General features: G+C 63.1%; 54 protein-coding genes and 3 tRNA genes (1 of these 57 only partly in view). 42 read left to right on the top strand and 15 right to left on the bottom strand.

The window, feature by feature from the left end:
* Positions 1-188 carry the beginning of a DMT family transporter gene (locus GEV37_RS00285; RefSeq protein WP_227388171.1) on the bottom strand. The gene continues 727 nt to the left of window position 1, outside the view, so 188 of the gene's 915 nt are visible here — the first part of the coding sequence; it begins with the start codon at positions 186-188; the stop codon falls past the left edge of the window.
* 158 nt (positions 189-346) lie between these two features.
* On the opposite strand from GEV37_RS00285, the gene GEV37_RS00280 reads away from it, so the two are divergent.
* Positions 347-2,368 carry an NADPH-dependent 2,4-dienoyl-CoA reductase gene (locus GEV37_RS00280; protein ID WP_227388170.1) on the top strand — a complete coding sequence of 674 codons (2,022 nt, stop codon included), beginning with the start codon at positions 347-349 and terminating at the stop codon, positions 2,366-2,368.
* Positions 2,369-2,533: 165 nt separating this feature from the next.
* Positions 2,534-3,577 (top strand): threonine aldolase family protein, encoded by a 1,044-nt coding sequence (locus GEV37_RS00275; protein WP_227388169.1) that lies wholly within the window; start codon positions 2,534-2,536, stop codon positions 3,575-3,577.
* Between the two features lie 36 nt (positions 3,578-3,613).
* Here GEV37_RS00275 and GEV37_RS00270 read toward each other — a convergent pair whose 3' ends face one another.
* A complete protein-coding gene (locus GEV37_RS00270) occupies positions 3,614-4,126 on the bottom strand; it encodes an invasion associated locus B family protein (protein ID WP_227388168.1) in 513 nt (170 codons plus the stop codon).
* Positions 4,127-4,385: 259 nt separating this feature from the next.
* Between GEV37_RS00270 and GEV37_RS00265 the strand changes: the two genes are divergently transcribed.
* From GEV37_RS00265 to GEV37_RS00255, 3 genes are read left to right on the top strand one after another with little or no spacing between them, the layout of a single operon-like run.
* Complete coding sequence (locus tag GEV37_RS00265; protein ID WP_227388167.1) at positions 4,386-6,308, top strand: PrkA family serine protein kinase; 1,923 nt, start codon at positions 4,386-4,388, stop codon at positions 6,306-6,308.
* A gap of 35 nt (positions 6,309-6,343) precedes the next feature.
* Entirely contained in the window at positions 6,344-7,633 is a 1,290-nt protein-coding gene (locus GEV37_RS00260) for a YeaH/YhbH family protein (protein WP_227388166.1), read from the top strand.
* Between the two features lie 29 nt (positions 7,634-7,662).
* A complete protein-coding gene (locus GEV37_RS00255) occupies positions 7,663-9,234 on the top strand; it encodes a SpoVR family protein (RefSeq protein ID WP_227388165.1) in 1,572 nt (523 codons plus the stop codon).
* Positions 9,235-9,274: 40 nt separating this feature from the next.
* On the opposite strand, the gene GEV37_RS00250 is transcribed toward GEV37_RS00255, so the two are convergent.
* On the bottom strand, positions 9,275-9,589 hold the full coding sequence (locus GEV37_RS00250; protein WP_227388164.1) for a high-potential iron-sulfur protein: 315 nt from the start codon (positions 9,587-9,589) through the stop codon (positions 9,275-9,277).
* A 219-nt stretch (positions 9,590-9,808) separates the two neighbouring features.
* On the opposite strand from GEV37_RS00250, the gene GEV37_RS00245 reads away from it, so the two are divergent.
* Together GEV37_RS00245 and GEV37_RS00240 are read left to right on the top strand one after the other, a co-directional pair.
* A complete protein-coding gene (locus GEV37_RS00245) occupies positions 9,809-10,084 on the top strand; it encodes an Lrp/AsnC family transcriptional regulator (protein WP_227388163.1) in 276 nt (91 codons plus the stop codon).
* A gap of 107 nt (positions 10,085-10,191) precedes the next feature.
* Complete coding sequence (locus GEV37_RS00240; protein ID WP_227388162.1) at positions 10,192-11,040, top strand: DNA/RNA non-specific endonuclease; 849 nt, start codon at positions 10,192-10,194, stop codon at positions 11,038-11,040.
* On the opposite strand, the gene GEV37_RS00235 is transcribed toward GEV37_RS00240, so the two are convergent.
* The 6 genes from GEV37_RS00235 to GEV37_RS00210 all read right to left on the bottom strand — a co-directional run bounded on the left by GEV37_RS00235 (position 11,034) and on the right by GEV37_RS00210 (position 16,167).
* A complete protein-coding gene (locus GEV37_RS00235; protein WP_227388161.1) occupies positions 11,034-11,957 on the bottom strand; it encodes a LysR substrate-binding domain-containing protein in 924 nt (307 codons plus the stop codon). The genes GEV37_RS00240 and GEV37_RS00235 overlap by 7 nt on opposite strands.
* A 71-nt stretch (positions 11,958-12,028) precedes the next feature.
* The gene (locus GEV37_RS00230; protein ID WP_227388160.1) at positions 12,029-14,053 is read right to left on the bottom strand and encodes a CocE/NonD family hydrolase; all 2,025 of its coding nucleotides are present in this window, start codon (positions 14,051-14,053) and stop codon (positions 12,029-12,031) included.
* Positions 14,050-15,600: a BCCT family transporter gene (locus tag GEV37_RS00225; protein ID WP_227388159.1), complete on the bottom strand. Its 1,551-nt coding sequence runs from the start codon at positions 15,598-15,600 to the stop codon at positions 14,050-14,052. The genes GEV37_RS00230 and GEV37_RS00225 overlap by 4 nt, the downstream gene beginning before the upstream one ends.
* 225 nt (positions 15,601-15,825) lie before the next feature.
* Positions 15,826-15,912 (bottom strand) — tRNA-Leu (locus GEV37_RS00220).
* 25 nt (positions 15,913-15,937) lie between these two features.
* Positions 15,938-16,024 (bottom strand) — tRNA-Leu (locus GEV37_RS00215).
* 56 nt (positions 16,025-16,080) lie between these two features.
* Positions 16,081-16,167, bottom strand: a tRNA-Leu gene (locus GEV37_RS00210).
* Positions 16,168-16,442: 275 nt separating this feature from the next.
* On the opposite strand from GEV37_RS00210, the gene rnr reads away from it, so the two are divergent.
* From rnr to GEV37_RS00165, 9 genes are all read left to right on the top strand, one after another.
* A complete protein-coding gene (rnr, locus tag GEV37_RS00205; RefSeq protein WP_227388158.1) occupies positions 16,443-18,917 on the top strand; it encodes a ribonuclease R in 2,475 nt (824 codons plus the stop codon).
* 2 nt (positions 18,918-18,919) lie between these two features.
* The gene (gene rlmB, locus GEV37_RS00200) at positions 18,920-19,717 is read left to right on the top strand and encodes a 23S rRNA (guanosine(2251)-2'-O)-methyltransferase RlmB (protein WP_227388157.1); all 798 of its coding nucleotides are present in this window, start codon (positions 18,920-18,922) and stop codon (positions 19,715-19,717) included.
* A gap of 222 nt (positions 19,718-19,939) precedes the next feature.
* Positions 19,940-20,320 carry a 30S ribosomal protein S6 gene (rpsF, locus tag GEV37_RS00195; RefSeq protein WP_227388156.1) on the top strand — a complete coding sequence of 127 codons (381 nt, stop codon included), beginning with the start codon at positions 19,940-19,942 and terminating at the stop codon, positions 20,318-20,320.
* Positions 20,321-20,354: 34 nt separating this feature from the next.
* On the top strand, positions 20,355-20,582 hold the full coding sequence (gene rpsR, locus GEV37_RS00190; RefSeq protein ID WP_009097135.1) for a 30S ribosomal protein S18: 228 nt from the start codon (positions 20,355-20,357) through the stop codon (positions 20,580-20,582).
* A 12-nt stretch (positions 20,583-20,594) separates the two neighbouring features.
* Complete coding sequence (locus GEV37_RS00185; RefSeq protein WP_227389184.1) at positions 20,595-21,446, top strand: hypothetical protein; 852 nt, start codon at positions 20,595-20,597, stop codon at positions 21,444-21,446.
* Positions 21,447-21,461: 15 nt separating this feature from the next.
* Entirely contained in the window at positions 21,462-21,908 is a 447-nt protein-coding gene (rplI, locus tag GEV37_RS00180) for a 50S ribosomal protein L9 (RefSeq protein WP_227388155.1), read from the top strand.
* A gap of 219 nt (positions 21,909-22,127) precedes the next feature.
* Entirely contained in the window at positions 22,128-23,513 is a 1,386-nt protein-coding gene (gene dnaB, locus GEV37_RS00175) for a replicative DNA helicase (RefSeq protein WP_227388154.1), read from the top strand.
* A gap of 50 nt (positions 23,514-23,563) precedes the next feature.
* Positions 23,564-23,860, top strand: coding sequence for a hypothetical protein (locus GEV37_RS00170; protein WP_227388153.1), 297 nt, complete (start codon positions 23,564-23,566; stop codon positions 23,858-23,860).
* Positions 23,861-24,078: 218 nt separating this feature from the next.
* On the top strand, positions 24,079-24,381 hold the full coding sequence (locus GEV37_RS00165) for a DUF6482 family protein (protein WP_227388152.1): 303 nt from the start codon (positions 24,079-24,081) through the stop codon (positions 24,379-24,381).
* A gap of 262 nt (positions 24,382-24,643) precedes the next feature.
* Here the strand turns inward: GEV37_RS00165 and GEV37_RS00160 are convergent, their stop codons facing one another.
* Complete coding sequence (locus GEV37_RS00160; RefSeq protein ID WP_227388151.1) at positions 24,644-26,215, bottom strand: cryptochrome/photolyase family protein; 1,572 nt, start codon at positions 26,213-26,215, stop codon at positions 24,644-24,646.
* A 124-nt stretch (positions 26,216-26,339) separates the two neighbouring features.
* Here GEV37_RS00160 and hemH point away from each other — a divergent pair, with 124 nt between their 5' ends.
* The 11 genes from hemH to rloA3 all read left to right on the top strand — a co-directional run bounded on the left by hemH (position 26,340) and on the right by rloA3 (position 37,359).
* Positions 26,340-27,422 carry a ferrochelatase gene (gene hemH / locus GEV37_RS00155; RefSeq protein ID WP_227388150.1) on the top strand — a complete coding sequence of 361 codons (1,083 nt, stop codon included), beginning with the start codon at positions 26,340-26,342 and terminating at the stop codon, positions 27,420-27,422.
* Positions 27,423-27,613: 191 nt separating this feature from the next.
* Positions 27,614-29,968: a putative monovalent cation/H+ antiporter subunit A gene (locus tag GEV37_RS00150; protein WP_227388149.1), complete on the top strand. Its 2,355-nt coding sequence runs from the start codon at positions 27,614-27,616 to the stop codon at positions 29,966-29,968.
* Positions 29,961-30,392: a Na+/H+ antiporter subunit B gene (locus GEV37_RS00145; RefSeq protein ID WP_227388148.1), complete on the top strand. Its 432-nt coding sequence runs from the start codon at positions 29,961-29,963 to the stop codon at positions 30,390-30,392. The genes GEV37_RS00150 and GEV37_RS00145 overlap by 8 nt, the downstream gene beginning before the upstream one ends.
* Positions 30,393-30,410: 18 nt before the next feature.
* Positions 30,411-30,758 carry a Na+/H+ antiporter subunit C gene (locus tag GEV37_RS00140; protein WP_227388147.1) on the top strand — a complete coding sequence of 116 codons (348 nt, stop codon included), beginning with the start codon at positions 30,411-30,413 and terminating at the stop codon, positions 30,756-30,758.
* Entirely contained in the window at positions 30,755-32,356 is a 1,602-nt protein-coding gene (locus GEV37_RS00135; protein WP_227388146.1) for a Na+/H+ antiporter subunit D, read from the top strand. The genes GEV37_RS00140 and GEV37_RS00135 overlap by 4 nt, the downstream gene beginning before the upstream one ends.
* Positions 32,353-32,826 carry a Na+/H+ antiporter subunit E gene (locus GEV37_RS00130; protein WP_227388145.1) on the top strand — a complete coding sequence of 158 codons (474 nt, stop codon included), beginning with the start codon at positions 32,353-32,355 and terminating at the stop codon, positions 32,824-32,826. The genes GEV37_RS00135 and GEV37_RS00130 overlap by 4 nt, the downstream gene beginning before the upstream one ends.
* Positions 32,826-33,095: an MrpF/PhaF family protein gene (locus GEV37_RS00125; RefSeq protein WP_227388144.1), complete on the top strand. Its 270-nt coding sequence runs from the start codon at positions 32,826-32,828 to the stop codon at positions 33,093-33,095. Before GEV37_RS00130 ends, GEV37_RS00125 begins: the two co-directional genes overlap by 1 nt.
* Positions 33,088-33,492: a monovalent cation/H(+) antiporter subunit G gene (gene mnhG, locus GEV37_RS00120; RefSeq protein WP_227388143.1), complete on the top strand. Its 405-nt coding sequence runs from the start codon at positions 33,088-33,090 to the stop codon at positions 33,490-33,492. Before GEV37_RS00125 ends, mnhG begins: the two co-directional genes overlap by 8 nt.
* Positions 33,493-33,855: 363 nt before the next feature.
* Positions 33,856-35,391, top strand: a complete 1,536-nt coding sequence (locus GEV37_RS00115; RefSeq protein ID WP_227388142.1) for a DASH family cryptochrome — start codon at positions 33,856-33,858, stop codon at positions 35,389-35,391.
* 90 nt (positions 35,392-35,481) lie between these two features.
* The gene (locus GEV37_RS00110; protein WP_227388141.1) at positions 35,482-36,732 is read left to right on the top strand and encodes a lytic murein transglycosylase; all 1,251 of its coding nucleotides are present in this window, start codon (positions 35,482-35,484) and stop codon (positions 36,730-36,732) included.
* A 54-nt stretch (positions 36,733-36,786) separates the two neighbouring features.
* On the top strand, positions 36,787-37,359 hold the full coding sequence (gene rloA3 / locus GEV37_RS00105) for a retropepsin-like aspartic peptidase RloA3 (protein WP_227388140.1): 573 nt from the start codon (positions 36,787-36,789) through the stop codon (positions 37,357-37,359).
* Between the two features lie 33 nt (positions 37,360-37,392).
* On the opposite strand, the gene GEV37_RS00100 is transcribed toward rloA3, so the two are convergent.
* Positions 37,393-38,103: a 16S rRNA (uracil(1498)-N(3))-methyltransferase gene (locus tag GEV37_RS00100; protein WP_227388139.1), complete on the bottom strand. Its 711-nt coding sequence runs from the start codon at positions 38,101-38,103 to the stop codon at positions 37,393-37,395.
* Between the two features lie 130 nt (positions 38,104-38,233).
* Between GEV37_RS00100 and phaR the strand changes: the two genes are divergently transcribed.
* The 7 genes from phaR (at position 38,234) to GEV37_RS00065 (ending at position 42,827) form a co-directional block, all read left to right on the top strand.
* Positions 38,234-38,689, top strand: a complete 456-nt coding sequence (gene phaR, locus GEV37_RS00095; RefSeq protein WP_227388138.1) for a polyhydroxyalkanoate synthesis repressor PhaR — start codon at positions 38,234-38,236, stop codon at positions 38,687-38,689.
* A 63-nt stretch (positions 38,690-38,752) separates the two neighbouring features.
* Complete coding sequence (purD, locus tag GEV37_RS00090; protein WP_227388137.1) at positions 38,753-40,045, top strand: phosphoribosylamine--glycine ligase; 1,293 nt, start codon at positions 38,753-38,755, stop codon at positions 40,043-40,045.
* A gap of 22 nt (positions 40,046-40,067) precedes the next feature.
* Positions 40,068-40,505: an acyl-CoA thioesterase gene (locus GEV37_RS00085; RefSeq protein WP_227388136.1), complete on the top strand. Its 438-nt coding sequence runs from the start codon at positions 40,068-40,070 to the stop codon at positions 40,503-40,505.
* Positions 40,505-41,377, top strand: coding sequence for a phosphoribulokinase (locus tag GEV37_RS00080; RefSeq protein WP_227388135.1), 873 nt, complete (start codon positions 40,505-40,507; stop codon positions 41,375-41,377). The genes GEV37_RS00085 and GEV37_RS00080 overlap by 1 nt, the downstream gene beginning before the upstream one ends.
* Positions 41,378-41,461: 84 nt before the next feature.
* Positions 41,462-41,803: a histidine triad nucleotide-binding protein gene (locus tag GEV37_RS00075; RefSeq protein ID WP_227388134.1), complete on the top strand. Its 342-nt coding sequence runs from the start codon at positions 41,462-41,464 to the stop codon at positions 41,801-41,803.
* A gap of 30 nt (positions 41,804-41,833) precedes the next feature.
* On the top strand, positions 41,834-42,478 hold the full coding sequence (locus GEV37_RS00070; RefSeq protein WP_227388133.1) for a 3-demethoxyubiquinol 3-hydroxylase: 645 nt from the start codon (positions 41,834-41,836) through the stop codon (positions 42,476-42,478).
* Positions 42,479-42,668: 190 nt separating this feature from the next.
* Positions 42,669-42,827, top strand: a complete 159-nt coding sequence (locus GEV37_RS00065; protein ID WP_227388132.1) for a DUF1328 domain-containing protein — start codon at positions 42,669-42,671, stop codon at positions 42,825-42,827.
* A gap of 84 nt (positions 42,828-42,911) precedes the next feature.
* Here GEV37_RS00065 and ettA read toward each other — a convergent pair whose 3' ends face one another.
* From ettA to GEV37_RS00045, 4 genes are all read right to left on the bottom strand, one after another.
* Positions 42,912-44,573, bottom strand: coding sequence for an energy-dependent translational throttle protein EttA (gene ettA, locus GEV37_RS00060; protein ID WP_227388131.1), 1,662 nt, complete (start codon positions 44,571-44,573; stop codon positions 42,912-42,914).
* A 164-nt stretch (positions 44,574-44,737) separates the two neighbouring features.
* Entirely contained in the window at positions 44,738-44,950 is a 213-nt protein-coding gene (locus GEV37_RS00055) for a PA3496 family putative envelope integrity protein (protein WP_227388130.1), read from the bottom strand.
* Positions 44,951-45,111: 161 nt separating this feature from the next.
* Positions 45,112-45,546: a PAS domain-containing protein gene (locus GEV37_RS00050; RefSeq protein ID WP_227388129.1), complete on the bottom strand. Its 435-nt coding sequence runs from the start codon at positions 45,544-45,546 to the stop codon at positions 45,112-45,114.
* 161 nt (positions 45,547-45,707) lie between these two features.
* Positions 45,708-47,021, bottom strand: coding sequence for an MFS transporter (locus GEV37_RS00045; protein ID WP_227388128.1), 1,314 nt, complete (start codon positions 47,019-47,021; stop codon positions 45,708-45,710).
* Between the two features lie 95 nt (positions 47,022-47,116).
* On the opposite strand from GEV37_RS00045, the gene GEV37_RS00040 reads away from it, so the two are divergent.
* From GEV37_RS00040 to GEV37_RS00005, 8 genes are all read left to right on the top strand, one after another.
* A complete protein-coding gene (locus GEV37_RS00040) occupies positions 47,117-47,386 on the top strand; it encodes an Rdx family protein (RefSeq protein WP_227388127.1) in 270 nt (89 codons plus the stop codon).
* Positions 47,383-48,261 carry a DMT family transporter gene (locus tag GEV37_RS00035; RefSeq protein ID WP_227388126.1) on the top strand — a complete coding sequence of 293 codons (879 nt, stop codon included), beginning with the start codon at positions 47,383-47,385 and terminating at the stop codon, positions 48,259-48,261. The genes GEV37_RS00040 and GEV37_RS00035 overlap by 4 nt, the downstream gene beginning before the upstream one ends.
* Positions 48,262-48,545: 284 nt before the next feature.
* Entirely contained in the window at positions 48,546-50,012 is a 1,467-nt protein-coding gene (locus GEV37_RS00030) for a TolC family outer membrane protein (RefSeq protein WP_227388125.1), read from the top strand.
* Between the two features lie 310 nt (positions 50,013-50,322).
* Complete coding sequence (locus tag GEV37_RS00025; protein ID WP_227388124.1) at positions 50,323-52,497, top strand: type I secretion system permease/ATPase; 2,175 nt, start codon at positions 50,323-50,325, stop codon at positions 52,495-52,497.
* Positions 52,494-53,924, top strand: a complete 1,431-nt coding sequence (locus GEV37_RS00020) for an HlyD family type I secretion periplasmic adaptor subunit (RefSeq protein WP_227389183.1) — start codon at positions 52,494-52,496, stop codon at positions 53,922-53,924. Before GEV37_RS00025 ends, GEV37_RS00020 begins: the two co-directional genes overlap by 4 nt.
* Complete coding sequence (locus tag GEV37_RS00015; protein ID WP_227388123.1) at positions 53,924-54,550, top strand: response regulator transcription factor; 627 nt, start codon at positions 53,924-53,926, stop codon at positions 54,548-54,550. The genes GEV37_RS00020 and GEV37_RS00015 overlap by 1 nt, the downstream gene beginning before the upstream one ends.
* 175 nt (positions 54,551-54,725) lie before the next feature.
* Positions 54,726-56,108, top strand: coding sequence for a retention module-containing protein (locus GEV37_RS00010; protein WP_227388122.1), 1,383 nt, complete (start codon positions 54,726-54,728; stop codon positions 56,106-56,108).
* A partial coding sequence (locus tag GEV37_RS00005; RefSeq protein WP_264477639.1) for a hypothetical protein occupies positions 56,105-56,973 on the top strand: 869 nt, incomplete at its 3' end. The genes GEV37_RS00010 and GEV37_RS00005, both read left to right, overlap by 4 nt.

Genomic DNA, 56,973 nt, shown 5'->3' with positions numbered 1-56,973 from the left:
TTGATCTCCGGCAGGTGCTTGAGCGTGGCCGGAAGCACGAAGGGCGTCATGACCAGAAGCGCCAGCAGCCAGCGCAGAAAGGCGATGCTGCTGGGGGCGATGGTGCCCACGGTGAGCTGGTTGATGGTCATGTTGCCGGACCAGATGATCACCGTGGCCAGCGGCGGCAGGAAGTAAATCAAAGGCATGGCGTGTTCCCCGATAGCAAGCCGGTTAATGTGACGCGCTTTGCGGCGTTCGGCAAGGGGCGCTCGACGAAAGGGCGAGGGCAAAGCGCTGTACGCCGCGCGGTCGATGTCATACGCTTGTTTGAATACTCTGATCGAACAAGACGCGAGACACCGTGATGACCCAGCCGCCCGCCTATCCGCACCTTTTTCGTCCAATCACGCTTGGCCATGTCACCCTGCCCAATCGGGTGCTCATGGGGTCGATGCACACCAACCTTGAAGAGGCGCCGAACGGCTTCGAGCGCCTGGCCGCCTTCTACGCCGAGCGGGCGCGTGCCGGCGTGAGCCTGATCGTCACTGGCGGCATCGCGCCCAACCCCGAGGGCGCGGTGTTCGAGGGCGCCAATGCCCTGACCGACGAGTCGCAACTTCCCGAGCACCGCCAGGTGGTGGAGGCCGTGCACGCCGAGGGCGGGCATCTTTGCCTGCAGATTCTCCACGCCGGTCGCTACGCCTACTCGCCGAATCTCGTCGCCCCTTCGGCGCTGCAGGCGCCGATCAACCCGTTCACCCCACAGGCGCTTGCGACCCACGAGGTGGCGGGCCAGATCGACGACTACGTGCGCTGCGCAAGGCTTGCCCAGAAGGCAGGCTACGACGGCGTCGAGGTGATGGGCTCGGAAGGCTACCTGATCAACCAGTTCCTCTGCCGGCGGACCAACCAGCGTGACGACGAGTGGGGCGGCGACTTCACTGCGCGCGCTCGCTTTGCGGTGGAGGTCGTACGTCGCATCCGCCAGGCGGCGGGCAGCCGTTTTCTGATCATCTTCCGGCTTTCCATGATCGACCTGGTCGAGGAGGGCAGCAGTTGGGAGGAGGTGGTCGCACTGGCCGGCATGATCGAGGCGGCCGGGGCCGACGTCATCAATACCGGCATCGGCTGGCACGAGGCGCGCGTACCCACCATCGTCACCAGCGTGCCGCGAGCGGCCTTCACCGAGGTGACCCGGCGCCTGCGCGAGCATGTCTCGATTCCCCTGATCACCACCAACCGCATCAACATGCCGGCGGTGGCCGAGCGGGTGCTCGCCGAGGGCCACGCGGACATGGTGTCGATGGCGCGGCCGTTTCTCGCCGACCCGGCCTGGGTGCAAAAGGCGCAAGCGGGGCAAAGCGACGAGATCAATACCTGCATCGCCTGCAACCAGGCGTGCCTGGATCACACCTTCGCCGGCAAGCTGACGTCGTGTCTGGTCAACCCGCGCGCCTGTCACGAGACCGAGTTCGAGCTGGCCCCGACCGCCGCGCCCCGGCGGGTGGCGGTGGTCGGCGGCGGTCCCGCGGGGCTTGCCACGGCGGTGGCCGCGGCGAGCCGTGGTCATGCGGTGACGCTTTTTGAGCGCCACAATGAGCTGGGCGGGCAGTTCAACTACGCGCGCAAGATTCCCGGCAAGGAGGAGTTCGACGAGACCCTGCGCTACTTCCACGTGATGCTCGCAAGGCACGGCGTGGACGTGCGCTTGAACGTGGAGGCCACCACCGAGGCGCTGGCCGGGTTCGACGTGGTGGTGATCGCCACCGGGGTGACGCCGCGCGCGCTCGACCTGCCCGGCGCCGATCATCCGAGCGTGCTGAGCTACGCCGAGGCGATCGAGCATCCCGACCGGGTCGGGCGCGAGGTGGCGGTGATCGGCGCCGGCGGCATCGGCTTCGACGTCTCGGAGCTTCTCTCCCACGTCGAACACCCGGCGCTCGACCTGGACGCCTGGTGCCGGGAGTGGGGCGTGGATCTCTCGGTCACCGAGCGCGGCGGGCTCGTCGCCCCCAACCCGCCTGCGCCTGCAAGGCGCATCACCCTGCTGCAGCGCAAGCGCTCCAAGCCCGGCAAGGGGCTCGGCAAGACCACCGGCTGGGTACATCGCGCCGCCCTCAAGGCGCGCAACGTTACGATGCTCGGCGGTTGCGAGTATCTGCTCATCGATGACGATGGTCTGCATCTTACCCTGGACGGCGAGGAGCGGGTGCTGGCGGCGGACAGCATCGTGGTGTGCGTGGGCCAGGAGTCGGTACGCGATCTCGTCGAGCCTCTTGAGCATGCCGGGCGCGAGGTGCACGTGATCGGCGGGGCGTTCGAGGCCGCCGAGCTCGACGCCAAGCGGGCGATCGACCAGGGCATGCGGCTGGCGGCCGCGCTCTAGGCGTTGGGTGCCGCGGATGACGGCCGGGTTCGATTGGCGCTAGACTATCGTCTTGCTTTGCGACCCCATGACCGGACGCGGGCACTTCTCAATGCGAATGCCTGGTTGCCAGGCGCGTGGCACCCTGCGCGCCGGGCGACCGTCAGCCATAAGGACAAGACCGCCATGCCATCGGAGTGCACCCCCCGATTTCTCGCCAGTGACAATACCTCCGGTATCTGCCCGGAGGCGATGCAGTACCTGATGAAAGCCAACCAGAGCGATGATCTGGCCTACGGCAACGATACCTGGACCGCCCGCGCGGCGGACCGCTTTCGCGAGATGTTCGATTACGATTGCGACGTGTTCTTCGTCTTCAACGGTACCGCCGCCAACTCCCTGGCGCTTTCCGCCATGGGGCGCAGTTACCACAGCGTGATCTGCCACGAGCTCGCCCATATCGAGACCGACGAGTGCGGCGGGCCGGAATTCTTCTCCAACGGGGCCAAGCTTCTGACCTCGCCGGGCGCCAACGGCAAGCTCACCCCGCAAGGCATCGAGGCGCTGGTCACCAAACGCTCCGACATCCACTATCCCAAGCCCAAGGTGGTCTCGCTCACCCAGGCGACCGAAGTGGGCACGATCTATTCCCGCGAGGAGCTTCTGGCCATTCGCGCGGTGGCGGACAAGTTTGATCTTCGCCTGCACATGGATGGCGCGCGTTTCGCCAATGCCTGCGCGAGCCTGGACGCAAGCCCGGCGGAGTTGACTTGGCAGGTGGGGGTGGACGCGCTGTGCTTTTCCGGCACCAAGAACGGGCTGGCCTTCGGCGAGGCGATCCTGTTCTTCAACCGCGAGCTCGCCGAGGACTTCTCCTATCGCTGCAAGCAGGCCGGCCAGCTCGCCTCCAAGATGCGCTACGTCTCAGCCCCCTGGCTCGGGCTTCTTGAAAGTGGCGCCTGGCTCACCAACGCCCAGCACGCCAACGACATGGCGCGCTATCTAAGCGAAGGCCTGAAGCGGCTCCCCGGTGTGTCGTTGATGTTTCCCACCCAGGCCAACAGCGTCTTCGTCGAGCTTCCACCCCACGTGGTCGCGATGCTCAGGCAGAAGGGCTGGACGTTCTATACCTTCATCGGCGCCGGCGGGGCGCGTTTCGTCTGCGCCTGGAACACTACCGTCGAGCTTCTCGATCAACTGCTGGCGGATATCGAGGAGGCGCTGGCCTAGGCGGTATGCCGCCTGGGCCAGGCCGGGAGGGTCAGGTCAGGGAACGACCTGTTGACTTGCGCTGGTGAAACCCATCAGCGAGACGTTGAGATCGAGGCGCTGGCCGTCCGGGGCGATGGCGCTGACGGTGGCGCGATTGCCGCTGCGCAGCTGCTGCAAAAGGCTCGCCTCGAGGGGCAGATCCGCCCGGCACCCTTGCTCGAAGCAGAACTGGTAGGGGAAGCCGACCGGTTCGTTGTCGTCCACCTGCAACTGCATGCCCGGGGCCAGGACCACGCCCAACGGCAGCATGAAGGCCATGACTGCACTCTGGGCTTCGGGCGAGTAGCCGACCATGGCGCTCATCAGCGGGTCGTTGCTGTCGGGGTTGTTGACTACCTGACTCATGGTGCAGCCTTGCTGTCCCCCTTCGCTTTGGCAGCGTACTTCCCAATCCTGGAAGCGCTGAGTATCGGCGTTCTGAGCGCCTTGCTGCGCCTGAGCGGTCGCGGCGGTAGAGGCGGCGAGCAGTGGAAGCACGGCAGTGATCAGCGCGCGGCGAATTGGCATGGGGTCGTTTCTCCTGAAGATGGAAGGTGAGCCAATGCTCGCCCTCGGTGTGTCGACTTGCTGCATTCGAACATAACCTGTGCCTTGGGTTCCAGCGCCACGTTCAAGTAGATGAGTCTTCTCGGCGTCGAGCGTTGAAGGTTTCACCTTTCTTTTTTCCATTGCTGACTAAGCTTGTAGAGCGACACCTCGTTTGGCACACCGTTTGGGAGGTTCGGCTTGGCGGTGGCTGCCTGAGGCTTTGCCACAGGAGAGTTCTATGAGCATCTTTGATCACGTTCAAGACCGATTTGCCCGCATCCAGCAAGAAGAGATGACCCTCGAGGAGTATCTCGTCCTTTGCAAGCGCGACCCCAAGGTGTATGCCAGTGCCGCCGAACGCATGCTCGAGGCGATCGGTGAGCCCGAGGTGATCGACACTGCCAAGGACCCACGCCTGTCCCGCATCTTTTCCAACAAGGTCATCCGCCGTTACCCGGCCTTTGCCGAGTTCCACGGCATGGAAGAGGCGATCGAGCAGATCGTCGCCTACTTCCGCCATGCGGCCCAGGGGCTTGAAGAGCGTAAGCAGATCCTCTACCTGCTGGGGCCGGTAGGTGGCGGCAAGTCGTCGCTGGCCGAGCGTCTGAAGCTTCTCATGGAGCGCATCCCGTTCTACGCCATCAAGGATTCGCCGGTACACGAATCTCCCCTGGGGCTCTTCTCGCCTGAAGAGGATGGCGAGCTTCTCGAGCAGGAGTACGGCATTCCCCGGCGCTATCTCAAGAGCGTGATGTCGCCCTGGGCGGCCAAGCGGCTCAAGGAGAACGGTGGCGATATCTCGGCGTTTCGCGTGGTGCGCCTCTATCCTTCACGCCTCAACCAGATCGCCATCTCCAAGACCGAACCGGGCGACGAGAACAACCAGGACATCTCCTCGCTGGTGGGCAAGGTCGATATCCGAAAGCTCGAGCTCTTCTCCCAGGATGATCCGGACGCCTACAGCTTCTCCGGCGGGCTTTGCCGCGCCAACCAGGGGTTGATGGAGTTCGTCGAGATGTTCAAGGCGCCTATCAAGGTGCTCCACCCGCTTCTGACCGCGACCCAGGAGGGTAACTACAACCCCACCGAGGGCATGGGGGCGATTCCCTTCGACGGCGTGATTCTCGCGCACTCCAACGAGTCCGAATGGAAGGCGTTTCGCAACAACCGCAACAATGAAGCGTTTCTCGACCGGGTCTACATCGTCAAGGTGCCGTACTGCCTGCGCACCTCCGAGGAGGTGATGATCTACCAGAAGCTTCTGGAAGAATCTTCGCTCAATCATGCGCCCTGCGCGCCGGATACCCTGCGCATGCTGGCGCAGTTCTCTACGCTTTCACGCCTCAAGGTGCCGGAAAACTCCAGCGTCTACTCCAAGATGCGCGTCTATGACGGCGAGAACCTGAAGGATACCGACCCGCGGGCCAAGTCGATCCAGGAGTACCGCGACGCCGCCGGGGTCGACGAGGGCATGCAGGGGCTTTCGACCCGCTTCGCCTTCAAGATCCTCTCCAAGGTGTTCAACTTCGACAGTAGTGAGGTAGCCGCCAACCCGGTACATCTTCTTTACGTGCTGGAGCAGGCGCTCGAGCGCGAGCAACTGCCCGCCGAGGTGTTCGAGCGCTACCTGAGCTACATCAAGGAGTTTCTGGCGCCACGCTACGTCGAGTTCATCGGCAAGGAGATCCAGACCGCGTATCTCGAGTCCTACAGCGAGTATGGTCAGAACATCTTCGATCGTTACGTCATGTACGCGGATTTCTGGATTCAGGACCAGGAGTACCGCGACCCGGAAACCGGCGAGCTTCTGAACCGCCAGTCGCTCAACGAGGAGCTCGAGAAGATCGAGAAGCCGGCGGGTATTTCCAATCCGAAGGATTTCCGTCACGAGGTGGTCAACTTCGTGCTCCGGGCTCGTGCCCAGAACAACGGCATGAACCCGAGCTGGCAGTCCTACGAAAAGCTCAGGGGCGTGATCGAGCACAAGATGTTCGCCAACACCGAAGAGCTTTTGCCGGTGATCTCCTTCAACGCCAAGGCGTCCAAATCAGACCAGAAGAAGCACGAGGATTTCGTCGCGCGCATGGTGGAGCGCGGCTATACCGAAAAGCAGGTGCGCCTGCTGTCGGAGTGGTACCTGCGCGTGCGCAAGTCCCAGTAGCGCGGGTTTCGCAAGTCCTGGCTCAAGGAGGTCTCATGACCTACTTCATCGATCGCCGGCCCAACGCCAAGCACAAGAGCGCGGTCAACCGGCAGCGCTTTCTGGAGCGCTATCGCCACCACATCAAGCGGTCGGTTGAGGAGGCGGTCAACCGCCGCTCGATCACCGACATGCAGCGCGGCGAAAGCGTCTCCATTCCCGCCAAGGATATTTCCGAGCCGGTGTTCCAGCACGGGCCGGGCGGGCGGCGCACCGTGGTGTCGCCGGGCAACAAGGAGTTCGTCGAGGGGGACAAGATCCGTCGTCCGCCCGGCGGTGGCGGGGGAGGAGGCGGCACGGGCGAGGGCAGCGCCTCCAACCAGGGGCAGGGCAACGACGAATTCGCCTTCTCCTTGAGTCGCGAGGAGTTTCTCGAGTTCGTCTTCGAAGGGCTCGAGCTTCCCCATCTCGAGCGCAAGTCGCTCAAGTCCCTCGAGGAGATCAAGATGGTGCGCGCCGGGCTCTCCCGGGACGGCGTGCCGTCGCGCATGAGCGTGACCCGCTCGATGCGTGAGGCCTACGCCCGGCGCATTGCCATGCGCGCACCGATCAAGCGTGCGCTCAAGGAGGCTCAGGAGGCGCTGGCCGAGGAGATCAACAAGGACCCCATTCTCAAGAACCCGGCGCGTATCGCGGCACTCGAGGCCGAGATCGAACGGCTCGAGAAGCGCATCGAGGCGGTACCGTTCATTGATACCTTCGATCTGCGCTACCACCAGCTCGCCCCGGAGCCCCAACCGTCGAGCCAGGCGGTGATGTTCTGCGTCATGGACGTCTCGGGCTCGATGACCCAGAACCACAAGGACATCGCCAAGCGCTTCTTCCTGCTGCTCTACCTGTTTCTGGAAAAGCATTACGAGAAGGTGGAGCTGGTGTTCGTGCGCCACCACACCGCCGCCCGGGAGGTAGGCGAGGAGGAGTTCTTCTATTCGCGCGAAACCGGCGGCACTATCGTCTCGAGTGCTCTGACACTGCTCGACGGCATCATCGACAAGCGCTACCCGCCGGCGCAGTGGAATCTCTACGTGGCCCAGGCCTCGGACGGCGACAACTGGGACGACGACTCCTCGATCTGCCGGGATCTGTTGATCAAGGAGCTGATGCCCAAACTTCAATACTACGCCTACGTCGAGATCACCCCGCACGAGCACCAATCGCTGTGGCACGAGTACGAAAACGTGGCGAAGCGCTTTGCCGAGCGCTTCGCCATGCGCCAACTCGTCGAGGCCGGTGATATCTACCCGGTCTTTCGCGAACTGTTCAAGCGCCGTTTGAGCACCCCATGACCTGGCCGTTTCGCCAGCAGGAGTTAGCGATGCGAGTCTCCCGCGATGCCCAGCCGATCGCCACCGGATCGGACTGGAACTTCGATATCCTTGAGCGCTTCGACGAGGTGCTGGCCGCGCTTGCCGACGAGTACCAGCTCGATACCTATCCCAACCAGATCGAGGTGATCACCACCGAGCAGATGATGGACGCCTACGCAAGCGTCGGCATGCCGGTGGGCTACCACCACTGGTCCTTCGGCAAGCAGTTCCTCGCCGTGCAGCAGGCCTACAAGCGCGGTCAGATGGGGCTGGCCTACGAGCTCGTGATCAACTCGGACCCCTGCATCGCCTATCTCATGGAGGAGAATACGCTGATGATGCAGGTGCTGGTGATGGCCCACGCCTGCTACGGCCACAACTCGTTCTTCAAGGGCAACTACCTGTTTCGCACCTGGACCGAGGCGGATTCCATCGTCGACTACCTGGTATTTGCCCGCACCTATATCGCCAAGTGCGAGGAGCGCCACGGCAGCCATGCCGTCGAGCAACTGCTCGATGCCTGCCACGCGCTTCAGAACTACGGAGTCGACCGCTACAAGCGGCCCTCGAAAATCTCCGCCGCCGCCGAGGCCAAGCGCCAGGAAGAGCGCGAGGCCTACCTGCAGACCCAGGTCAACATGCTGTGGCGCACCATTCCGAGACCCCTGGAGAAAAGCGAGCGCTTGCCAGGCCAGCTGCACGACGAGGACGACCCGCTGGGGCTTCACGAGGGAGGGCGTTACCCAGCCGAGCCCCAGGAGAACCTGCTCTACTTCATCGAGAAGAACGCGCCGCTGCTCGCCCCCTGGCAGCGCGAGATCGTGCGTATCGTGCGCAAGCTCGCGCAGTACTTCTACCCGCAGCGCCAGACCCAGGTGATGAACGAGGGGTGGGCCTGCTTCTGGCATTACACGCTGATGAACCGGCTTTTTGACGATGGCCATATCGACGAGGGCATCATGCTGGAGTTTCTCCAGTCCCACGCCGCGGTCATCCATCAGCCGGACTTCGACAGTCCCTACTACAGCGGCATCAATCCCTACGCGCTGGGCTTCGCGATCTTTCGCGACATCCAACGCATCTGCCAGCACCCCACCGACGAGGACCGGGCGTGGTTTCCTGACATCGCCGGCACGCCGTGGCGCGCAACGCTCGAGTTCGCCATGCGCAACTTCAAGGACGAGTCATTCATTCAGCAGTTTTTGTCACCCAAGGTGATGCGTGATCTGAAGCTGTTCGTGATGATCGACGACGACCAGAGCGAGACGCTCGCTATCGGCGCCATCCACGACGAGCAGGGCTATCGCCGCCTGCGAAACGCGCTGTGTGCCCAGTACGCGCTGTCACTGCGCGAGCCCAACATCCAGGTATTCGAGGCGGCGATTCGTGGCGACCGCTCCTTGACCTTGCATCACGTTCAGGAGAGCCGTCGGCCGCTCGAGCGAAGCGTCTATCCAGTCATGCGCCACTTGCAGCAGCTGTGGGGCTTTCCCGTTCATCTGCTCTCGCTGGAGGAGGGGCGCGTCACGCACCGCTACCGCTGGCCGGTCGAGGAGACCAAGGTGGAGGGCACGCACTGAGCGTCGATACGACTACCCCGCCGGACGGCGGGGTAAGGCATCACCCTTGCGAGGTCCAGGACTGGCACCACCCTTCCGGGGCGACGCTGTTCTCGGGAAAGAGCTGGCAGCCCTCGTTGGCAGCGGTGAAGAACATGCAGTTGGAGCAGAGCTCGCCTTCCGAGAAGGCGGGATGATCCGAGGCGTCCGGGGCGCGCTCGACATAGTTGAGCGCTTGCGCTGCAGGGGCGCCGGGATCGAGGCGGGGCAGCGACTGGGCGTAGGCGGCCCGCGAAAGAATGCCCGCCCCCAGCGGTAGGGCGGCCAGGCCCAGCATGCTGTCACGCATGAACTTACGTCGGCTCTGATCGGCCATGGTGTCTCCTTGATATCACGGTCTGACAGCGCCTTTTGGCGGGCGGTGTCTCTGGACGAGTGTAGCGCTTCGCCGCACGCTCTACTTTAACCCAAGCTCTCATCCACACAAGACGATGCGTGGCAATCGGCCACACCGTTTGGCGCGGCGGGTGCGGCTGGTATACTCGCTCGCGGATTAGACGCTATTTTTGCGGTTTAGTTGAAAAGCGAGGGCGCCATGCAAAACGCTGTGATTTTGATCAATACCGAAAAAGGCCAGGTGAAGGCGGTGGCCGAGCGTCTAGCGGACGTGGAGGGCATCAGCGAGGTGTACTCCACCTGTGGGCGCTACGACCTGGTGGCCATCGCGCGCACCCGGGATTTCGAAAGCCTGGCGGAGCTGGTCACCGAGCGCCTCAACGCCGTGGAAGGGATCAGCGACACGGAAACCCTCAATGCCCTGCAGGTGCACTCGCGCCATGACCTGGAAACCATGTTCTCGCTGGGATTCTAGGCGACGCCGCGCTTGAGCCCGGGGTGGGGGCTCACGGGCCGGTCGGTAGAGCGAGATCGACGACAAGAAGACGAAGATGTGGGGAGAGGGTGTTGGGGAAATCGCTTGTGCGTTGGCGCCGGCAGGGGCGGCGCTTCGGGGTCGCGCTGCTGTTCGTGGTGGTCGGGGGTGGGCTGTGGGAGTTCCAGGAGCGTCAGGAGGTTGCCTCGGCGGTATGGATGGGGGCGCCCACCTGGGACGATTTCCACCTCACGACCTTTCACCGCGTCCTGCGCAACGATGGCTTCATCGTCGGCTGGTCGGACGTGCGCATCAACCCGCTATGGGTGAGCTATCGGCTCCAGGCGGTGGCCGAGGATACCCGAATCGGCCCGCGGCCCAATTTCCAGGCCGACTGGCGCACGCTCTGGCCGGTCGGCACCGACAGCTACGCCGGCAGCGGCTATGATCGCGGCCACATGGCGCCCAACTACGCCATCGCCGCGGTGCATGGGCGAAACGCCCAGCTCGACACCTTCCTGATGAGCAACATGAGCCCGCAAAGGCCCAACCTCAACCGCCAGCTCTGGCAACGCCTGGAGCAGTCGGTAATGGATCACTTCGCGCCGCGCTTCGACTACCTGCAGGTGATCACTGGGCCGATCTTTCCCGAACGCTTTATGGACAACGTGATGAACCGGGTAGGTCTTGTCGAGGTGCCCGAGGCGTTCTACAAGATCATCGTCGCCCCGCACGAGAGTGCGCCGCTGGCGATCGCCTTCATCATGCCCCAGGACGTGCGCGGCAACGAGCCCCTCGAAGATTACCTGGTCACCATCGACGAGATTGAGGCCCGCACCGGGCTCAACTTCTTTCCCCGTTTGAGCCCGGAGCTCGAGGCGGTGCTCGAGGGCGAACTCGACACCCGGGGCTGGGCACTCGAAGAGGTATCTCGTCGGCCCGGCCGGTTTCAGTGATCCTGCGGCGGGGTCTCGCCGCTCAATACCCACTTCTGGAACGCCTTCATCGGCTCGGTCAGATGGCGATGTCGGGGCGTGAACAGTGAAAGCTTGCCGCGGCTTTGCAGACGGTGCGCCATCGCCGGCACCAGGTTGCCCTGGCGTATCTCGGCCTCGAGCAGGCGCATCCAGCCAAGCGTCACGCCCTGGCCCGCGAGGGTGGCATTCATGAGCAGCTGAAAGCTGTTGGCGCGCAGGGTGTGCTCCGGGGGGCGCCAGGCAAGGCCCAACTCACCGAACCAGATCTCCCAGGTCAGCCAGTCATGGTAGTGATCCTCCACCACCATCAGCGTGTGGTCGGTCAGGAGCGCCTCGGGCGTGATGTGCTTGCCGTGACGCTCCAGGTAGATGGGGCTGCAGACGGCCGCCACCTCTTCGTCGGCGAAGATGGCGTGGGCGGTCAGCCCCGGCGGGTCGACTTCGAAGGGCACGTGGTAGTAGATGCCGAGATCGAACTCGCCCAGGTCGAGCCGGTGGGGATCCTCGACGGTGAGAATGCGAATCTCGATGTGCGGGTGCGCGCGCTGAAAGGCGGGCAGCTGGCGCGCCAGCCAGATCGAGGCGATGGTGGGGCTCGAAGCCAGCGTCAGCTGGCGACTGTCGCCGCGTCGACGAAGCCTGGCGGTCTCGTCACTCAAGTCGCGCAGAAAACGCTGCACGACGCGAAAGTAGCGCTCGCCGGAGGGTGTCAGGCGAAGCCCCTCGATGTGACGCTCGAACAGAGGGCGGCCCAGGTCCGTCTCCAGTCGCTTGATCTGGCGGCTCACGGCGCTTTGCGACAGGTTCAGCTCGCCGCCCGCCTGGGTGAAGCTCATGTGGCGGGCGGCGGCTTCGAAGGCGCGCAGGCAGGAGAGGGGCGGCAGGGCATCACGCATGGTCGAACTCATCGGCGGATTCAAGGTGAAGTGCCTAGCATACCACCCCTGCCTGGCGGCGGCGCCCGGCGCTAGAGTGCCGTCCTCGGGATGTCGCGCTGCCAGGTGCGCTCGCTGACAAGCTTCTCACCCTCGTGGGCCGTCTGCTGGGCGGTGAGGTAGAAGGTCTCCTCGTCGCAGGTGAGCCGGTAGCGGCTCACCACCGAGACCGCGAAACGCCCTTCACCCTGGTCACGGCTGGCACGGTAGACCCACTCGATCTCCGCCCGGGTGCGGGTGGCATCGACGGGGTGGCTGGTGTAGACCTCCTTGGCGTACTGCTCGACCCGCAGGCCGTGGTCGTCGAAGGAGATATCGCCCATGTCGTCCTCGACAATCACCGTGACCTCGCCGCTGCCCACGTCCTCGCTGATGGTGCGCCGCGGTTTGCCCTGGCGGTGGGTGGTCACCGCACATGGTCGAGCGCTTTCCGGTGTCTCGAACGGCATGGGAACGTAATCGCCCTTGGAAACCGGGAGCTCCAGCAGCGGGCTGCCGGCGAGCAGGGTGAGATCGGCGCGTCTTTTCGGCGACCACACCAGCGGGAAGCTGGCGCTGGAGAGCGCCACGCGCAGCCGGTGCCCCTCGGGCAGGCGGTAGCCGATCAGATCCAGCGCCAGGCGAATCGGCATCGGCTCGCCGGGAACCGGTGGATCGACGCGGCCCTTGTCATCGCGCAGGTTCAGGTTCAGCGTGGCGTAGGTGATCAGCGCACTCTCGCCGGCCGGTGACACGTCGCAAAGCCGCACGTGCAGCTGTCCGCAGGCTTCGCTGCTGGCAAGTCGCACGTCCAGCGTGGGCTGGCCGAGGATGTCCAGCCCCTGGGGGTAGGGGGCGGAATCGAAGGTGAGCGACAGGCCATCGTCGCGGCGCTGATCCGGCGGGAAATCCGCGCCGAACCAGAGCGGTATGTACTCGCCCTGCCAGGCGCCGGCGGTGAGCGGCGAGGCGATCGCGCGATCGCTCTCGAGCGCGCCTTGTGGGCAAAGCCCCTGCTCGGACAGAAACAGTCTGCGTGTCTCGATGCACTGCTCGCCGGCCGGCCAGCCGTCGGTCTGAACCCAGCGACCCGGGCGCTCGGCGTACTTGGGCGCCGGCGGCAGGCCATCCTGCAGGTAGAAGGTGGCAGCGGGTTCGGCCATGATTCCGGTGTCGATACCCTTGAGCCAGTAGTCCCACCAGCGCAGCGCCTCCTGTAAAAAGCCGATCGCAGGCTCCGGCAGCGCGAAGTGCGGGTACTTGTGCATCCAAGGGCCCAGCAGCGCCTTCTTCGGGCACCTAAGATGTTCCATCATCCGCGGAATGGTGTTGATGTAGGAGTCACCCCAACCGCTGATCATGTAGACCGCCGCTTCGATATCCGTGTAATTCTCGCAGATCGAGCCGTGCTTCCAGTAGTCGTCGCGGTGCTGGTGCGAAAGCCAGGTCTCGGCGAGCAGCGGCATGTCGCGAAGACGCGAAAGCCACATCTCGCGCCATTTCTCACCCACCAGCAGCGGGTCCGGGACAGCGGCGGAGAAATTGAGCATGGTCGCCGCCCAGCCCAGGTTCTCCAGCAGCATATTGCCGCCCTTGTAATGAATGTCGTCAGCGTAGCGGTCGTCGGTGGAACAGAGCGTGATGATCGCCTTGAGCGGGGCGGGGCGCAGAGCGGCCACCTGCAGGCCGTTGAAGCCGCCCCAAGAGATGCCCATCATGCCGAGCGTGCCATCGCACCAAGGCTGACGGGCGATCCAGTCGATCACCTCCAGTGCATCGGCCTGCTCCTGGGGGGCGTACTCGTCTTCCATCAGGCCGTCGGATTCGCCGTTGCCGCGCATGTCCACGCGCACACAGGCGTAGCCGTGACCGGCGAAGTAGGGGTGGGTCAGCTCGTCGCGAATCGCCGTGCCGTCACGCTTTCTGTAAGGCAGGTACTCGAGGATGGCCGGTACCGGCGCCACGTCGGCGTCGTCGGGCATCCAGATGCGCGCCGCCAGGCGAGTGCCGTCGGCAAGCGGTATCCAGACGTTTTCCAGTTCGCGGACGCGATGAGGGAACTCCTGCTTGATATTCATGAGGCACGCTTTTGGCTGGTGGATGAGGTAGGAATGTCCAGGCGCTCGGGATGCTTGAGCCAGACCCAGAGCGATCCGGTGGCGATCAGAACGATGACCAGCGCCGGCAGGCCGCCGAGATTCGAGAGCATCTTCACCCCGTCGATGCCGATGAAGCTCACCATGACCCAGGCCACGATGCCGACGATCACGCCCCAGATCACCTTCATGACCACCCCGGCGTTGAGATCCGACTCTGCGGTCAGGCCGCGAGTGCACAGGTTACCGATGGCATCGGTCTGGGAATCGGCGGCGGTGACGTAGGAGATGAAGGCGATGAACAGCAGCACCGGGATCAGCAGTGTCGATAGCGGCAACTGTCCGAACAGGGTGTACAGCACGTTCTCGACGCCCTGGTCGCTCAGCACGGCGTAGAGATCAACCTCGGTGTGCGTCTGAAAATGGAGCGCGGTACCGGAGAAGATCACGATCCATACGCTGGCGAACAGCGCCGGATAGAGCAGGTTGACGCGCAGGAACTGGCGTACGGTGTAGCCTCGCGAGATCTTGCCCAGAAAGAGCGCGGCCACCGGTGCCCAGGCGAACCAGACCGCCCAGTAGAAGATCGACCACCATTGGGGCCACTCATCTTCTCCCGCCGCGCCGGTGAAGAGGCTCTTGGAAAAGAAGTTGTCGACGAACACCCCGAAAGACTCGACGCCCAGTGCCAGGCTGAAGATGGTCGGCCCGACCACGAAGGCGAACAGGCCCAGCGCCAAGAGCAGCACGGCATTGAGCGCGGAGAGGCGTGCGATGCCTTTCTGCAGGCCACTGGCGGCGGAAAGCACGAACGTGGTGACGATGATGGCGACGACGATTCCCAGACGCAGCGGCGTGGTTTCACCGCCCAGGTACTGGTTCATTCCGCCGGTGAGCGTCAATGCCCCGGTGCCCAGCGAAGAGGCCATGCCGGCGACCAGCGCATAAAGCGATACCGCATCGATCAGACCGGAGAAGCGCTTGATGCGCGGGCCGAACAGTGGCTCGAGCATGCTCGAGATCGAAAAGCGCAGGCGCAGGTTGTAGAAGGCCAGGGCGAAGATCAGTGCGGGCACCGCGTAGATCGCGTAAGGGGTGAAGCTCCAGTGCAGGAACATGGTCGACATCGAGAAGATCATCGCATCGCTCGACCCGGCATCGAGCCCGCTCGAGGCGGGTGGGCTCATGAAGTGATAGAGCGGCTCTGCGGTGGTCCAGAAAAGAACGCCGACGGCGAGCGTGGTGCACAGGGTGATCGAGAACCAGCGCAGCGGCGAAAGCAGCGGCTCGGCCGAAGGCCCGCCGATACGTATCCGCCCCAGGGGAGAGGCGTAGACGATGACCGCCATGATCAGAAGGTAGAGACTGCCCAGGCTGAACAGCCATGAGAAATTTTCCAGGATGCCGGCATTGAGGCGATTGGCGATCGCCAGAAAGCCTTCCAGGTCGAAGTAGCTTGCCACGACCGCCCCGAGTAGGATCAAGAAAGTTGGCCAGAAGACCAGAGGACGCAATGTCTGATGCGGCATATCGTTCTCCCGTTATTATGTAATGCATGCAGCGAGTGCATGGCAATAACAGGCTAACGCCAATAGCGAGTGAGCTTGAAACGAAACATGCGAATGGGGGCATGCGCTGTGTGCATGAGAGCTAGGAAGAGAAGAAGTCTGATGATCGGATACGCGAAAAGCCAAGCAACAAGGCTCGGTGCGACTGCTACGATGATTTCATGGGAAGATGGACATGATGCGCGATGGTGCCCAGGAGAGGACTTGAACCTCCACGACCATACGGTCACTAGCACCTGAAGCTAGCGCGTCTACCAATTCCGCCACCTGGGCGCATCATGTGTCGTCTGTATTCGATTGGTGCCCGGGAGAGGACTTGAACCTCCACGACCATACGGTCACTAGCACCTGAAGCTAGCGCGTCTACCAATTCCGCCACCCGGGCGAATACAAACACTTGCCTGGTTGCACCATGCACCGTGAAAAGGGATGACACGATGATGGTGCCCAGAAGAGGACTTGAACCTCCACGACCATACGGTCACTAGCACCTGAAGCTAGCGCGTCTACCAATTCCGCCATCTGGGCAAGTGGCGCGTATGATACCCTGGCTTGGTTTAAATGCAAGTCCCCAAGACGTTTTTTGGCTTAAAAAAAGTGCGATGAAGGGCCTGGGCGGTTGGGTGATCGAGTCGGCGGCGCTATACTGCGCTCATGATCAAAAAAACCATGAAACACGAAAGAACCCTGAAACACGGTGGCGCGCCCGCTTCTTGTGCGACGCCCGAGCGCTTCTTGAAAAAAGCGCGCGCCCGCGCGACCTTTCTTCGCCTCCCGCAAACGCCATCAAGGATGACGACCGCATGAAGTACTGGACCTTGAGTGATGATCCACACGCCGAGCGTGAGGCGCAGAAGTACGACAATCCCGCCCCCAGCCGCGAATACCTGCTGGCGGCGCTCGAAAGTTACGGCAAGCCGATCACCCACGAGAACATGAGCCGCATGCTCGGCATCGAGGATGAGGATCACCTCGAGGCCGTGCGCCGGCGTCTCGCCGCCATGGAGCGCGACGGCCAGGTGCTGCGCGACCGGCGCGGCGCCTATGCGCTGATCGATAAGCTCGATCTGATCAAGGGCAAGGTGCAAGGCCACCGCGACGGCTTTGGCTTCGTTATTCGCGACGATGGCAAGAAGCCCGATCTCCTGCTGCCGCCGCGTCAGATGCGCCGTGTGTTCCACGACGACCACGTGCTGGTGCGCGTGAGCGGTCGCGATCGGCGCGGTCGTGACGAGGCGACCATCGCCGAAGTGATCTCGCGCAATACCCAGACCCTGGTCGGCGTCTACCGCAGCAATACGCCGGAGTTCGGTATCCTGATTCCGGAAAACCCGCGCATCACCCAGGAAGTGCTGATCCCGCATTCCGCCAGTGAAGGCGCGAAGGATGGCCAGGTGGTGTCGGCGCGCATCACCCAGCAGCCTGCCACCCGGGTGCAGCCAGTGGGCGAGGTGATCGAGGTGCTCGGCGAGCGTATGGACCCGGGCATGGAAATCGACATCGCCATCCGCAGCTACGATATTCCTGCCGAGTTTCCGCCGGAGGTGCTCGATCAGACCAGCACTATCTCCGCTGAGGTGCTCGAAGAGGACAAGCAGCACCGGGTCGATCTGCGAAAGCTACCGCTGGTCACCATCGACGACGAATCCGCCAAGGACTTCGATGACGCGGTCTACGCCTGGAAGACCAAGTCCGGCAGCTGGAAGCTGATCGTCGCCATAGCCGACGTGTCGCACTATGTACGCCTTGGCACGGCCCTGGATGATGAGGCGCGCACCCGCGGCACCTCCGTCTACTTCCCCGGGCAGGTCGTGCCGATGCTTCCGGAGCTGCTTTCTAACGGCCTTTGTTCGCTGAACCCGCATGTTGACCGTCTGGTAATGGTCTGCGAGATGAACATCTCCAAGAGCGGGGCGATCAGCCGCTACTCTTTCTATGAAGCGGTGATGAATTCCCACGCGCGGCTGACCTACAACAAGGTTGCGGCGATGCTAGAGCCCGAGAGCGAGCAGGGCAAGGCGCTGCGGGAGGAGCACAAGGAGCTGGTCAAGCCGATCGAGAACCTGCACGAGCTCTATACGCTTCTGCGCGAGGCTCGCGATGCGCGCGGGGCGATCGACTTCGATACCACCGAGACGGCGATCATCTTCAACGAGGAGCGCAAGATCCAGGAGATCGTGCCGAGATCGCGCAACGACGCCCACAAGATGATCGAGGAGTGCATGCTCGCGGCCAACGTGGCCACCGCGCGCTTTCTTGACAAGCACGACCTGCCAGCACTCTATCGTGTCCACGAACGCCCGACACCGGAACGCCTCGACAAGCTGCGCCTGTTCCTCGGCGAGCTAGGCCTTTCCGTCGGCGGGGGCGACGAGCCCACGCCGCAGGATTACCAGGCGCTGCGTGAGGCGATCATTGATCGGCCGGACGCGGACATCATCCAGACGGTGATGCTGCGCTCGATGAACCAGGCCGTCTACTCGCCCCAGAACGAAGGTCACTTCGGTCTTGCCTACCAGGCCTACGCCCACTTCACCTCGCCGATTCGCCGCTACCCGGATCTGCTGGTCCACCGCGCGATCCGCTCGGTGATTCGCGGTCCGCGCAAGACCAGTACCGTGGTGCGCGTCGAGGGTGCGCCGGTCGAGCCGCCGAGCAAGTGGTGCCCTTACACCTTCGAGCAGATGCTCGAGCTCGGCGAGCACTGCTCGATGACCGAGCGCCGCGCCGACGAGGCGACCCGCGACGTCGAGAGCTGGCTCAAGTGCGAGTTCATGTCCGACAAGCTGGGCGAGACCTTCGAGGGCACCATCGCCTCCGTCACCCAGTTCGGGTTGTTCGTGCGCCTGGATACCTTCTTCGTCGAAGGCCTTGTCCACGTCACGTCGCTGCCCTCGGACTACTACCATTACGAGGCCGAGAAGCATCGCCTGAAAGGCGAGCGCACCGGCACCACCTATCGTCTGGGCGATGGTCTGACCGTTCAGGTAGCACGGGTGGACATGGACGATCGCAAGATCGACTTCGCGCTGGGCGACGAGAAACCGCGCCCGCGTCGTCAGCCGCGCAAGCGGGCGGGGGCAAGCGAACCTGTCGCGGACAAGCGCGAGCCGGCCGCCGACAAGCCCAGGCCGAAGCGTCAGTCCAGTGAACGCCAGGCGGGTGAGCGTACCCGTTCGCCCAACAAGCCCGACACCAAGGCCGACGACACCGGTACGCGTCGCGGACCGCGTCGCAGCCGCCGCGCACCCAAGAAACCGCCGTTGAACAGGGGATGAGCATGAAGTCAGTCTCCAGGCGCGGTGGTTCGCGCACCAGCGTTCGCGCGCCGGAAGGCCTCGAGGAGGTCTACGGCGTTCACGCCCTCGAAAGCCTGCTCGAGCGGGGCGAGGCGCCCCGCGAGCTGTGGGTCCAGCAGGGGGCGGGCAGACGCCTGAACCTTCTGATCGAGCGGGCGCGGGCAAAAGGCGCCCGGCTCAAGGAGCAGCCGCGCGAGGTGCTCGATCAACTGACGGGGGGCGCCGCCCATCAGGGCGTGGTAGCGTTCTGTTCGCCGCTTACCCCGGAAGGAGAGGAGTCCCTGTGGCTCAAGCTGCGTGCCTGGCAGGCGGTGACGCCGCCGCTTTATCTTGTGCTCGACGGCGTGACCGACGTCCACAACTTCGGCGCCTGCCTGCGTAGCGCCGATGCCGCCGGCGCCCACGGCGTGATCGTCGCCAAGGACAACGCCGCGCCGCTTAACGCCACGGTGCGCAAGGTCGCCTGTGGCGCGGCGGAAGTGGTGCCGGTGTATCAGGTGACGAACCTGTCGCGAACGCTTGCCAAGCTCAAGGAGTTCGGCGTCTGGATCACCGGCACCGCCGGCGAGGCCGAAGCGTCGCTTTTCGAGCTCGATTTCAAGGGGCCGACGGCTCTGGTGATGGGCGCCGAGGGCAAGGGCATGCGCCGGCTCACCCGCGAAGGGTGTGATCATCTGGCAAAGCTTCCCATGGCGGGGCAGGTGTCGAGCCTCAACGTTTCGGTCGCCGCCGGTATCTGTCTGTTCGAGGCGGTTCGCCAGCGCCAGCTTGCAAGTTGACCGCGTCCCTTCTAGAATGCGCACGCCCGTCGATTCGTCACGGGCGGCGTGGGTTCGTCCCACGCGATGAAAGTTCTGAACGAAGTTCTGCTTGATGCCTGACGTTCGATGAGCCGGAATCCGGAGATCGAACCGGCAGGCATTTCAGTCAACTCCTTGCTTCCCTGCCATGCCGGCCACGGCCAGCACGCACCGGAAGCTGTCAAACCGCAAGGAGATTCCATGCGTCATTACGAAATCGTGTTCATGGTCCACCCGGATCAGAGCGAGCAAGTGCCGGCTATGGTCGAGCGCTACACCAGCATCGTGACCGAGAACGCCGGCACCGTGCATCGCCTTGAAGATTGGGGCCGCCGTCACCTGGCCTACCCGATCAACAAGATCCACAAAGCTCACTACGTGCTGATGAACGTCGAGTGCAGCGGTGAAACCCTGGAAGAGATCGAGAACATCTTCCGTTTCAACGATGCCATCATCCGTAGCCTCGTGGTTCGCTGCAAGGAAGCGATCACCGAAGCGTCTCCGATGATGAAGCCGGCAGAAGAGAAGCGTCCGCGTCGCGAAGACAAGCCGCGCGACGTCGAAACCGAAGAAACTGCCTAAGTTTATCCACCGCACGTATTGAAGGAGCTACTCCATGGCACGTTTTTTCCGTCGCCGCAAGTTTTGCCGCTTCACCGCTGAAGGCGTCAAGCAGATCGACTACAAGGATCTGGATACGCTGAAGGCTTACATCACCGAAACCGGCAAGATCGTTCCGAGCCGTATCACCGGCACTAAAGCACGCTACCAGCGCCAGCTGGCGACCGCGATCAAGCGTTCGCGCTACCTGGCACTGCTGCCCTACTCCGATAGCCACCAGTAAGCGCTTGACGTGATGCTGGCACTGGCGCGATGGCTGATGCAGAAGACGCCCTACGCCATTGGCGTGGCGGCGCTGGCAACGCTCGTGCCCTGGCTATTCTGGCTGGGCGCGGCCATTGCGGCTCTGGTGACCCTGCGCCGCGGCTTTGCACCGGCCTTGCCGGTGATTCTCGCGGCTGCCTTGCCCGCCGGTTTCTGGTGGATGCAGGGCGATGTGATACCGCTGGCAAGCGTTCTGCTGGTCACGCTGATGGCCGTCGTCCTGCGCGAGCGCATGCGCTGGAGCGAGGCGCTGATCATCGGGACCCTGGCCTGCGCCTTCATGGTGCAACTGGGAGTGTTCAGCCCGCCCGGGGGCTCGGAGCTAATGCTCGAGCAGCTTCGCCAGAGTTCGGCGGAAGTGGACGGCATGCTCGACGAGTTCGCGCGGCAAGGCTACGACACCCAGGCGCTCGCCGCGATGGTGGTGGGCGGGGTGACCGGCCTGATCGTGCTGCTCGCCGCCATTGCGTGTCTGGCACTGGGGCGCAGCTGGCAGGCGGGGCTTTATAACCCCGGCGGCTTTCGTGAAGAGTTTCACGCGCTGCGCCTGAGCCCCAAGGAGCTTGCTCTGCTCATGATTCTGAGCGTGGCGGGCGTCTTGCTCGGCGGTGAGGCACTGCTGGTCGTCGGCTGGGTGCCGCTTTTGATAGCGGGTATCGCGCTGGTGCACGGGTTTATTGGATTAAAGGGGATGAACGGGCTGTGGCTGGCGGTCTTCTACGTACTGCTGATCACAACCTTGCCCACGATTCTCATTGTGCTGCTGTTGGGGCTGATTGATACATTCGCGAACGTTCGCGCACGCCTTGCCCGCAGCAATTGACTAGAGGTTTACGAGATGGAAGTCATTCTGCTCGACAACATTGGTAAGCTGGGCGGCCTGGGTGACAAGGTCACCGTCAAGCCCGGTTACGGTCGTAACTACCTGGTACCGTACGGCCTGGCCGTACCGGCGACCAAAGAGAACGTGGAAGCGTTCGAAGCACAGCGCGCCGAGCTCGAAGCTCAGGCCGCCGAGCGCAAGGCAGAAGCCGAAGCGCGCGCAGAGCAGCTCAACGACATCGAACTGTCGCTGGTCTCCAAAGCGGGTGACGAAGGCAAGCTGTTCGGCTCGATCGGTCCGCGTGACCTGGCCGATGCGATCTCTTCCGCCGGTATCGACGTCGCCAAGAGCGAAGTCCGCATGCCGCAGGGCCCGATTCGCCAGACCGGCGAATACGACATCGCCCTGCACCTGCATGCCGAAGTGGATGCCGTGGTACGCGTGGTGGTAGTGGCCGAGTAAGACGGTCGCTTCCAGTTGTGCCGAAGGGCGCGGGTCTTCCCGCGCCCTTTGTTTTGTGGGGTGGTTCCATGGATTCGCTGTGTGGATCGGTTTTCGAAAGCGGCGCGTTTTCGAAAACCGAGCCGGAGCGCCTTCGACGCTGGCAGGCGAGGGCGCCTATTGATTAAGATGTCGATCCCGTGGTCATCGCAGGTCTACGCTTTTTGAAAGGAGCCCGCCATGGAGGAGCCCTCCGCGGACAAGGAAACCGCCGCGCTGAAGCTGCCGCCGCACTCGCTCGAGGCGGAGCAGTCGGTGCTGGGCGGTCTGATGCTGGACAACCAGGCCTGGGACAGTGTATCCGAGCGCCTGGTGGCGGACGATTTCTACCGCTACGAGCATCGCCTGGTGTTCAACGTGATGATTCACCTGGCGGAGTCGAGCCAGCCTCTGGACGTGGTGACGCTCTCGGAAGCCCTTGAAGCCCGCGATCAGCTCGACAGCGTCGGCGGGCTCGGCTTTCTCGCCGAGCTTGCCCGCAACACGCCGTCGGCGAGCAACATTCGCGCCTACGCGGATATCGTGCGCGAGCGGGCCACCCTTCGCAAGCTGATCCGCGCGGCCAACCAGATCGCCGACGGCGCCTTCTCGCCCCAGGGGCGGCCGGCGGATGAGCTTCTGAACGAAGCCGAACGGCTGGTATTCCAGATCGCCGAGGAGCGCCCCAAGACCGGCGGGCCGATCGGCATGAGCGAGCTTCTCACCAAGGCCGTCGATCGCATCGACGAGCTGTTCAACATGAAAGGCGAGATGACCGGACTCTCCTCCGGGTTTCGCGATCTCGACGAGATGACCTCGGGTTGGCAGCCCTCGGATCTGGTGATCATTGCCGGGCGCCCGTCGATGGGTAAGACCACCTTCGCCATGAACCTGGTGGAGCACGCGGTGATCTCGAGCGACAAGCCGGTGATGGTGTTCTCCATGGAGATGCCTGCGGAATCCTTGATGCTCAGGATGCTCTCGTCGCTTGGGCGCATCGACCAGACCCGAGTGCGCTCGGGCCAGCTCGAGGACGAGGATTGGCCGCGCCTGACCTCGGCGGTCAATCTCTTGAAGGACAAGCAGCTGTTCATCGACGATACCGCCGCGCTCTCGCCCAACGAGATGCGCTCGCGCATCCGGCGTATCGTTCGCGAGCACGGCAACATGGCCCTGATCATGATCGACTATCTTCAGCTGATGCAGATTCCCGGCTTCTCCGAGAACCGCACCGGCGAGATATCGGAAATCTCGCGCTCGCTCAAGGGCCTGGCCAAGGAGTTCGGCTGCCCGGTGGTGGCGCTCTCCCAGCTCAACCGCTCGCTGGAGCAGCGCCCCAACAAGCGCCCGGTCATGTCGGATCTGCGTGAATCCGGTGCCATCGAGCAGGATGCCGACGTCATCGCCTTCGTCTACCGCGACGAGGTCTACAACCCGGACAACCCGGACAACCAGGGCCTGGCCGAGCTGATCATCGGCAAGCAGCGTAACGGCCCGATCGGCACCGTGCACATGGCGTTCATCGGCAAGTACACGCGCTTCGAAGACCTGGCGCCGGACAGCTACGGCGGGACGTTCGGCGAATAGCGTCGGCATCGAGCACGTATCATTCAACGTATGACACGAAGGAGCAGTACATGGCAGGTGGTGGTTTCAGGCGGGGCAACCGCAAGCGGCTTCCTAAGCTCGAGGGGCGCGGCGAGCTCGAATCGCTCGAGCGCGAAGGGCCGTTCAAGGAGTGGCTGGGCATGCCGGATCTCTACCGTTATTTTCTGGTGGTCAACGGTGAAACCTTCAGCTACCAGACCGAGGATGCCGAGCTCCCCGTGGTCGTGGGCGACAAGGTGGTGTTTCGCTACAAGGAGACCAAGGGCGGCAACTGGATCGACCGTAACTCGCTGGGCAAGGCGATCGATCCTTCGCAGTACCAGTGACCCAGTATCAATGACCCAGTGCCAGCGATCCTGTACGAGCGCATCCTGAGGATGCGCTCTTTTTTAACCGAGCGGTCAGGAACTCTTCGGCTTGTGAGCCGTCCTAACGCGTTGGCGCGACGTTGATGCTTTGCGCTACTGTTATGAAACGGGTAACACGAGTGTCACATCGAGCGGTCACTCTGTGACTCATGACGACCAATAACTTGGAGGGATCCATGGAACTGAACCAATTGAAAGCCTTCGTCGAAGGCTCCGGCAACTTTGAAATTCGCGTCATCACTCATTCGGGTAGCCGCTTCTACCAGGTAGAACTTGAAGATATGGAAGGCGCTCGCCACATGCTCACCCAGCGCGGCAAGCCGATGCTGTTTCGTGCGTTGGACGACGTCTACCTGGAACTGGCCCGCGCCGGTATCCACCGCGCCTATCTGGTACAGCACGTACCCCACGACGAAATGATCGGCCGCGATGCACATTACAGCGAGCCACTCACCTCGCGCATGCCGCTGGTGTTCTAGTCTCCGGCACGCGTCGCCCTCTCGTACCAGCGTCCCAGCCCTACGCGGTAACGGGAAACACGCCGTCGCCTGCATTCAATACGCCGCGCAGGCCCGGTAAACACGATAACCTGACCCATCGCCGGTAGCCCAGCGTCACATGGAGGGCCCGGCTTGCATCTATCGCCACGTACCAGCTCCTTGTGCGTTCTCGACGTGCAGCTTGCCCATCAGCGCCTCAACGCTCACACCGGCGCGCGCGCCTTGAACGGGTCGAGCGATGTCATGAGCGTTGATATCCTCGGGTATGACAGGGCAAACCATAGCCTTTTTCTGGAGTGAGCCGGCGTAGAAAGGACTCGGCTTGCTGGCGAATCGCATCACGTTTTTCATCGCTCATTCGGTTCAGCGAACCATAGATCAGCTTCATGCGCGGGTTGTCCTGCAACCGCTCGGCGTTGCGTTCGAGAAAGTGCCAATAAAGGCTGTTGAAGGGGCAGGCGTGGGTGCCGGTCAGTTGCTTGGGAGAGTAGCGGCACTGGGCGCAGTGATCCGACATCCTGTCGATGTACTTGCCCGAGGCGCAGTAGGGCTTGGAGCCCATCAGCCCGCCGTCGGCGTGCAGCACCATGCCCAGCGTATTGGGAAGCTCGACCCACTCGCTGGCATCGGCGTAGACCGCCAGATACCAGTCGCATAGCGCTTCGGGCTTGACGCCGCACAAGAGGGCGAAATTCCCGGTGATCATCAGTCGCTGAATATGGTGGGCGTAAGCGTTGTCGATGGTCATCTGCAGGGCTCGGTTCATGCAGCGCAGGTCGGTCTTCGCATCCCAGTAGAACGACGGCAGTTCGCGGCGGGCGTTCAGCCGGTTTTCACGCTTGTAGCCGGGCATCTGCGTCCAGTAGAGCCCGCGAACGTACTCCCGCCAGCCCAGTATCTGGCGAATGAAGCCTTCGACGGCGTTGATCGGCGCGCCTTTTTCGTAATAGCTGCGCTCGGCGGCTTCGCACACCTCCCGAGGCGAGAGCAGGCCGATGTTCATCGCCGCCGACAGCCGCGAGTGATAAAGATAGGGCTCGCGGTCGCTGATCGCATCCTGATAGCGGCCGAAGTCCGCCAGCGCTTCGGCAATGAAGTGCCTGAGATCCGACAGGGCCTGGCGTCGCGTCACCGGCAGGTTGAAATTCGTGATATCGCCCATGTGTTCGGGGAAGTGGCGCGCGGCATCCGCCAGGGCCTGGCGGGTGGTCGCATCCTGATGGTGATGGGGCAGGGTGGGGAAGTGCGTGCGGCCCTTCAAGGGCTCGCGATTGTCATGGTCGAAGTTCCACTGCCCGCCCGCCGGCTCGTCTCCCTCCATCAAAAGTCCGGTTCTTTTTCTCTGCTCACGGTAGAAGTACTCCATGCGCGGCTGAGTGCGCCCCCGCATCCAGTCGGCGAAATCAGCGGGCGTGGTGAAAAAGCGTGTATCCTCGAGCAAGCGCCAGGGCAGGACAGCCTCTTGGCGCTGGCGCATCGCTTCCCAGAGGCGCCACTCGCCCGGACGGGTAACGCGGATCTCGTCACAGCCGTGGTGCTTGGCCAGTCGTTCGGCTTCCTCGACGAGCGAGTGGGTGTTATGGGGATCGTCGAGGCGACTATAGGCCAGGGTGAATCCCTTGCGTTCGAGTTCGCGGGCGAAGTGGCGCATGGCGGCCAGAAACAGGCCGATCTTGTGGACGTGGTGAGGGACGTAGCGCGCTTCTTCCTTCACTTCGCACAGCGCCACGACCGCATCGGTCGGAGCGTCTTCGAGCGTCGGCAGTGACAGCGTCAGCTGATCGCCCAGTACCAGCAGTAGCGGCTTGGACATGAGTTGATCCGCAGTTATACAGATGATGTCGATAGTATAACTTCATACTGCCGAAACACCGAAAGATGGTAAGCTTTTCGCCCTCGACCCACTCGGCTTGATTGATTTCGAAGGAGCGACTGCCATGAGCGAGAGCATGTCAACGGACCGGCCCTGCGAAGGGCGCCTGGCCCACGCGCCGGAATCCCATCCACCGGTGGCCCGCAAGAAGGTGGGCGTGGTGCTGGCCAATCTGGGAACGCCGGATGCGACCGACTACTGGTCGATGCGTCGCTACCTCAACGAGTTCCTGTCCGATCAGCGGGTGGTGGATTACGCGCGCTGGAAATGGCAGCCGCTGTTGCAGACGATCATCCTGACCAAGCGGCCGTTCTCGTCGGGCAAGGCGTACAAGAGCATCTGGAACACCGAGGCCGACGAGAGCCCGCTTTTGACCATCACCCGCGCGCAGACCGCCAAGGTCGCCGCCCAACTGAAAGCGCTGCATGGCGATGCGGTCGAGGTGGACTTCTGCATGCGCTACGGCAATCCCTCCACGCCCAGCGTGCTCGAGCGTCTGCAGGCCGAGGGCTGCGAGCGCATCGTGTTCTTCCCGCTCTATCCGCAGTACGGCTCGCCGACCACCGCCACTGCCAATGACCAGGCGTTTCGCAGCCTGATGAAGATGAAGTGGCAGCCGGCACTTCGTACCGTACCCGCCTACTTCGATCACCCGAGCTACCTGCGGGCGCTGGCCAACTCTGTCGAGGAGGCCTACGCCGGCTTCGATACTCGCCCGAGCAAGCTGGTGGCCAGCTATCACGGCGTGCCGGAGCGCTACTTGCTGGAGGGTGACCCCTACCACTGCCACTGCCAGAAGACCACGCGGCTTCTGCGCGAGACGCTGGGCTTCGAGCGCGAAGAGATCGATACCGCCTTCCAGTCCCAGTTCGGCCCGGAGAAGTGGGTGGGCCCGCAGACCGTCGAGCACGTCGCCGAGCTCGCCCGCCAGGGGCACAAGCACATCGCGGTGATCTCGCCGGCTTTCTCATCGGACTGTGTCGAAACCCTCGAGGAGATTCAAGAGGAGATTCGCGAAAGTTTCCTGCACGCCGGCGGCGAGACCTTCAGCTACATTCCCTGCCTGAACGATCGCGACGATCATGTAGAGGCGCTCGTCGACATCCTCGAATCGGAGCTCGCGGGCTGGCTTTCAACGCCGCAATGACATAATTTCCCAAGGCTTATCAAGTATTAATATAGCTTGCTAAGCATTTGTTCGAGGTTTTGAAGCCTGGAAACCCGGGGCCGGCTGGTATAAAGTCTACGACTTTAGAATCACCTTTATTCAACGCTTCGGTGATGGATGCACCGAGCAGCGCCGGCGTACGGCGGTCACTACCCAGGAGAATTCGTCAGATGCAGCTCGCCGTCCTGTTAGGCTTCGTTCTGGCCGCCTCCGCGCCGCTCTTGAATCGCTGGTTCGGTCAGCAGGCAAGTTTCGTGTTGGCGCTGTTTCCGGCGTCGATCGCGGCGTGGCTTCTGACCCAGGCAGACGTCGTGATCGGCGAAGGGCCGCTGCTGCTCGAGTGGCAGTGGGTCCCGTCGCTGGGCATCAGCCTGACGTTCATGCTCGATGGTCTGTCGCTGCTGTTCGGGCTTTTGATCTGCGTGATCGGGACGTGTGTGCTGATCTATGCCGGGGGCTACCTGCGCGGCAGTCCCGATATGGCGCGCTTTCACCTGGCGATACTCGGCTTCATGATGTCGATGCTGGGCTTGGTGATGGCGGACGGGCTTTTGACCCTGTTCGTTTTCTGGGAGTTGACCAGCGTCACGTCCTACCTTCTGATCGGCTTCAACCATACCGACCTTGCCTCGCGCAAGTCCGCACGCCAAGGGCTGTTCGTCACCGTGGCCGGGGGCTTGGCGCTGATGGGGGGGTTGACGCTTCTGGGCATCGCCGGCGGCGCCTGGTCGTTCTCCGAGATCCTGGCCGGCGGCGAGGACCTTCGCCAGCACGCGCTCTACACACCGATGGTGATCTGCCTGCTGCTGGGCGCGTTCACCAAGTCGGCGCAGTTCCCGTTCCATTTCTGGCTACCCAATGCCATGGCCGCTCCCACGCCGGTCTCGGCCTACCTGCACTCGGCCACCATGGTCAAGGCGGGCATCTACCTGATGGCGCGGCTTTCGCCGGAGCTCGGCGGTACGGGACTCTGGATCACCACGCTGTCCCTGGTCGGCGCTGTCACCATGCTGACCGGGGCGTTCCTGGCCATTCACCACACCAACATCAAGAAGCTTCTGGCCTACTCCACGATCATGGCGCTGGGTACGCTCACCATGCTGCTGGGCATCGGTACTGACTACGCCATGACTGCCTTCGTCACCTTCTTGCTGGCGCACTCGCTGTACAAGGGGGCGCTGTTCATGGTGGCGGGCATCCTGGATCACGAGACCGGCACCAAGGACGTGAGCGCCATGGGCGGGTTGCGCTCCAGCATGCCGGTGACGGCGACGATCGCCTGCGTGGCGGCGCTGTCGCTCTCCGGGGTGCCGCCACTGTTCGGTTTCATCGGCAAGGAGCTCATGCTCGAGGCAGTGCTGGGAGCCGAAGGGTTTGCGGCGCTGCTGATCGTGATGGCCTTCGCCTCGGCGGTGCTGACCATCGCGGTGGCAGCGATCATCGCGCTTCGACCTTTCTTCGGCGAGCGTCGCCAGACCCCGAAAGAGCCCCACGAGGCCCCCTTCAGCATGCTGCTGGGGCCGGGCCTGCTGGCGGCCATTTCACTGGCGCTCGGGCTTGCGCCCGCGCTGTTAGGCGGGGATGCGCTGCTGACCGCGGCGGCAAGCTCGGTGGTGGGCACGCGCCTCGATGTATCGCTGTCGCTCTGGTACGGGGTGAACACGGCGCTGATCCTGTCGATCGTGAGCCTGGCGCTCGGCTTTCTGCTCTTCAAGCGCTGGGATGGCGTGCGCGGGCGGCTGTCCATCCTGGCGCCTATCCAGCGTCGCGGGCCGGAGGCCGGGTTCGATGCCAGCCTTCGCGGCATCGAGCGCTTCGCCGAGTGGCAGACGCGGATCCTGCAAAACGGCTACATGCGCAACTACATCCTGGTGATGCTGGTGGTGCTGATCGCCCTGATCGGGCAGTCGATCCTGGTGCGTCACTCCCCGCTGCTCGACTTTTCCCTGGACGTGCGCTTTCACGAGATCATCGTGGTCGGCACCATGGCCATGGGGGCGCTGTTCGCCACCGTCTCGCGCTCGCGGCTGGGCGCGGTGGTCTCGGTCGGCATCATGGGCTTTTCCATCGCGCTGATCTTCATCCTGTTCAGCGCGCCGGATCTGGGCATCACGCAGCTGCTGGTCGAGACGCTGACGGTCATTCTGCTGGTACTGGTGCTGTTCCGGCTGCCGCGCTTCTCCAACCTGTCGACCAGCCTGGAGCGCATTCGCGATGGTGCCACCGCCGCCGCGATGGGCGTGCTGATCTTTCTGCTGATCATCACCGCCTGGAGCATCGATCAGTTCGAGCCCATCTCGACCTACATGGTAGAGAACAGCGCGCCGCTCGCTTATGGGCGCAACATCGTCAACGTCATCCTGGTGGACTACCGGGCGCTGGATACGCTGGGCGAGATGTTCGTGCTGGCGCTGGCCGCCATCGGGGTCATCGCCATGCTGAAACTGCGCCACGTCACGCCCGGGGAAGGGAAGGCGAGCGGTACCGGCAAGCCGGCGGTCAAGGAGGAGCCCTACGATGGTTAAGTCAGGCACGATCATTCTCAACACGGCGGCGCGCTTTCTGATGCCGCTGCAGCTGATGTTCTCGGTGTTCCTGCTGCTGCGCGGTCATGACGAGCCCGGTGGAGGCTTCATCGCGGGGCTGGTCGCGGCCGGGGCATTCACGCTCTACCTGTTCGCCTTCGGGGTCAGCGCCACTCGAGAGGTGCTGCGCATGCTCGACCCGCGCGATCTGATCGGCGCGGGGCTATTGCTCGGCATGATCTCCATCGTGCCCGCCTGGTTCATGGATCAGCCGTTTCTCACCGCCCAGTGGTGGACCATTCCGGTGATCGACTTCAAGGCCTCGACGCCACTGATCTTCGACGTGGGGGTGTATCTGGCCGTGCTGGGCTCGGTGATCGGCATGGTGATGGCGCTGATGGAGGTCGACAAGGATGAACCGTGACCTGCAAGGAGGGTACCTATGGAACCGTTGATGGCCCTGGCGATCGGGCTTCTCTACGCCACCGCCATTTTCATGATGCTGCGGCGCTCGATCGTGAAGCTGGTGATCGGGCTGCTGCTCTTGTCCAATGCCGCCAACCTTCTGATCTTTACCACGGCGGGCATGACCCGCGGCGCGCCGCCCTTGATTCCCGAAGGCATGTCGCAGCCGCTGGGCCAGGTGGCGGACCCGCTGCCCCAGGCGGTGGTGCTCACCGCCATCGTCATCGCCTTCGGGGTGCTGGCCTTCGCCGTGGTACTGATTCGCCGCGCCTACGAAATCGTCAAGGCGGATGATCTGGACAAGATGAAGGATACCGATACGTGAGGCCCGAAGTCGCACTTCCCGTTCTGCTGCCGCTGTTGTCCGGGGCGCTGTCGCTGATGTTCTGGCGCTCGCGTCCCATGCAGCGCTTTCTCGCCGTGGCGGGCAATGTCGCGCTGCTCGGCGTCAGCCTCTGGCTGTTCGTCGAGGTGCTCGGCGATGGCTACATCACCATGCAGATGGGCAGCTGGCCGGCGCCTTTCGGCATCACGCTGATCGCCGACATGCTCAGCGCCGTGATGATCCTGCTGACCGGGATCATCGGCCTCGCCATGGGCATCTATTCGCTCGCCGCCACCGGTCGCGGTCACGAGAAATTCGGCTACTACCCGTTGATGCACCTGCTGCTGGCGGGCGTGGCCGGGGCCTTTCTGACCGGCGACATCTTCAACCTCTACGTGTGGTTCGAGGTGATGCTGGTGGCCTCCTTCGCGCTTCTGATCCTGGGGGGGGAGCGGGCGCAGATGGAAGGGGCGATCAAGTACGTGACCTTGAACCTGCTCGCCTCGGTGATCTTTCTCACCGCCATCGGACTTCTGTACGGTACCGTGGGAACGCTCAACATGGCGGACATCGCCCTGCGCATGGACCAGGTGGAGCACGCGGGCATGGTCGAGGTGCTGGCGGTGATGTTCATGGTCGCCTTCGGCATCAAGGCCGCCGCCTTTCCGCTGTTCTTCTGGCTGCCGGCGTCCTACCACACGCCGCCAGTGGCGGTATCGGCGCTGTTCGCCGGGCTCTTGACCAAGGTGGGGGTCTATTCGCTTTTTCGCGTGTTCACGCTCATCTTCGATCAGACCATGGACTACCTGCAGGAAATCATGCTGTGGGGGGCGGTATTCACCATGGTGACCGGCGTGCTCGGTGCGGCGACCCAGTATGAGTTTCGCCGCATCCTGTCGTTTCATATCGTCAGTCAGATCGGCTACATGATCCTCGGGCTTGCGATCTACACGCCGCTGGCCATCGCCGGCGGGGTGTTCGCGATCATGCACAACATCGTGGTGAAGACGAATCTCTTCTTGATCAGCGGCATCACCCACCGCCTGCAGGGCACCTACCAGCTCAAGAAGATGGGCGGGCTCTATCGCCAGCGGCCCTGGCTCGCGGTGGCGTTTTTCGTCTCGGCGTTCTCGCTGGCCGGGGTTCCGCCGCTTTCCGGCTTCTTCGCCAAGTTCGTCCTGATTCGCGCCGGCCTCGAAGCCGAGGCCTACGTCGCCACCGGCTTTGCCCTGGCGGTGGGGCTGATGACCCTCTACTCGATGGTGAAGATCTGGAACGAGGTGTTCTGGAAGGCGCTTCCCGAGGACAACCTGGTGCCTGCCGCGCAGACGCCGGTCGGTGACGATGGGCGGCTTCTGAAGCCGAGCCTGTGGCTGATGTATTTACCGGTGGTGGTGTTGGCCTTCATATCGCTTCTGATCGGCGTGTTCGCCGAGCCGATCATGCAGGTCATGAACATCATCGGCGATCAGCTGTTCGCGCCCGACGGGTATATCGAAGCGGTGCTGGGCGCGCCCGGCGATACCGAAGCCACCGTCGTCGAGCCGCTCGAGCTCGACGCCGAAGCCGTCAGGGAACCCGGGGAGGAGCTACCATGACCGGTGCGATCTGGAACCTTCTGCTCGGGCTTGCCTGGGTACTGCTCAGCGGTGACTTCACCGGCCTCAACCTGCTGGTGGGCATGGTGTTCGGCTATATCGCCCTGGTGCTGATCGAGCATCAGGTGGAAGCGCTCAAGGGGTATCCGGCCCGCATCCCGCGTATCGTTCGCTTCATCGGCTTTTTCATCAAGGAGCTGGTGCAGGCGAACCTTCGTGTGGGCTTCGATATCCTGACCCCGCCCTGGCACATGAAGCCGGGGGTGATCGCACTGCCGCTGTCGGCGCGTACCGAAATGGAGATCACCCTGGTGGCGAACCTGATCTCGCTGACGCCGGGGACGCTGAGCCTGGACGTCTCCGACGACCGGCGAGTGCTCTACATTCACGCCATGTTCCTCGACGACGAGGATGAGCTGCGTCGCAATCTCAAGGAAATGGAGCACCGCGCACTGGAGCTGTTTCGCTGATGAGTACCGTGATTTTGATCTGTCAGGTGATCATGGGGCTGGCCCTCGTGCTCACCTTCGTTCGTGTGGTGCGGGGGCCGAGCCTGCCAGACCGCGTGGTGGCCCTCGAGCTTTTCTCCACCACCGTGGTGGGGCTCGTCGGGGTGTATGCGGTTCAGTCGGAGGTGGCGAGCTTTCTCGACGCTGCCATCGTGATCGCGCTGATGGGCTTTCTGGCCGCCATCGGTTTTGCACGCTTTCTGGAAAGAGGAGGCCCCAGGGATGATTGAGGTCGTCAAGGGTACGCTTTTACTCAGCGGGTCACTGTTCATTCTGCTGGCCGCCATCGGTCTTGTGCGTTTGCCGGATCTTTTGACCCGCATGCACGCGACGACCAAGGCGGCGGCGCTCGGGGTCATTCTGATCATGCTCGCCTCGGCGATGCATTTCGCCGAAGTGGGCGTGGTGGCACGCTCCTTCGCTATCATCCTGTTCATTCTGATGACGGCGCCGGTCGCCGCGCATGTGATCGGGCGAGCGGGCTACTTTGTCGGCTCTAAGCTCTGGAGCGGCACCGTCAAGGATGAGCTCAAGCCCAATTACGACCCGCTGACACACGAGTTGAAAAGCGGACTTGAAACACAGGAAAACGCTCGCCGCGTACCGCGTGAAAGCGATCCCGAGTAAGCGTTGACGGCTTTTACCCTTGATTGTCATAACATGAGTTAATATTTAAACCGCCTCTCCAAGGCGGTTTTTTTTCGTGTTGCCGCTTGATAATGTAAAAAATTAGTCCATTATTTATGTACAATAATTGTATTGTATAAGACAATGTGTTCAGGTATCACATGTCGAAACGCTTGAAGAAAAGCTCTGACGTACTCAAGACCCAGTATTTAATATCAAGGTATCAAAAGCCTACGATGATCGCGTTCTATGCCTGCGCCCATAGTTCTAGCGACGATGGATGCACGGCTGACGTGGTGGATTCACGCGGTTGCAACGCTTGGATTCGCGACGTTGGCAAAGCACGCTTGGGAGGCTCCTAGCATGAACATCACTACCGATATTGTCTGGCTGCACGACAACTTGCGCGTGGCGGACAACCCCTTGCTGCAGTTCGATTCAAGGCCCGATCAATTGATCTGCCTGTATGTCCTCGATCAGCGTCTACTCGATGCGAGTCTGCTCGGCGAATCGACGCCGCGCCTCGGGCCTGCTCGGTTGCGGTTTCTGTGGCAAAGCCTGATGGCACTGCGCGGGGAGCTTCTACAGCTCGGTAGTGATCTTTCGGTACGCATCGGCGATCCCTCATCAATAGTTGTACAGCTGGCCGAGCGTTATCAGGCGCGAAGCGTTCGCGTGGCGTCCCATTCAGGATTTGAAGAGAGCCAACGAATCGATCGCGTGGCCGAGGGACTGCCCCCCTGTGCCACCCTCGAGCGACTCGAGAGCGGTTATCTGTTCGATACTGACGAACTCCCCTTCGAGCTCGACGACATGCCGGCGAGTTTCAGCGCGTTTCGCCAGCGTGTCGAGAAACAGTGGGCCTTCAAGGAGGCGGTCAACGCACCCTTTACGCTCCCGGGCTGGCCTGAAGATGCTTCCCGCGGTTTTCCGCCGCTAAAGGCGGTAAGCGAGGAGAGCGCCTTCTGGCTTCCGGACGATCGTCAGGGATTCGTTTTCATGGGGGGGGAGGCCGCTGCCCACCAGCGCCTGCATCATTATCTCTGGCAGCAAAATGGCGCCGAATCCTACAAGAAGACTCGTAACGGCCTGCTCGGCGCCAACTTCTCGACGCGCTTTTCGCCCTGGCTGGCCCATGGCTGTCTGTCGGCGCGTCAGGTTTACAAGGAAGTCAAAGCCTGGGAAGCGGTCAACGGCGCCAACGAATCCAGCCAATGGATCGTCTTCGAGCTTCTATGGCGCGATTACTTCCATCGCAATGCCCAGGTCGAAGGGGCGGCGCTGTTCGGAGATACCACCATTCCGGTGCCTTGCGAGAGGTTCGACCTGTGGCGCGAGGGCAAAACCGGGGTGCCGTTCATCGATGCCGCCATGCTCGAGTTGCGATACACCGGCTGGATCTCCAGCCGGTCACGCCAGAACGTGGCGAGCTTTCTGGTCAACGACCTCGAAGTGGATTGGCGCTTGGGTGCCTGGTGGTTCGAGCACTGTCTCATCGACTACGACCCGGCCAACAACTGGGGCAATTGGGGACACATCGCCGGGCTCGGGCGTGATGGACGCAAGGACCGCTACTTCAATGTGCTCAAGCAGGCCAGGCACTATGACCCCAAGGGACTCTACGTGGCCCACTGGCTGCCGGAGCTCGGTGCGTTCGATGTCGGTATCGCGCGCCACCAGCCCTGGCGCAGCGCCCCGGCAAGCTTCAATGCGCCTTGTGTACTGCCAAGGCAGTGGAATCGTTGGCTGCTCGATAAGCCCGAAGGCGCCCCCGCATCGATGGCCGAGCCTATCAATAGTGATGTTGCCATGGCGCACGAACGCCTTCCTGCGCAAGAAGCGCGGTTGAACAAGTCCGTGAGTACGTCCATCGAGGAAACCGAAGAGGCCGAAGAATAACGGGTGGTGAGTGTCTCGAGCGGGACTGGTAACTCGCACGTTTCTACGCCATTATCGATCTTCGCCAGGGATTGCCGAGAGATCGATACTATGTCATTGAAAAGCAATACATTAGCAAGCTATCGTTGTGCCGGTTTCACGGGCGCGCTGCTGCTGGGCACACTCGTCTCACTGCCTGGTCACGCCAGCCTGCAGTTGATGAGCGAAGTAGATGCGCGAGCCGCCGAGCAGGTTCAGTACGCCAGTTTCAACCAGTGGCTCGGTGATTTTCGCCGCCATGCACGAGAGCAGGGGATCAGTGAAGCCACGCTTGCCAGCGCTTTCGATTCGTTACGCTATCGCGAGCGCGTGATCGAGCTCGACCGCTATCAGCCGGAATTCGTGCGTCCCATTTGGCAGTACCTGGATTCCGCAGTGTCCGATACCCGCGTCACGACCGGTCGTGAAAAGCTTCAAGCGCACCGCCAGACCGCCGAGCAAATGCAGAGCCGCTACGGCGTGCCAGCGGAGATCGTTGTGGCGATCTGGGGGATCGAGAGCAATTATGGCAGCAATTTTGGTGATTTCTCTACCCTCGAGGCCCTGGCGACGCTGGCCTACGATGGCCGTCGGCGCGACTTCGCGCGCAACGAGTTATTGTCGGCGCTGCGCATCATCGACGAAGGCGATATCTCCGCCGAGCAGATGAAAGGCTCCTGGGCCGGCGCGATGGGGCACACCCAGTTCATTCCCTCGAGCTTCGAAGCCTACGCCGTGGATGGCGACAACGACGGCCGGCGCGATATCTGGGGCAGCATTCCCGATGTCATGGCTTCGACGGCCAACTATCTGGCCAAAGCCAACTGGCAACAGGGTCAGCCTTGGGGGCGCGAGGTGATCCTGCCCGACGGCTTCGACTACGCCCAGACCGAGCGGCGCAGCACTGGTGAATGGGCAGGCCAAGGCGTTCGCGCCGTCAGCGGCGAGCTTCCCGAATTCGACAGCGCGGCGATCATCGTGCCCGCCGGCGCGCGCGGGCCGGCCTTTTTGGTAGGCCCCAACTTCCGCGCTATCCTGCGCTACAACAACGCCACCAGCTACGCGCTGGCCGTGGCGACACTGGGCGATGCGATTGCCGGACGCCCCGGAATTTCACAGTCTTGGCCGCGCGACGAGGCACCTTTGACTCGCGACGATGTCAAAGCGCTCCAGCAGCGACTCAATGCCTCCGGCTACTCGGTCGGCACGCCCGACGGCATCATGGGGCCGAATACCCAAGGTGGGCTCCGGGCGTTCCAGCGCGATCAGGGGCTGACGCCGGATGGTTTCGCCACGCAGTCGTTGCTCGAGCGTCTTCGTTAGCGCTTCACGAACGAGTCGTTACGACCAATATCTTTCAATCAAGGATGAACAGTGATGAGCAAGGTATTTTCAACGGTAGTGGGAAAGACGTTGGGCGTCGCGGCGCTTTCCGGTGCGCTGCTGGCCGCTGCCGGCGCGCAGGCGGACGACGAGCGTAAAGTGTACGGTTGGGTCGAGAATGCGGTGATCGCTCACTGGGACATCAAGGTGAAGGCAAAACTCGACAGCGGAGCGTTGACCTCGTCGCTCGATGCCCGTGATATCGAGCTGTTCGATAAAGAGGGTGAGGAGTGGGTGCGCTTTCGACTGCAGCTCGAAGACCAGGCCAGCGGCGAAACCTTCAGTGACGAGATCGAGCGGCCGCTTCATCGGGAGCAGACCGTTCGCGGTGCCGGGGGTACAGACGACCGCCCGGTCGTGCTGCTGGATATCTGCATGGGCGACACGATCTACGAAGAGCAGTTCAGCCTGCGCGATCGTGAAGACATGATCTATCCCATGCTGCTGGGGCGGCGTACCATCAGCCACCTGGGGCTTCTGGACGTCGAGAACACCTTCCTGCAAAGCCCGGAGTGCGCGAACGATGCCGAGTACGTCGCCCACGACCCCGACGACGATCAGGACTGAGCCGAATTCGCCGGCGTGTTTCGGGCACGCTGGCTAGAACAGCTTCGACAAGAGCGCCGTCACGGCGGTTTCCACCCGCAAGATCCGGGCACCGAGATGGATGCCTTCGCAGCCCGCTTCCAACAGCTGTTCCACTTCCCAATCGATAAAGCCTCCTTCCGGGCCGACCAGCAGCAGAGTCTGTTCGCTCACCTGGCGTGGGCAGGCGTTGGGCATGCCCGGGTGTGCCACCAGGCCACGGTGGTCCTTCATCAGCGCCGGCAATCGTTGCTCGATGAATGGCCGAAAACCCTTGATCAGCTCGATCTCCGGCCACACCGTGTCGCGTGCCTGCTCTAGCCCGAGCAGAAAATGCTGGTGGATCTTGTCGATATTAAGCTCCGGCGACTGCCAGTAGCTCTTCTCCACCCGCTTGGTATGCAAAAGCGTCAGGCGCTTCACGCCCAGTGCGGTGACGTGCTCAAGCGTGCGGGCCAGCATGCGTGGGCGGGGTAGGGCGAGCACCAGGTGAACCGGCAGCGCCGGCGGCGGCGCTGCCGCGAGCGTGCCCAGCTCGAACACCGCACGATGGGCATCGAGCTCGACCAGCGTCGCCCGGCCTACGCGGTCGTTCATTACGCCCACGGTCAGCTCGTCGCCGGGGCGGGCGCGATGCACGTCGTGGAGGTGCTTCAAGCGGCGGGCGTCGGCCAGAACGGCGCGCTGGCCGTCGAGCTCATCGGGAGCAAGCAGTATCAGGTTCATGAGGCTCACAAGGTCGTGACGGCAAGGTGCATGCGGGTCATACGTTCGCCCGGCTTGCATGCGTGCGCGTTGCAGGCACAATACCTGCAGTGGCGACGAAAGCCTTTACCGCGTTTTAAGGAGATGCGCTGTGCGCGTGATTCGCAAATATGCCAACCGGCGATTGTACGATACTCAGCAGAGCCGGTATGTAACCCTCGAGGATCTGCGCCGACTGATCATCGATGAAGAGCCGTTTCGCGTCGAGGACGCCAAGAGCGGCGAGGATCTGACGCGCACCATCCTGCTGTCGATCATCATCGAGCAGGAGCAGGCCGACAGCGACGCCGAGGTGTTCTCCAACGACCTGCTCGCGCAGCTCATCCGGGTCTACGACATGTCCTCGCCCTTGCCGCTGGCCCGCTATCTCGAACAGGGCACCCAACTGATGCTCCAGCAGCAACAGCGCATGCAGAACCAGTGGCAGCAGGCGTTCAAGAACTCACCCATGGAGCTGATGCGTGAAATGGCCGAGGAGAACATGCGCTTCTGGCAGAGCGCGCTGCAAAAACCCTCGCAGGGAGACGACGACGATAAACCCTCGTGAGCCGCGAACGCTCGGGTATGGCATAATGCGTCATCGCAACGCATCTGTTTGAGAAGGAAATACATGAACGTTCTGACGATTGGTGGTGGCGGGCGCGAGCACGCCCTGGCGTGGAAGCTTGCGCAGTCTCCTCAGGTGAGCAAGGTGTTCGTCGCGCCGGGCAACGCCGGCACCGCCGGTGAAGGCGGGCTCGAGAACGTGGCGATCGACGCCACCGATATCGAGGCGCTGATCGCGTTCGCCAAGCGCGAGCAGGTGGGGTTGACCGTGGTAGGGCCGGAAGCACCGCTGGTCGAGGGTGTGGTGGATCGCTTCGAGGAGGAGGGGCTCGTGATCTTCGGCCCGCGCCAGGCCGCCGCCCAGCTCGAAGGCTCCAAGTCCTTCACCAAGGATTTCCTCGCCCGCCACGCCATTCCGTCTGCGGCCTATTGCACCTTCACCAAGGTCGAGCCGGCGCTAGCCTACCTTGAAGAGATGGGCGCGCCGATCGTCATCAAGGCCGACGGCCTGGCCGCCGGCAAGGGCGTGATCGTGGCGATGAGCGAGGCGGAAGCGCAAGCGGCGATTCGCGACATGCTCGAGGCCAATGCCTTCGGCGATGCCGGGGCGCGGGTGGTCATCGAGGAGTTCCTCGAAGGCGAGGAGGCGAGCTTCATCGTCATGGTCGATGGTGAAAGCGTCGTCCCCATGGCCACGAGCCAGGACCATAAGCGTGCCTACGATGGCGATACCGGCCCCAATACCGGCGGCATGGGCGCCTATTCGCCGGCGCCGGTGGTCACCCCCGAGATCGATGCGCGCATCATGGAGCGGGTGATCCTGCCCACCGTGCGCGGCATGCGCGATGAAGGCCACGCCTACCGCGGTTTTCTGTACGCGGGACTGATGATCGACGCCGCCGGCGACCCGAAGGTAATCGAGTACAACTGTCGTTTCGGCGACCCGGAAACCCAGCCGATCATGATGCGCCTGCAGTCGGATCTCGCCGAGCTTTGCCTGGCCGGTGCCAGGGGCGAGCTGGCCGGGCGGCACTGTGAGTGGGACAGCCGCGCCGCGGTGGGCGTGGTGATGGCCGCTGGCGGCTACCCGAGGAGCTATCGCAAGGGCGACGTGATCGACGGACTCGACGCTGCCGAAGCGACCGGCTGCAAGGTCTTCCACGCCGGAACGGCCTCGAGCGACAAGGGCGAGGTGGTGAGCGCTGGCGGGCGTGTGCTGTGCGTCACAGCGCTCGGCGACAGCGTTCAAGAGGCGCAGCGCAAGGCCTATCAGGGCGTCGAGGCGATTCGCTGGCAAGGCGCCGAGTACCGTCGCGATATCGCCTATCGCGCCATCGCCCGCGAAACGTCGCGGTAACCCTCTCGACAAGGAGTCAGGCATGGCACGCATGACGCTGGACTTTCCCGAGGCCATGGTGATCCATCGCCACTCCTTGTCGGTGCGCATCACCGACATGAACTACGGCCGGCACCTGGGCCACGACGCCCTGGTGTCGCTGCTGGCCGAGGCGCGCGCCTGTGCGCTGGCATCGCTCGCGTTTCCCGAGTGGGACCTGGCAGGCTACCCAAGCGTGGTGGCGGACCTGGCGGTCACCTACCAGCAGGAGGCGCGCTTTCCCGATCAGCTTACCGTCGAGACCGCCATTCCCGATCCTGACGGTAAGGCGCTGGTGGTTCACCACCGCCTGCGCAATGCCCAAGGTGCCACCGTGGCCACGGCGCGGGTGACGCTTCTGCTGGTCGACCTCGATACCCGCAGGCCGGTCGCCGTTCCTTCAGATTTCACGCGCGCCCTGGCCCGCGCCAGAGGTGAGTGATGTCGCGTGAATATCCCATCATCGCGGTGACCGGTTCCTCCGGAGCGGGTACCACCACGGTTCGGCGCAGTTTCGAGCGCATGTTCCAGCGCGAGGACGTGCACGCCGCCGTCGTCGACGGCGACGCCTTTCATCGCTACACCCGTGACGATCTGCAGCGCATCCTGCGTGACGAACCCGAGCGTAAGGACGAGCTGTCCCACTTCGCCGTCGAGGCCAACCTGCTTGATCGCCTTGAGGGGCTGTTCATCGAATACGGCGAGCATGGTTCCGGCACCTTTCGCCACTACATTCATGCCGAGGACAAGCAGCGGATCGAGGCCGGCTACCGGGTGGGCACCTTCACCGAGTGGCAGTCGCTGCCTTGCGGCACGGACCTGCTGTTCTACGAGGGGCTGCACGGCGGGCTCGTCACCCCGGAATACGACATCGCCCGCCACGCAGACCTGCTCATCGGCGTGGCGCCGACCATGAATCTCGAGTGGATCCAGAAGATCGATCGTGACACCAAGCTGCGCGGCTACTCCCAGGAGGCGGTGATCGACACGATCCTCGGGCGCATGAACGACTACGTGCGCTACATTCAGCCGCAGTTCTCGCGCACCCATATCAACTTTCAGCGCGTGCCGACGGTCGATACCTCCAACCCCTTCGAGGTGCAGGACATTCCCACCGACGCCGAGTCCTTCGTGGTGATCCGTTTTCGCGACCCCTCGACGGTGGATTTTCCCTGGCTTCTGGCCATGATCAAGGACGCCTTCATGACGCGCCCGCACACGCTGGTAGTGCCGGGTGCTCGGCTGTCGCTGGCCATGGAGCTGATTCTTGCGCCACTGGTGCGCCACCTGCTGGCCCAGCGGCGGTTTCGCTGATCGCCGCGCGGCGATCGATCCCATTGTCGATCCGGCCTATTTTCGATCCCGTCGAAGGCCGGCCCTATCCTTTCGGAGGACGCCATGGAGTGTCTTTTCTGCAAGATCGTCAACCGCGAGATTCCCGCCGACATCGTCTACGAAGACGACCACGTGCTGGCGTTCAACGATATCGACCCCCAGGCGCCGGTGCATCAGCTGATCATTCCCAAGCAGCATATCGCCACGCTCAACGATATCGCGCCGGATGACCTGAGCGTCGTGGGGCGGCTTCAATACACGGCGGCCACGCTCGCCAAGCAGCAGGGCTTTGCCGAAGACGGCTATCGCGTGGTGATGAACTGCAACGCCATGGGTGGGCAGACGGTCTATCATATCCACATGCATCTGCTCGGCGGTCGCCAGTTCACCTGGCCCGCCGGCTAACCCTCCACGATCCAGGGCAGGAGAGTGACCATGCGTGAACGACATCTGAGCCGTTCGGATCGCCTGATCTCGCACATCGACAGCGCGCTGCGCACGCTGATTCCCAACACACGCGGTGCCCAGCGCACCAACCCGGCAAGCGGCGCTCCTGAGGCGGCGCTTGACGAGCTTGAGCGGCGACACGCGGCGAGCACGCTGCGGGTACTGCACTTGGCGACGGCCGGCGTGCAAGGGCTTTGCCAAGGGCAGGTGGGACTCGTGATGCTGCCCAAGGCGCGCCTGCAGATCGATCAGGCCCAGCGCGAGGCGACTGATCACCTGGCCTGGTGCCAACAGCGCCTGTCGCAGCTGGAAAGCCGCACCAGCTACTTCACGCCGGTCTACTACGGTGCCGGCGTCGGGCTCGGCCTCGTGAGCGGATGGGTCGGCGATCGTTTCGGGCTGGGCATGGTGGCCGCCAGCAAGGAAGTACTCGGTTGTCGTACCAACGACCAGATGAGCTACCTGTCGAGCGATGATCAGCGCTCGCGAACGCTGCTGCGCCAGGTCGTCGCCGACAATACCCATCATGCCCAGCTGGCGTTGGAAGCCGGCGGCCTGCGCTTTCCGGCGCCCGTCAAGTGGAGCATGGGGGTGCTCGGGGCGGCGTCGCTCAAGAAGGCGCGCTACACCTGACTTGACGAATGGGGTGGCGTGTCCAATTCTGGTTGATGCAAACGAAGCTTGTGGCCCGAAAGCCTAGAGCGTTGATAACGAACGCCACTCGAGGAGGGCAGTGGCGTTCGAACATGAACCGGCCGGCAGAAGCCGAGGCTTCCAGGACGCAAGCCCGCCGGAAGCGACACCATGGACAAGGAGATCGATCATGCTAGGCAACGCAATGCTGTTTCTTATCATCGCCATCATTGCCGGGGTACTGGGATTCTCGGGCATCGCCGGAGTCGCCTCGACCATCGCGCAGGTGCTCTTCGTGCTGTTTCTGATTCTCTTCATCGTTTCGCTGTTCACCGGCCGGCGCCGCTGACCCGGAGGCGCACGCGCGATCCCGATGGCCATCCGGCCATGAAAAAAGCCCCTCACGAGGGGCTTTTTCGATGCCAGTATCGACTCAGGCGTCGATGCGCTTGTACTTCAGGCGCTTGGGCGTGTCGTTGCCGACGCGTTTCTTGTGATCTTCCTCGTAGTCGGTGTAGTTGCCGTCGAAGAACACCACTTCCGAGTCGCCTTCGAAGGCGAGGATATGCGTGGCGATGCGGTCCAGGAACCAGCGGTCGTGGGAGATCACGATCGCACAGCCCGGGAAGGCCAGCAGCGCCTCTTCGAGCGCGCGCAGCGTCTCGATATCCAGATCGTTCGAGGGTTCGTCGAGCAGAAGCACGTTGGCACCCTGCTTGAGGGTCTGGGCCAGCTGCAGGCGACCACGCTCGCCGCCGGAGAGCTCGTCGAGGCGTTTCTGCTGGTCGTTGCCCTTGAAGTTGAAGCGTCCCACGTAGGCGCGCGACGATACCTCGTAGCCGTTGATGTTGAGGACGTCCTGACCATCGGACACCGCCTCCCACACGGTCTGCCGGTCGTCGAGCGCGTCGCGCAGCTGCTCGACGTAGGCGATGTCCACCGTTTCGCCGATGACCACCTCGCCCTCGTCGGGCTGCTCCTGGCCTGCGATCAGCTTGAACAGCGTGGATTTACCCGCGCCGTTGCCGCCGACGATGCCGATGATCGCGCCGGGCGGCACGGTGAAGGAGAGGTCCTGGTACAAAAGCTTGTCATCGAAGCGCTTGGTGACGTTGTGGAACTCGATGACCTTGTCGCCCAGGCGCGGGCCGGGCGGAATGTAGATCTCGTTAGTCTCGTTGCGTTTCTGGAAATCGCCGGACTGCATCTCCTCGAAGCGGTTGAGGCGCGCCTTGCTCTTGGCCTGACGGCCCTTGGCGTTGCTGCGCACCCACTCGAGCTCCTGCTTGATCGCCTTCTGGCGCGAAGCCTCCTGCTTGGCTTCCTGGGTCAGGCGCTGCTCCTTCTGCTCGAGCCACTGCGAGTAATTGCCCTCGAAAGGAATGCCCTGGCCGCGGTCGAGCTCGAGAATCCAGCCGGCCACGTTGTCGAGGAAGTAGCGGTCGTGGGTGATTGCCACCACGGTGCCGTTGTAGTCGTGCAGAAAGCGCTCGAGCCAGGCGACGGATTCGGCGTCCAGGTGGTTGGTCGGTTCGTCGAGCAGCAGCATGTCGGGGTTCGACAGCAGCAGGCGGCATAGCGCCACGCGGCGGCGCTCACCGCCGGACAGGTGACCGACCTTGGCGTCCCAGGGCGGAAGGCGCAGTGCTTCGGCGGCGACCTCGAGCTTGCGCTCGATGTTATGCGCGTCCGCCGCCTCGATGATGTTCTCAAGGCGTGCCTGTTCGCTGGCCAAGGCGTCGAAGTCCGCGTCGGGCTCGGCGTAGGCGGCGTAGACCGCGTCGAGCTTCTCCTGGGCCGCCTTTAGTTCGCCCAGCGCCTCTTCGACGGTTTCACGAACGTTTTTCTCATCGTCCAGCTGCGGCTCTTGGGGAAGATACCCCACGTTGATGCCGGGCATCGGGCGGGCTTCACCTTCAAACTCCGTATCGACGCCCGCCATGATGCGCAGCAGCGTGGATTTACCCGCGCCGTTGAGGCCGAGCACACCGATCTTGGCGCCCGGGAAGAACGACAGCGAGATATCCTTGAGAATTTGTTTCTTAGGCGGCACGACTTTGCCGACCCGGTTCATGGTGAATACGTATTGCGCCATGGAAATCCGTTAGGTTGGTGAGAAGAAGGAGGCCGTGAGGCTTGCCTGGGGCTAGATGATAGTGCTCAGCGCGGCCAAAGGCCAGACGCCACGCCTGGGGCAGCGATGAGCACCAAGGCGTGAAGTCGACAATGCAGGAAGAGAAAGGCGGAGAGGGCGAAGCGTTACTCTTCCTCGTCCCAGTCATCCTCGATGGCGCGCTTGAGCCTGCGCTCTTCGAGCCAAGCCTCTACCTGACGGCGAGCGCGCAACGTATCGGCCTTGCTGGGTTTGTGCTTGGAGTATTGCTCGTCGTTGACGGCATCCAGGTTGTCGAAGTCGTCGCCTTCGAGGTTCGAGGCGGAGAAGGCATCACGATTAAGGGGGTCACGGCTCATGGTAGGCCCTCCAACCCAAGCCGGCTTGCCGGCATTGAAACGACTCAGCCTCGACGGTACGGTCGATGATCGAGCTGAGCGCCCAGCGCGGTGTCCGCGCTTAGGCGCTATATAGCGTCGGTTGGAGGGAATTTCAAGCGTTAAATGCGCCTGGCGCCCGTTCAGGCAATTTCGTGCTTTTTCTGCAGTGCCGACAGCGCGTTCTGCGCTTCTACGCGTTCGGTCACGTCCTTCTGCACGCCCACGCAGTACATCAGGTTGTCGCTTTCATCGAACACCGGGGTGATCGAGAGCTCGTTCCAGAACATGGTGCCGTCCTTGCGATAGTTGCGCAGCACTTCGCGACAGGGGCGACCGCTCTTGAGCGCATCGCGAATCGCGTCGAGTGCCTCCTGGTCGCGGTCGTCGTTCTGCAGAAAACGGCAGTCCCGATAGAGTATCTCATCGGCGGTGTAACCGGTCAGGCGCTCGAACCCTTTGTTGACATAAATGAGGATGTTTTCGTCTCCCTCCTGCTCTGATACGACGATGCCGTCATCCGATGCATCAACGATACGCTCGAGCAGCTCGGGATTGATTAGAGGAGATCGTTTCATAAAAGGGTCCTATTGCTTATCGCTCATCCGCTGCCATGGCGCTGTGCATCAGCGCGGGGTCAACGGTACTTAAACTGACCAACCCCCCTAACATAGGTAGACATGCGCGCACTGGCAAGTAATCTCGCCCTGGGGCAGGGGAGACGACAGGAAGTATGGGGTCATTCGACTTCGGGAAGTCGATAGGCGCTTGCAAGGGCGCCTACGGCAGTCATGGCCAATACCCCCAGTAGCGTAGCGGTTCCCAGCCATTGTGCAAGCGCGCCTACCGCGCCGCCGACGGCAAGCATCAAGATGCCGGTCAAGGTGTTGGAAAGCGCGACGTAGAGCGCGCGATCGTCCTGGGTGGCGATATCGACCAGGTAGGTCTTGCGTCCCAGACGCACGCCATGGTGAACGATGACCAGCAGGGCATAGATCAGCGCGTAGGGAACCGCGCTGTTCGTCCAGTCCCCCGGCAGCCAGAAGAGGCTCGCCCCCAGTGCGCAGCCCAGCGCCGTGCCGGTCGCGGCGTAGCACATCACCCGGCGGCTGGACTGGTCGGCCAGCTTGCCCCAGACCGGGCTCGCCACCAGGGCGGCCAGCCCCGATACCACCACCAGCAGGCCCAGGTTGCCAAGGTCGGTGCCGCTTTGCTGCTGGCCGAGAAGAGCGAGGTACGGCAGCGCCAGAGCGCTCGACAGCAGTAGCGCACGCGATACGTTGAAGTGCAGAAACGCCCGGTCGTGCTTCAAGAGCGACAGGCCGTACTTGATGCTCGTCCAGGCATTCTGGCCGCCATCGACGGCGCCGGCCTCTTCTTGGATGCGGGCGACGCAGAGCGCGTTGAGGAGCCACCCCAGGGCAGCGATGATGAGAAGGACCGCCAGCGCCCAGTTGCCGGGACGGTCGCCGAACAGCATCAGCACACCCCCGGCGGCGAGCGTTACCGCCCCGGCGACGCTGCCGCTGTAGCCCATCAGCGTGCCGCGACGGCGCTTGGCGATGGTCTTGCCCATGACGTCCTTGGTGGCGATCGACGATACGCCGCGTGCAAGCGACAGCAGGACCAGGGCGGCGAGCACCAGCGCGCCTCCCGTGGTGCCGGTGCCGAAGAGCGCCAGAAGCGCCAGAACGAAGGCGCCCCCGGCCTGCAGCACCGCCCCCGCCACCCACACCCACTTGCGCCGGGGCAGCGGACGAATGAAGCCGGCCACGAAGATCTGGGGAAGCAGGGCGCCCGCTTCGCGAATGGGAACCAGAAGACCCACCATCCAGACCGGCGCGCCGATGATGCCCATCAGCCAGGGCAGCACCAGGCGAGCGCTCGAGAGCTCGTCGGCGAGCTTGTTGCCGAGCGCGGCGAACAGGTGAAGAAAGAAGTTGCGCGGCTGCTCCTGACACGCCGCGTCGGGTATGTCCTTGCACATTCGGCTATCGTCGTCGCCGGTCATCCATTCGAACAGGCGGGTCTGGGAAGGGGGGTGCTCGGCCATCACGATTCCTTGGCAGTGACTCATTGGCAGTAAACAAGACGAAGTGACAGAATGCCGATTCGCCAGCTCATATTAGAACATTTGGGATGAAGGCAATGCCGCGTATATCGATCCGCTACTGCACCCAGTGCAATTGGCTTCTGCGAAGCGCCTGGTACGCCCAGGAGCTTCTCTCCACCTTCGGCGACCAGCTCGAAGAGGTCGCCCTCGCACCTGCCCATGGCGGAACCTTCGAAATTCGCTGCGACGACGAGCTGATCTGGGAACGCAAGCGTGATGGTGGCTTTCCCGACGTCAAGACCCTCAAGCAGCGCGTGCGTGACCGGATCGACCCCAAGAGAGATCTGGGGCACATCGACCGATGAGCGGGGATCGACGCGCCATCGCCTTTGGTCTAGGAGCGGTCGCGCTCTGGTCCACCGTCGCCACTGCCTTCAAGTTCGCGCTGGCCTTCATGAGTCCGCTGGAGCTGATGTGGATGGCGGCCCTCGTGTCTTGGGCATTGATGGGAGCGCTCGTCGTGCATCGCGGGTTGGGCCGGGTCGCGCTCGCATCCGGTTGGAAAACCGCCGCCTGGGCGGGCTTGATGAATCCGGTAGCCTATTACCTGGTGCTGTTCGCCGCCTATGACCGGCTGCCGGGGCAAGAAGCCATGGCGCTCAACTACACCTGGGCGCTGGCGATGGCCTTTCTGGCCGTTCCGCTGCTGGGCCAGCGCCTGTCGCGGCTCGACGTGCTGGCCGGTGTGATGGCCTATGCCGGCGTCTGGGTGATCGCCACGCGTGGGCGCGTGTTCGACATGGCTTTCGAGGATCCGCTGGGAGTGGTCTTCGCGCTCTGTTCGACGCTGATCTGGGCGCTCTACTGGCTGCTCAACGCTCGTGATGCGCGCGAGCCGTTGGTGGGGCAGTGGCAAAATTTCACCATCGGCTTGCCGGTACTCACTTTTTTGCTACTTTTAGGGCCAGGTGTTACCTGGCATGGCTGGCCGGCGCTGGGCGCCGGTGTCTACGTGGGCCTGTTCGAGATGGGCATTGCGTTTCTTCTCTGGCAGTTGGCGGTGAATGGCATCTCACGCACCGCCAAGGTATCCAATCTGATCTTCCTGTCGCCTCCGGTGTCGCTCATGCTTCTCCACTTCGTGATGGGCGAGCCTCTTCTGATCTCGACATTCACAGGGCTTGGCCTGATCCTGGCAGGCCTGGCTCTTCAGCAATTACCAGCTAATCAAAAGGGATGAATCAGAGTAAGGCGTTTTTTTGAGATATTTATTGTAAATTTTTGTGACATTTGTTTTTATAACTTGCCTTTCAATTGCACTTAATTAATTTAAGTGAAGCTCGAGGGGGCTAGCGCGGTCCGTGAATGATCTCCATGTATTTTAGGCGAATGGCGTTCCAGAAGAATGGTATGCCAGGAGAATGCAGGGGCGTTTGTTCGGGCCAAGCGACAAGGCGGGTCGCGATTTCATCGGTAGGTCGAAGCGTTCACTAGGAATCCAGGCACATGAAAGACAATGTCACAATGAAACTGAAGCATCTCTTCTCGGCACGCGCGTTTCGTCCGCTCACGGTGGCCACGCTGACCTGCCTTCCGCTGTCTGCCCTGGCGCAGTCGCTGCCGGCGAGCCTCTACGCGCCTGGATCCACCGACTTGCCCAGCGCCATCCAGCAGACCATCGTCACCAACCCGCAGGTCAACGCTGCCTGGTCGAGCTTCAACGCATCCGGCAGCGACGTGCGCGCTGCCCGTGGCGGCTATCTGCCGACCGTCGACGTGCGTGCGGGAGTGGGGCGTCAGGACCAGGAGAACGACGGGCGTGGCAGCTACAGCAGTGACTTCGCCGAGCTGACGCTTTCGCAGATGGTGTTCGACGGCTTTGCCACGCGCAGCGAGGTCGAGCGGCTCGATCGCACGCGGCTGATCGCCTACTTCGAGCTCCTCGGTGCCAGCGAAGAAGTGGCCCTGGAAGCCTTTCGCAGTTACCTCGATGTTATGCGCTATCGCGAGCTGGTCCGCCTGGCCCAGGACAACTACCGTCAGCACCAGCGTGTCTTCGGCCAGATCGAGGAGCGTACACTTTCTGGCGCCGGCCGTGGGGTGGATCTCGAGCAGATCAACGGCCGCCTGGCGCTGGCCGAGTCCAACCTGATGTCGGAGGCGTCCAACCTGCACGATGTGACGGCGCGCTACCAGCGCATCGTCGGCCAGCTGCCCGCCCAGAACATGCTGCCGGCGCCGTCGCTCGAGACGAACCTGCCGGCCAACGTCACCGAGGCCGTGCGCATGGCCTTCGAGGGCAACCCCGACTTCCAGGCGGCGATCGAGAATATTGCCGTGGCGCGCGCCCAGCAAGACGCTGCGCGGGCAGGCTACCTGCCGCGTCTGGATATCCAGGGGCGTACCGGTACCAACAATCAGGATAGCGTCGCCGCTGGGCGCAGCGACGAGCACAGCATTCAGCTGGTGGCCAGCATGAACCTGTATCGCGGCGGGGCGGACCGCGCCTCCTTCGAGGCCGCCGCATCGCGCATCGAGCAGGCTCAGAGCCAGCGTGAAGTGGCCTGCACCAACGTGCGCCAGACTACCCAGATCGCCTACAACGATACCCAGCGTCTGCGCGAACAGCTGAGCTACCTCAACGAGCATCGCCAGTCCATCGACCGCGTGCGCGGCGCCTATCAGCAGCAGTTCGACATCGGCCAGCGGACGCTGCTCGATGTGCTCGACAGCGAGAACGAGTACTTCGAAGCCAGTCGTGCCTTCGCCAACGCCGAGTTCGATCTGACCCTCGCCCAGGCGCGCACGCTGGCGTCTATGGGGCAGCTCATGCCCACGCTCGGCGTCACCCGCGACGATATCCCGAGCCTATCCGAGCTCGGCTACGACGGCATGACGCTGAGCTCCGCCGATACCTGCGCGCTCGACGGGCCCAGCGGTTTCACGCTGGAAGACTTCACTCGGGGCATTTCCGCTTCTTCCGGGAACTGAAGCGTTTCGGCCTGGTTGGCAAGCACCCGTCTCGGTCACGGGTGCCTGTCGATGTGTCCCTGTGGACCGCCCGGCGCGGCAAGGAGTGAAGCCTTGCTTGATTTCGACATCATGGCGTGAATATAGGCGTGTAAGTATGACGTTATCGGGTCATTGCGGAGGGTGTATCTGGCGTTAAATGCGCTTGACTTCGCTGGAAACCAACGCGCGGCGATCCCCCCATTTCTGGCGCCGGGGTAAGGGGCGCGGTGACGCGCATCGACGCATCTTTCTTATCACGGCACTCCCGTGCACAGGAGACGAGGCTTTAGTGGCGCAGGGCAAACAGGTAGTTTCTACTCGGGCTCCGTCCCCCGAACGTTCGAGCGATGAACTGCTCGAATGTCTCAAGGCGATCGCGAGCTATCATCAGCACGAGGTCTCCTCCGAGGCGCTCAAGGCCGGTCTTCCGCTCGAGAAGGGCAATCTCACGCCCTCCGTGTTCGGGCGTGCCGCAAAGCGTGCCGGACTGACCGCGCGCATCGTCAAGAGCGCACTGGCCAACCTCAACCCGGCGCTATTTCCGGTCGTCCTGCTGCTGGAGCCGGGGCGGGCCTGCGTTCTGCTGGGCATCGATGCCCAGCAGGGCAAGGCCAGCGTTATCTTCCCGGAGCTTTCGGAGGCCGCCGTCGACGTGGCACTCGACGAGCTCAACGCCGGCTACAGCGGCGAGGCGATCTACGTGCGGCCTCGCTTCCAGGCGGACAACACCAGCGAGCCCGGTGTCGACAAGACGCGCCGCCAGCACTGGTTCTGGAGCGTCATCAAGGAGAACCGGCGACTCTACCGCGACATCGTGTGCGGATCGGTAGCCATCAACATCTTCGCGCTCGCCATGCCGCTGTTCATCCTCAACGTCTACGATCGGGTGGTGCCGAACCAGGCGACTGAAACGCTCTGGGTGATGGCGCTCGGCGTATTCATCGTGCTGTGCTTCGACCTGGCGCTTCGTCTGATGCGCAGCGCCTTCGTGGACCTGGCCGCCAGCCGGGCGGACGTCAAGCTCTCCTCGGCGATCATGGCCAAGGTGCTGGGCATGCGCATGGAGGAGCGGCCGGCCTCGACCGGTTCGTTCACCTCGACGTTGCAATCCTTCGAGTCGGTGCGTGCCTTCATCGGCTCGGCGACCATCGTGGGCATCGTCGATCTTCCCTTCGTGTTGATGTTTCTGGCGATCATCGCGCTGATCAACCCGTGGCTGGCGCTGCCGGTGATCGTCGGCATTGTGTTCGTGCTGCTCTACGCGTTGGCAGCGCAGGGCAAGCTCCACGAGCTTTCCCAGACCACCTGGGAGGTGGGCGCCCAGCGCAACGCTCTGCTGGTGGAGTCGGTCTCCCAGCTCGAGAACGTCAAGGCGCTGCGCGCGGAGAGCCGCATCCAGCGTCACTGGGAGAAAGCGACCGCCTTTCTCTCGCGCACCGGCGCCCAGCTCAAGCACGTCAGCTCCTCGGTCTCGAGCGTGGCGCTTTGGGCGCAGAACAGCGTGGCGATCTGCGTCATCATCGTCGGCGTCTACCAGATCATCGAAGGCAATCTTTCCCAGGGCGGGCTGATCGCAAGCTACATGCTGTCGTCGCGCGCCATGGCGCCCATCAGTCAGGCGGCGGCGCTGCTCGCCCAGTACCACCAGTCTTCCACGGCACTCGAGTCGCTCAACCAGGTGATGGCCAAGAAGGAGGAGCGCCACGAAGGCAAGGCCTACGTCGAAAAGCCTAGCGTCAGCGGTCATCTGCAGCTCGAGAAAGTGTCGCTGCGCTACCCGGACGAGGAGCGCGACGCGCTGCGCGACATCTCGCTAACCATCAAGGAGGGCGAGAAGGTCGCGCTGCTGGGGCGTGTAGGGTGCGGTAAGTCCTCGCTCAACAAGCTGCTGCTCGGCTTCTATCGGCCCAGCGCCGGCGCGGTGATGCTCGACGGGGTCGACATTCGCCAGCTCGATCCGTTGCAACTGCGCCGCCACATCGGCTATGTGCCTCAGGACGTGAGCCTGTTCTCCGGTTCGCTCAGGGACAACATCGTCGCCGGCGGCGGCAGCGACCGCGTGGACGACCACGCCCTGCTGCGCGCGATCAAGATCGCCGGGCTGGAGCCGCTGGTGAACGGCCATCCCAAGGGGGTGGACCTGCAGGTAGGCGAGCGCGGTCAGGCGTTGTCCGGCGGTCAGAAGCAGGCCGTGGCCATTGCCCGGGCGCTCGTGCAGGATCCGCCGGTGCTGCTGCTCGACGAGCCGACCAGCGCCATGGACAACGCCAGCGAAGAGGCCTTCAAGGCCAACCTCACGGCGATTGCCGAGGGCAAGACCGTGCTGGTGGTCACGCACCGCACATCGCTGCTGTCGCTGGTGGATCGCATTATCGTCATGGATGCCGGCAAGGTTGTGGCGGACGGCCCGCGTGATAGCGTGGTCGAAGCGCTGCGCAACGGCCAGATCGGGAGGGCCTCCTGATGGAGAAGACATCCTCCACCACCGAGCAGAAAGGCTTCGAGGCCATCGGGCGCTTTTCCGAACAGGGCCAGAAACCGTTTCGGCCGTTCATGGATCGGCTGTTCGCCCGCCGGGTGAGCGCGGCCCACTTAAGCCGCGACTGGGCAAGCGACACCGATTGGGCGCGCATGCAGCAGGAGCCGATTCGCGCGCGGCTGTTCCTTTATACCACCTTGCTGGCGTTTCTCGCCGTGCTGGTATGGGCCTACTTCGCTCCAATCGACGAGGTAACGCGCGGCACGGGGCGAGTGATTCCGGCCAGCCATCTGCAGCGCATCCAGTCCTTCGATGGCGGCGTGGTCGAGCAGATCAACGTGCGTGAAGGCCAGGTGGTCAGCGCCGGCGAGGTGTTGATGCAAATCGACCCAACCCGGTTCGTGTCCGACTTCGGCGAGAACCGTGCCCAGCGCTATGCCTTGGAGGCGCGCGCCGAGCGCCTGCGGGCGCTGGCGACCGGCACGGCGTTCGAGCCCTCGGAGGAGCTTCGCCAGGAGGTGCCGGGTATCGTCATGCAGGAGCGCGAGGCGTACGAGAGCAGCACCGAGGAGCTTCGCGAGCAGGAAAACGTGCTCGAAGACCGCGTACGCCAGCGTCGCGAAGAGCTTCGGGAAGCCCAGGCGCGGCGCGATACTGCCGCCCGTGAAGCGGGCATGGCTAGCCAGGAGCTCAACCTGACGCGTCCGCTGCTCGCCTCCGGGGCGGTGTCGGAAGTCGAGGTGCTGCGCCTGGAGCGCGAAGTGTCCCGCGCCTCCGGCGAGCGTAGCCAGGCGGACGCCTCGGTCTCGCGTCTGCAGGCCGCGGTCGAGGAGGCCCAGACCCAGTTGCGCGAACTCAGCGCCGAGCGTCGTAGCGAATGGCGCACCAACCTGGCTCAGGCCGTGGGCGATCTGAACGCGCTGCAGCAGTCCGGCACCGGGCTGCAGGATCGCGTGCGCCTGGCCGAGATCCGCTCGCCGGTCGACGGGGTCATCCAGCGTATCCACATCAACACCATCGGCGGCGTGGCCCAGCCCGGCCAGGAAGTGATCGAGATCATCCCCAGCGACGACCAGCTACTGGTCGAGGCGCGTATCGCTCCCAAGGACATCGCCTTCCTGCATCCCGGCCAGGCCTCGACTATCAAACTCACCGCCTACGACTACTCCATTTACGGTGGCCTTCAGGCGGAGCTCGAGCATATCAGCGCCGATACCATCACCGATGACGACGGCAATACCTTCTATCTAGTGCGTGTGCGCAGTATCGACAACGAGAATCCGGCCGAAAGGCTCCAGGTCATTCCCGGGATGACAGCGCAGGTGGATATCGTGACAGGAAAACGAACGGTCATGCAGTTTCTGCTGAAGCCCGTGCTAAGAGCGTGGCGTGACTCAATGGGAGAGCGCTGATGAAACACCATTTCATAACCACCGACGGGAACATGAAAGCGCGCTGGATGGAGGCGTTTCCCGAGGCCTCGTCCATCTTGGCCGAGCAGGGCAGCGATGCGATCGGCACAGGCGACGTGGCCTGGCTGGTCACGATGATCGATGACTGGCCGCTGCGGGTCGGTGAGCTCGCCCAACGTGGCGCCACGGTCGTCGTGCTCAGCTACAGCGCCGACGACCAGGAAGCGCTGCTGGCCTTCGAGCAAGGTGCGCGCGGCTACGTCCATACGCTAGCGGCGCCGGAGGTGCTCGAGCAGGTAGCGCTGGTAGTCACGAACCAGGGCATCTGGGCTGGCCAGGCACTGCTTTCCAAGGTTCTGAGCGGCTCGTTCCAGGCTCTACGGCAGCGCCACGCCGGTGAGCCATCGCTTTCCGCGCCGCTTCTGGGTCAGTTGACCGAGCGCGAACGCGCGGTCGCCCTGGCGGTTGCCCGTGGAGCAAGCAACAAGGAGATTGCCCGGCAACTCGATATCGGCGAGCGTACGGTCAAGGCGCACCTCAGCGCGATCTTCAAGAAACTGGCGGTGCGTGACCGACTCCAGCTCATTCTCAAGCTCTCGGACAACGCCAGCTCCCGCACGGCGTGATGCTTGCGCACCGGTCCTCGCGACCGGTGCGTATCTCTCTTCAAAGACCGTCGTTCTGCCCATCGGTACAATAGGTTCCGCTCGCCAAACGTCCTACCATTGCGCTATAAGCCGCGTTCTCTTTTTCGTGCCCTCACGAAACGGCGGCTACTAACGTCTACCGGGGATCTTTTTCATGGCGACAGCAACGGTCATCTCTATCTCGGGCGAAGCCTGGGTCATCGACGCGTCAGGCAACGTTCGCGAGGCGCGAATCGGCGACACCTTGAACGAAGGGGAAACCTTGGTGACCGCCGACGGTGGCCGCGTCGAGCTGGACTTCGGGGATGGTGCCGGCCCCAGCGTGGTCGAAGGTGGTCAGGAAGTCGCCATCACGCCGGAGCTCGAGAACGATGCCCTCGTCGCCACCGACGAAGCCAGCGTGCTGGATGACGACCTCGAGGCGCTGCTGGCCGCCCTCGAAGACGGCGACACGGATCTTCTCGACGTGCTGGATGCCACCGCTGCAGGGGGCATCGCCGGTGGCGGTGGTGGCGGCAACACCTTCGTGCGCGTGGCGCGTATCGCCGAAGACGTCGACCCGCTGAGCTTCTCCTCCGCAGGCTCCGCCGCCGGCACCTCCCCTGAATTCTTCGACTTCTCCGGCGGCGACGAAAACGCACTGGCCGCCGGCGCCACGCCTCCCATCGCCCCGGCTGATCCCCTGGATCCTGCAGCCCCGATCGATCTCACGGATCCGACCGATCCAGGTGATGGGGATGCAGATGCTGATTCCGATGCGGATGCGGATGCGGATGCCGATTCTGACTCAGACGCCGATGCAGATGCAGATGCAGATTCCGACGCTGATGCCGATTCGGACGCCGATGCAGATGCAGATGCCGATTCTGACGCGGATGCGGATGCGGATGCGGATGCGGATGCGGATGCGGATGCCGACGCAGATGCCGATTCGGACGCAGATGCCGATGCTGACGCGGACGCTGATGCCGATTCGGACGCAGATGCAGATGCCGATGCCGATGCCGATTCGGACGCTGATGCCGATGCGGACGCTGATGCCGATGCCGATGCCGATGCCGATGCAGATTCCGACGCTGATGCAGACGCCGACGCAGATGCTGATGCTGATTCAGATGCAGATGCCGATTCGGACGCTGATGCCGATGCCGATGCCGATGCCGATGCGATGCGGACGCTGATGCCGATGCCGATGCAGATTCCGACGCTGATGCAGATGCCGATTCGGACGCTGATGCCGATGCCGACGCAGATGCAGATGCAGATTCCGACGCAGACGCAGACGCAGACGCAGACGCAGACGCAGACGCAGATGCTGATTCGGACGCTGACGCTGATTCAGATGCTGATGCTGATGCAGATGCAGATGCCGATTCGGACGCTGATGCCGATGCCGATGCCGATGCCGATGCCGATGCCGATGCCGATGCAGATGCAGATGCAGATGCAGATTCCGATGCGGATGCGGACAGTGATTCAGATATTGAGTCTTCGATTGATGTGCATGCACAGGTCAATAATCAAAACTCAACTTTGAATATTGTTGGTTCTACTACCGGTGTCGCGCCGAACAGCACCGTCACGCTCACCATCACCGACCAGAACGGCAACACCGTGACCGCCGATGCCACCGTCAACGATGACGGCAGCTACCGCGTGGACGGCGTGGACGTTAGTGGCCTGGTCGACGGCGACCTCACGGTTGAGGCGGTCGCCACCGACCGTAACGGCAACGAGATCAACGCCAACACCGGCGTGGAGCTCGACGCGGTGGCGTCCGCCATCACCGTCGAGGCGACCGTCGACAACGGCGACGCGACCCTGGATATCCGCGGTACCACCACCGACGTGGCCCCGGGCAGCGTGGTGACGATCACCATTACTGACCAGAACGGCAACACCGTGACGGCCGATGCCACCGTCAACGACGATGGCAGCTACGCCGTGGACGGCGTGGACGTCAGCGGTCTGGTGGATGGCGAGCTGACCGTCGAAGCCATCGCCACCGACCGCAACGGCAACGAGATCAACGCCAACACCGGCGTGGAGCTCGACGCGGTGGCGTCTGCCATCACCGTCGAAGCCACGGTCGACAACGGCGATGCCACCCTGGACATCCGCGGCACTACCACCGACGTGGCCCCGGGCAGCGTGGTGACGATCACCATCACCGACCAGAACGGCAACACCGTGACGGCCGATGCCACCGTCAACGACGATGGCAGCTACGCCGTGGACGGCGTGGACGTCAGCGGTCTGGTGGATGGCGAGCTGACCGTCGAAGCCATCGCCACCGACCGCAACGGCAACGAGATCAACGCCAACACCGGCGTGGAGCTCGACGCGGTGGCGTCTGCCATCACCGTCGAAGCCACGGTCGACAACGGCGATGCCACCCTGGA

This window comes from Vreelandella malpeensis, from assembly GCF_020622355.1.
In the GTDB taxonomy this organism is placed as follows: Bacteria; Pseudomonadota; Gammaproteobacteria; order Pseudomonadales; family Halomonadaceae; genus Vreelandella; species Vreelandella malpeensis.
This window is presented reverse-complemented; position numbering and strand designations above follow the sequence as displayed.

Coding starts and splice junctions, on each gene's coding strand:
- GEV37_RS00280 (WP_227388170.1), top strand. CDS start 347: ATGACCCAGCCGCCCGCCTATCCGCACCTTTTTCGTCCAATCACGCTT.
- GEV37_RS00275 (WP_227388169.1), top strand. CDS start 2,534: ATGCCATCGGAGTGCACCCCCCGATTTCTCGCCAGTGACAATACCTCC.
- GEV37_RS00270 (WP_227388168.1), bottom strand. CDS start 4,126: ATGCCAATTCGCCGCGCGCTGATCACTGCCGTGCTTCCACTGCTCGCC.
- GEV37_RS00265 (WP_227388167.1), top strand. CDS start 4,386: ATGAGCATCTTTGATCACGTTCAAGACCGATTTGCCCGCATCCAGCAA.
- GEV37_RS00260 (WP_227388166.1), top strand. CDS start 6,344: ATGACCTACTTCATCGATCGCCGGCCCAACGCCAAGCACAAGAGCGCG.
- GEV37_RS00255 (WP_227388165.1), top strand. CDS start 7,663: ATGCGAGTCTCCCGCGATGCCCAGCCGATCGCCACCGGATCGGACTGG.
- GEV37_RS00250 (WP_227388164.1), bottom strand. CDS start 9,589: ATGGCCGATCAGAGCCGACGTAAGTTCATGCGTGACAGCATGCTGGGC.
- GEV37_RS00245 (WP_227388163.1), top strand. CDS start 9,809: ATGCAAAACGCTGTGATTTTGATCAATACCGAAAAAGGCCAGGTGAAG.
- GEV37_RS00235 (WP_227388161.1), bottom strand. CDS start 11,957: ATGCGTGATGCCCTGCCGCCCCTCTCCTGCCTGCGCGCCTTCGAAGCC.
- GEV37_RS00230 (WP_227388160.1), bottom strand. CDS start 14,053: ATGAATATCAAGCAGGAGTTCCCTCATCGCGTCCGCGAACTGGAAAAC.
- GEV37_RS00225 (WP_227388159.1), bottom strand. CDS start 15,600: ATGCCGCATCAGACATTGCGTCCTCTGGTCTTCTGGCCAACTTTCTTG.
- rnr (WP_227388158.1), top strand. CDS start 16,443: ATGAAGTACTGGACCTTGAGTGATGATCCACACGCCGAGCGTGAGGCG.
- rlmB (WP_227388157.1), top strand. CDS start 18,920: ATGAAGTCAGTCTCCAGGCGCGGTGGTTCGCGCACCAGCGTTCGCGCG.
- rpsF (WP_227388156.1), top strand. CDS start 19,940: ATGCGTCATTACGAAATCGTGTTCATGGTCCACCCGGATCAGAGCGAG.
- rpsR (WP_009097135.1), top strand. CDS start 20,355: ATGGCACGTTTTTTCCGTCGCCGCAAGTTTTGCCGCTTCACCGCTGAA.
- GEV37_RS00185 (WP_227389184.1), top strand. CDS start 20,595: ATGCTGGCACTGGCGCGATGGCTGATGCAGAAGACGCCCTACGCCATT.
- rplI (WP_227388155.1), top strand. CDS start 21,462: ATGGAAGTCATTCTGCTCGACAACATTGGTAAGCTGGGCGGCCTGGGT.
- dnaB (WP_227388154.1), top strand. CDS start 22,128: ATGGAGGAGCCCTCCGCGGACAAGGAAACCGCCGCGCTGAAGCTGCCG.
- GEV37_RS00170 (WP_227388153.1), top strand. CDS start 23,564: ATGGCAGGTGGTGGTTTCAGGCGGGGCAACCGCAAGCGGCTTCCTAAG.
- GEV37_RS00165 (WP_227388152.1), top strand. CDS start 24,079: ATGGAACTGAACCAATTGAAAGCCTTCGTCGAAGGCTCCGGCAACTTT.
- GEV37_RS00160 (WP_227388151.1), bottom strand. CDS start 26,215: ATGTCCAAGCCGCTACTGCTGGTACTGGGCGATCAGCTGACGCTGTCA.
- hemH (WP_227388150.1), top strand. CDS start 26,340: ATGAGCGAGAGCATGTCAACGGACCGGCCCTGCGAAGGGCGCCTGGCC.
- GEV37_RS00150 (WP_227388149.1), top strand. CDS start 27,614: ATGCAGCTCGCCGTCCTGTTAGGCTTCGTTCTGGCCGCCTCCGCGCCG.
- GEV37_RS00145 (WP_227388148.1), top strand. CDS start 29,961: ATGGTTAAGTCAGGCACGATCATTCTCAACACGGCGGCGCGCTTTCTG.
- GEV37_RS00140 (WP_227388147.1), top strand. CDS start 30,411: ATGGAACCGTTGATGGCCCTGGCGATCGGGCTTCTCTACGCCACCGCC.
- GEV37_RS00130 (WP_227388145.1), top strand. CDS start 32,353: ATGACCGGTGCGATCTGGAACCTTCTGCTCGGGCTTGCCTGGGTACTG.
- GEV37_RS00125 (WP_227388144.1), top strand. CDS start 32,826: ATGAGTACCGTGATTTTGATCTGTCAGGTGATCATGGGGCTGGCCCTC.
- mnhG (WP_227388143.1), top strand. CDS start 33,088: ATGATTGAGGTCGTCAAGGGTACGCTTTTACTCAGCGGGTCACTGTTC.
- GEV37_RS00115 (WP_227388142.1), top strand. CDS start 33,856: ATGAACATCACTACCGATATTGTCTGGCTGCACGACAACTTGCGCGTG.
- GEV37_RS00110 (WP_227388141.1), top strand. CDS start 35,482: ATGTCATTGAAAAGCAATACATTAGCAAGCTATCGTTGTGCCGGTTTC.
- rloA3 (WP_227388140.1), top strand. CDS start 36,787: ATGAGCAAGGTATTTTCAACGGTAGTGGGAAAGACGTTGGGCGTCGCG.
- GEV37_RS00100 (WP_227388139.1), bottom strand. CDS start 38,103: ATGAACCTGATACTGCTTGCTCCCGATGAGCTCGACGGCCAGCGCGCC.
- purD (WP_227388137.1), top strand. CDS start 38,753: ATGAACGTTCTGACGATTGGTGGTGGCGGGCGCGAGCACGCCCTGGCG.
- GEV37_RS00085 (WP_227388136.1), top strand. CDS start 40,068: ATGGCACGCATGACGCTGGACTTTCCCGAGGCCATGGTGATCCATCGC.
- GEV37_RS00080 (WP_227388135.1), top strand. CDS start 40,505: ATGTCGCGTGAATATCCCATCATCGCGGTGACCGGTTCCTCCGGAGCG.
- GEV37_RS00075 (WP_227388134.1), top strand. CDS start 41,462: ATGGAGTGTCTTTTCTGCAAGATCGTCAACCGCGAGATTCCCGCCGAC.
- GEV37_RS00070 (WP_227388133.1), top strand. CDS start 41,834: ATGCGTGAACGACATCTGAGCCGTTCGGATCGCCTGATCTCGCACATC.
- GEV37_RS00065 (WP_227388132.1), top strand. CDS start 42,669: ATGCTAGGCAACGCAATGCTGTTTCTTATCATCGCCATCATTGCCGGG.
- ettA (WP_227388131.1), bottom strand. CDS start 44,573: ATGGCGCAATACGTATTCACCATGAACCGGGTCGGCAAAGTCGTGCCG.
- GEV37_RS00055 (WP_227388130.1), bottom strand. CDS start 44,950: ATGAGCCGTGACCCCCTTAATCGTGATGCCTTCTCCGCCTCGAACCTC.
- GEV37_RS00050 (WP_227388129.1), bottom strand. CDS start 45,546: ATGAAACGATCTCCTCTAATCAATCCCGAGCTGCTCGAGCGTATCGTT.
- GEV37_RS00045 (WP_227388128.1), bottom strand. CDS start 47,021: ATGGCCGAGCACCCCCCTTCCCAGACCCGCCTGTTCGAATGGATGACC.
- GEV37_RS00040 (WP_227388127.1), top strand. CDS start 47,117: ATGCCGCGTATATCGATCCGCTACTGCACCCAGTGCAATTGGCTTCTG.
- GEV37_RS00035 (WP_227388126.1), top strand. CDS start 47,383: ATGAGCGGGGATCGACGCGCCATCGCCTTTGGTCTAGGAGCGGTCGCG.
- GEV37_RS00030 (WP_227388125.1), top strand. CDS start 48,546: ATGAAACTGAAGCATCTCTTCTCGGCACGCGCGTTTCGTCCGCTCACG.
- GEV37_RS00015 (WP_227388123.1), top strand. CDS start 53,924: ATGAAACACCATTTCATAACCACCGACGGGAACATGAAAGCGCGCTGG.
- GEV37_RS00010 (WP_227388122.1), top strand. CDS start 54,726: ATGGCGACAGCAACGGTCATCTCTATCTCGGGCGAAGCCTGGGTCATC.